The sequence below is a fragment of the Bacillus sp. EB106-04-02-XG92 genome (genome assembly GCF_058791995.1).
This window is the reverse complement of sequence record NZ_JBYTEA010000007.1, coordinates 52177-109847: the sequence shown is the minus strand read 5'-3', so window position 1 is coordinate 109847 and position 57671 is coordinate 52177. Positions and strand designations below refer to the sequence as shown.

61 protein-coding genes (1 of these 61 running past the window's edge) are annotated in these 57671 nt (G+C 34.4%); 15 read left to right on the top strand and 46 right to left on the bottom strand.

Annotation, left to right across the window (positions count from 1 at the left end; translation table 11 throughout):
* Positions 1 to 165, top strand: partial view of a sirohydrochlorin chelatase gene (locus tag AC3WVA_RS18780; protein ID WP_098521162.1) — the final stretch only. 546 nt of this gene lie to the left of the window's left edge; only the last 165 of its 711 coding nucleotides appear in the window; the start codon falls outside the window, past its left edge; its stop codon occupies positions 163 to 165.
* Entirely contained in the window at positions 158 to 631 is a 474-nt protein-coding gene (locus AC3WVA_RS18775; RefSeq protein WP_098521161.1) for a precorrin-2 dehydrogenase, read from the top strand. Before AC3WVA_RS18780 ends, AC3WVA_RS18775 begins: the two co-directional genes overlap by 8 nt.
* Positions 632 to 851: 220 nt before the next feature.
* Here AC3WVA_RS18775 and AC3WVA_RS18770 read toward each other — a convergent pair whose 3' ends face one another.
* From AC3WVA_RS18770 to moaA, 7 genes are all read right to left on the bottom strand, one after another.
* Positions 852 to 1769: an AEC family transporter gene (locus tag AC3WVA_RS18770; RefSeq protein ID WP_098346532.1), complete on the bottom strand. Its 918-nt coding sequence runs from the start codon at positions 1767 to 1769 to the stop codon at positions 852 to 854.
* Between the two features lie 613 nt (positions 1770 to 2382).
* On the bottom strand, positions 2383 to 3552 hold the full coding sequence (gene narK / locus AC3WVA_RS18765; RefSeq protein WP_000841864.1) for a nitrate transporter NarK: 1170 nt from the start codon (positions 3550 to 3552) through the stop codon (positions 2383 to 2385).
* A gap of 80 nt (positions 3553 to 3632) precedes the next feature.
* The gene (gene moaD / locus AC3WVA_RS18760; protein WP_087982652.1) at positions 3633 to 3866 is read right to left on the bottom strand and encodes a molybdopterin converting factor subunit 1; all 234 of its coding nucleotides are present in this window, start codon (positions 3864 to 3866) and stop codon (positions 3633 to 3635) included.
* Complete coding sequence (locus tag AC3WVA_RS18755) at positions 3863 to 4333, bottom strand: molybdenum cofactor biosynthesis protein MoaE (protein ID WP_000149953.1); 471 nt, start codon at positions 4331 to 4333, stop codon at positions 3863 to 3865. Before AC3WVA_RS18755 ends, moaD begins: the two co-directional genes overlap by 4 nt.
* A gap of 44 nt (positions 4334 to 4377) precedes the next feature.
* Positions 4378 to 5667, bottom strand: a complete 1290-nt coding sequence (locus AC3WVA_RS18750) for a molybdopterin molybdotransferase MoeA (protein ID WP_098346530.1) — start codon at positions 5665 to 5667, stop codon at positions 4378 to 4380.
* A gap of 40 nt (positions 5668 to 5707) precedes the next feature.
* Positions 5708 to 6721, bottom strand: a complete 1014-nt coding sequence (locus AC3WVA_RS18745) for a molybdopterin-synthase adenylyltransferase MoeB (protein WP_098346529.1) — start codon at positions 6719 to 6721, stop codon at positions 5708 to 5710.
* A 17-nt stretch (positions 6722 to 6738) separates the two neighbouring features.
* Positions 6739 to 7752: a GTP 3',8-cyclase MoaA gene (gene moaA / locus AC3WVA_RS18740; protein ID WP_492322089.1), complete on the bottom strand. Its 1014-nt coding sequence runs from the start codon at positions 7750 to 7752 to the stop codon at positions 6739 to 6741.
* A gap of 278 nt (positions 7753 to 8030) precedes the next feature.
* On the opposite strand from moaA, the gene AC3WVA_RS18735 reads away from it, so the two are divergent.
* The gene (locus tag AC3WVA_RS18735) at positions 8031 to 8723 is read left to right on the top strand and encodes a Crp/Fnr family transcriptional regulator (RefSeq protein WP_000185188.1); all 693 of its coding nucleotides are present in this window, start codon (positions 8031 to 8033) and stop codon (positions 8721 to 8723) included.
* Between the two features lie 78 nt (positions 8724 to 8801).
* Here the strand turns inward: AC3WVA_RS18735 and narI are convergent, their stop codons facing one another.
* Genes narI through AC3WVA_RS18715 form a run of 4 tightly spaced genes read right to left on the bottom strand, consistent with a single transcriptional unit; the run spans position 8802 to position 15207 of the window.
* A complete protein-coding gene (gene narI / locus AC3WVA_RS18730) occupies positions 8802 to 9491 on the bottom strand; it encodes a respiratory nitrate reductase subunit gamma (RefSeq protein WP_048528776.1) in 690 nt (229 codons plus the stop codon).
* A 17-nt stretch (positions 9492 to 9508) separates the two neighbouring features.
* Positions 9509 to 10039 carry a nitrate reductase molybdenum cofactor assembly chaperone gene (gene narJ / locus AC3WVA_RS18725; RefSeq protein ID WP_492322088.1) on the bottom strand — a complete coding sequence of 177 codons (531 nt, stop codon included), beginning with the start codon at positions 10037 to 10039 and terminating at the stop codon, positions 9509 to 9511.
* Between the two features lie 19 nt (positions 10040 to 10058).
* A complete protein-coding gene (gene narH / locus AC3WVA_RS18720) occupies positions 10059 to 11534 on the bottom strand; it encodes a nitrate reductase subunit beta (RefSeq protein WP_492322087.1) in 1476 nt (491 codons plus the stop codon).
* Entirely contained in the window at positions 11524 to 15207 is a 3684-nt protein-coding gene (locus tag AC3WVA_RS18715) for a nitrate reductase subunit alpha (RefSeq protein ID WP_492322086.1), read from the bottom strand. Before AC3WVA_RS18715 ends, narH begins: the two co-directional genes overlap by 11 nt.
* A gap of 478 nt (positions 15208 to 15685) precedes the next feature.
* On the opposite strand from AC3WVA_RS18715, the gene AC3WVA_RS18710 reads away from it, so the two are divergent.
* The 5 genes from AC3WVA_RS18710 (at position 15686) to AC3WVA_RS18690 (ending at position 21409) form a co-directional block, all read left to right on the top strand.
* Positions 15686 to 16186, top strand: coding sequence for a hypothetical protein (locus tag AC3WVA_RS18710; protein WP_492322085.1), 501 nt, complete (start codon positions 15686 to 15688; stop codon positions 16184 to 16186).
* Between the two features lie 92 nt (positions 16187 to 16278).
* On the top strand, positions 16279 to 16620 hold the full coding sequence (locus AC3WVA_RS18705) for a hypothetical protein (RefSeq protein ID WP_000877034.1): 342 nt from the start codon (positions 16279 to 16281) through the stop codon (positions 16618 to 16620).
* Between the two features lie 387 nt (positions 16621 to 17007).
* A complete protein-coding gene (locus AC3WVA_RS18700) occupies positions 17008 to 17970 on the top strand; it encodes an AAA family ATPase (protein ID WP_071758095.1) in 963 nt (320 codons plus the stop codon).
* The gene (locus AC3WVA_RS18695; protein ID WP_071758094.1) at positions 17970 to 19184 is read left to right on the top strand and encodes a DUF58 domain-containing protein; all 1215 of its coding nucleotides are present in this window, start codon (positions 17970 to 17972) and stop codon (positions 19182 to 19184) included. The genes AC3WVA_RS18700 and AC3WVA_RS18695 overlap by 1 nt, the downstream gene beginning before the upstream one ends.
* The gene (locus AC3WVA_RS18690) at positions 19181 to 21409 is read left to right on the top strand and encodes a transglutaminase TgpA family protein (protein WP_492322084.1); all 2229 of its coding nucleotides are present in this window, start codon (positions 19181 to 19183) and stop codon (positions 21407 to 21409) included. The genes AC3WVA_RS18695 and AC3WVA_RS18690 overlap by 4 nt, the downstream gene beginning before the upstream one ends.
* Positions 21410 to 21491: 82 nt before the next feature.
* Here the strand turns inward: AC3WVA_RS18690 and bsaA are convergent, their stop codons facing one another.
* Positions 21492 to 21974 (bottom strand): glutathione peroxidase, encoded by a 483-nt coding sequence (bsaA, locus tag AC3WVA_RS18685; protein WP_000219424.1) that lies wholly within the window; start codon positions 21972 to 21974, stop codon positions 21492 to 21494.
* 224 nt (positions 21975 to 22198) lie between these two features.
* Between bsaA and AC3WVA_RS18680 the strand changes: the two genes are divergently transcribed.
* From AC3WVA_RS18680 to AC3WVA_RS18670, 3 genes are all read left to right on the top strand, one after another.
* The gene (locus AC3WVA_RS18680) at positions 22199 to 22408 is read left to right on the top strand and encodes a DUF3925 family protein (protein ID WP_048528768.1); all 210 of its coding nucleotides are present in this window, start codon (positions 22199 to 22201) and stop codon (positions 22406 to 22408) included.
* Positions 22409 to 22503: 95 nt separating this feature from the next.
* Complete coding sequence (locus tag AC3WVA_RS18675) at positions 22504 to 23475, top strand: MBL fold metallo-hydrolase (protein WP_429603724.1); 972 nt, start codon at positions 22504 to 22506, stop codon at positions 23473 to 23475.
* 85 nt (positions 23476 to 23560) lie between these two features.
* Entirely contained in the window at positions 23561 to 23995 is a 435-nt protein-coding gene (locus tag AC3WVA_RS18670; protein WP_098346520.1) for a hypothetical protein, read from the top strand.
* A gap of 57 nt (positions 23996 to 24052) precedes the next feature.
* Here the strand turns inward: AC3WVA_RS18670 and AC3WVA_RS18665 are convergent, their stop codons facing one another.
* The gene (locus AC3WVA_RS18665; protein WP_098346519.1) at positions 24053 to 24733 is read right to left on the bottom strand and encodes a DUF3600 domain-containing protein; all 681 of its coding nucleotides are present in this window, start codon (positions 24731 to 24733) and stop codon (positions 24053 to 24055) included.
* Positions 24730 to 25308 carry a sigma-70 family RNA polymerase sigma factor gene (locus tag AC3WVA_RS18660; RefSeq protein ID WP_098521157.1) on the bottom strand — a complete coding sequence of 193 codons (579 nt, stop codon included), beginning with the start codon at positions 25306 to 25308 and terminating at the stop codon, positions 24730 to 24732. Before AC3WVA_RS18660 ends, AC3WVA_RS18665 begins: the two co-directional genes overlap by 4 nt.
* 207 nt (positions 25309 to 25515) lie before the next feature.
* On the opposite strand from AC3WVA_RS18660, the gene AC3WVA_RS18655 reads away from it, so the two are divergent.
* Positions 25516 to 26502, top strand: a complete 987-nt coding sequence (locus tag AC3WVA_RS18655; RefSeq protein ID WP_098346517.1) for a quinone oxidoreductase family protein — start codon at positions 25516 to 25518, stop codon at positions 26500 to 26502.
* A 29-nt stretch (positions 26503 to 26531) separates the two neighbouring features.
* Positions 26532 to 27170 (top strand): zinc dependent phospholipase C family protein, encoded by a 639-nt coding sequence (locus tag AC3WVA_RS18650; protein ID WP_098346516.1) that lies wholly within the window; start codon positions 26532 to 26534, stop codon positions 27168 to 27170.
* Positions 27171 to 27214: 44 nt separating this feature from the next.
* Here the strand turns inward: AC3WVA_RS18650 and AC3WVA_RS18645 are convergent, their stop codons facing one another.
* From AC3WVA_RS18645 to AC3WVA_RS18620, 6 genes are all read right to left on the bottom strand, one after another.
* Complete coding sequence (locus AC3WVA_RS18645; protein WP_098346515.1) at positions 27215 to 27598, bottom strand: VOC family protein; 384 nt, start codon at positions 27596 to 27598, stop codon at positions 27215 to 27217.
* 55 nt (positions 27599 to 27653) lie between these two features.
* On the bottom strand, positions 27654 to 28463 hold the full coding sequence (locus AC3WVA_RS18640; RefSeq protein ID WP_141539637.1) for a sugar phosphate isomerase/epimerase family protein: 810 nt from the start codon (positions 28461 to 28463) through the stop codon (positions 27654 to 27656).
* 187 nt (positions 28464 to 28650) lie between these two features.
* Positions 28651 to 29820, bottom strand: coding sequence for a DEAD/DEAH box helicase (locus AC3WVA_RS18635; protein ID WP_098346514.1), 1170 nt, complete (start codon positions 29818 to 29820; stop codon positions 28651 to 28653).
* A gap of 19 nt (positions 29821 to 29839) precedes the next feature.
* On the bottom strand, positions 29840 to 30367 hold the full coding sequence (locus tag AC3WVA_RS18630) for a hypothetical protein (protein ID WP_048528760.1): 528 nt from the start codon (positions 30365 to 30367) through the stop codon (positions 29840 to 29842).
* A gap of 90 nt (positions 30368 to 30457) precedes the next feature.
* A complete protein-coding gene (locus tag AC3WVA_RS18625) occupies positions 30458 to 32146 on the bottom strand; it encodes a formate--tetrahydrofolate ligase (protein WP_012644371.1) in 1689 nt (562 codons plus the stop codon).
* Between the two features lie 94 nt (positions 32147 to 32240).
* Positions 32241 to 32921 (bottom strand): class I SAM-dependent methyltransferase, encoded by a 681-nt coding sequence (locus AC3WVA_RS18620; protein WP_098346513.1) that lies wholly within the window; start codon positions 32919 to 32921, stop codon positions 32241 to 32243.
* 288 nt (positions 32922 to 33209) lie between these two features.
* Here AC3WVA_RS18620 and AC3WVA_RS18615 point away from each other — a divergent pair, with 288 nt between their 5' ends.
* On the top strand, positions 33210 to 33548 hold the full coding sequence (locus AC3WVA_RS18615; protein ID WP_001253199.1) for a hypothetical protein: 339 nt from the start codon (positions 33210 to 33212) through the stop codon (positions 33546 to 33548).
* A gap of 29 nt (positions 33549 to 33577) precedes the next feature.
* Here AC3WVA_RS18615 and AC3WVA_RS18610 read toward each other — a convergent pair whose 3' ends face one another.
* The 4 genes from AC3WVA_RS18610 to ytfJ form a co-directional block, all read right to left on the bottom strand.
* Positions 33578 to 33790, bottom strand: coding sequence for a hypothetical protein (locus AC3WVA_RS18610; RefSeq protein WP_000711204.1), 213 nt, complete (start codon positions 33788 to 33790; stop codon positions 33578 to 33580).
* A gap of 69 nt (positions 33791 to 33859) precedes the next feature.
* Positions 33860 to 34180 (bottom strand): hypothetical protein, encoded by a 321-nt coding sequence (locus tag AC3WVA_RS18605; RefSeq protein ID WP_098346512.1) that lies wholly within the window; start codon positions 34178 to 34180, stop codon positions 33860 to 33862.
* A gap of 51 nt (positions 34181 to 34231) precedes the next feature.
* Complete coding sequence (locus AC3WVA_RS18600; protein ID WP_141539635.1) at positions 34232 to 35008, bottom strand: oxalate:formate antiporter; 777 nt, start codon at positions 35006 to 35008, stop codon at positions 34232 to 34234.
* A gap of 160 nt (positions 35009 to 35168) precedes the next feature.
* Positions 35169 to 35594, bottom strand: a complete 426-nt coding sequence (ytfJ, locus tag AC3WVA_RS18595) for a GerW family sporulation protein (RefSeq protein ID WP_000349987.1) — start codon at positions 35592 to 35594, stop codon at positions 35169 to 35171.
* 132 nt (positions 35595 to 35726) lie between these two features.
* On the opposite strand from ytfJ, the gene AC3WVA_RS18590 reads away from it, so the two are divergent.
* Positions 35727 to 36512, top strand: coding sequence for a GNAT family N-acetyltransferase (locus tag AC3WVA_RS18590; protein WP_492322083.1), 786 nt, complete (start codon positions 35727 to 35729; stop codon positions 36510 to 36512).
* A 459-nt stretch (positions 36513 to 36971) separates the two neighbouring features.
* Here the strand turns inward: AC3WVA_RS18590 and AC3WVA_RS18585 are convergent, their stop codons facing one another.
* The 22 genes from AC3WVA_RS18585 to AC3WVA_RS18480 all read right to left on the bottom strand — a co-directional run.
* Entirely contained in the window at positions 36972 to 37748 is a 777-nt protein-coding gene (locus AC3WVA_RS18585; protein WP_078384704.1) for a hypothetical protein, read from the bottom strand.
* A gap of 180 nt (positions 37749 to 37928) precedes the next feature.
* Positions 37929 to 38705: a hypothetical protein gene (locus tag AC3WVA_RS18580; RefSeq protein WP_098346510.1), complete on the bottom strand. Its 777-nt coding sequence runs from the start codon at positions 38703 to 38705 to the stop codon at positions 37929 to 37931.
* Positions 38706 to 38766: 61 nt separating this feature from the next.
* Positions 38767 to 39549, bottom strand: a complete 783-nt coding sequence (locus tag AC3WVA_RS18575) for a hypothetical protein (protein ID WP_492322082.1) — start codon at positions 39547 to 39549, stop codon at positions 38767 to 38769.
* Positions 39550 to 39779: 230 nt separating this feature from the next.
* On the bottom strand, positions 39780 to 40556 hold the full coding sequence (locus AC3WVA_RS18570; protein ID WP_098346509.1) for a hypothetical protein: 777 nt from the start codon (positions 40554 to 40556) through the stop codon (positions 39780 to 39782).
* 62 nt (positions 40557 to 40618) lie between these two features.
* A complete protein-coding gene (locus AC3WVA_RS18565) occupies positions 40619 to 41380 on the bottom strand; it encodes a hypothetical protein (protein ID WP_492322081.1) in 762 nt (253 codons plus the stop codon).
* A gap of 61 nt (positions 41381 to 41441) precedes the next feature.
* Complete coding sequence (locus AC3WVA_RS18560) at positions 41442 to 42212, bottom strand: hypothetical protein (RefSeq protein WP_492322080.1); 771 nt, start codon at positions 42210 to 42212, stop codon at positions 41442 to 41444.
* 57 nt (positions 42213 to 42269) lie between these two features.
* Entirely contained in the window at positions 42270 to 43040 is a 771-nt protein-coding gene (locus tag AC3WVA_RS18555) for a hypothetical protein (RefSeq protein ID WP_098521154.1), read from the bottom strand.
* Positions 43041 to 43514: 474 nt separating this feature from the next.
* Positions 43515 to 44153, bottom strand: coding sequence for a hypothetical protein (locus tag AC3WVA_RS18550; RefSeq protein ID WP_097856337.1), 639 nt, complete (start codon positions 44151 to 44153; stop codon positions 43515 to 43517).
* Positions 44154 to 44165: 12 nt separating this feature from the next.
* Positions 44166 to 44462, bottom strand: a complete 297-nt coding sequence (locus tag AC3WVA_RS18545) for a hypothetical protein (RefSeq protein ID WP_170953989.1) — start codon at positions 44460 to 44462, stop codon at positions 44166 to 44168.
* 126 nt (positions 44463 to 44588) lie between these two features.
* The gene (locus AC3WVA_RS18540; RefSeq protein ID WP_255285108.1) at positions 44589 to 44717 is read right to left on the bottom strand and encodes a hypothetical protein; all 129 of its coding nucleotides are present in this window, start codon (positions 44715 to 44717) and stop codon (positions 44589 to 44591) included.
* A gap of 179 nt (positions 44718 to 44896) precedes the next feature.
* The gene (locus AC3WVA_RS18535; RefSeq protein ID WP_098346557.1) at positions 44897 to 45142 is read right to left on the bottom strand and encodes a hypothetical protein; all 246 of its coding nucleotides are present in this window, start codon (positions 45140 to 45142) and stop codon (positions 44897 to 44899) included.
* 281 nt (positions 45143 to 45423) lie between these two features.
* Positions 45424 to 45870 carry a DUF5085 family protein gene (locus AC3WVA_RS18530; RefSeq protein WP_000582716.1) on the bottom strand — a complete coding sequence of 149 codons (447 nt, stop codon included), beginning with the start codon at positions 45868 to 45870 and terminating at the stop codon, positions 45424 to 45426.
* The gene (locus AC3WVA_RS18525) at positions 45867 to 46328 is read right to left on the bottom strand and encodes a DUF5085 family protein (protein WP_000701784.1); all 462 of its coding nucleotides are present in this window, start codon (positions 46326 to 46328) and stop codon (positions 45867 to 45869) included. Before AC3WVA_RS18525 ends, AC3WVA_RS18530 begins: the two co-directional genes overlap by 4 nt.
* Positions 46329 to 46463: 135 nt before the next feature.
* On the bottom strand, positions 46464 to 47237 hold the full coding sequence (locus AC3WVA_RS18520) for a hypothetical protein (RefSeq protein ID WP_098346556.1): 774 nt from the start codon (positions 47235 to 47237) through the stop codon (positions 46464 to 46466).
* 29 nt (positions 47238 to 47266) lie between these two features.
* The gene (locus tag AC3WVA_RS18515) at positions 47267 to 48775 is read right to left on the bottom strand and encodes a T7SS effector LXG polymorphic toxin (protein WP_098521153.1); all 1509 of its coding nucleotides are present in this window, start codon (positions 48773 to 48775) and stop codon (positions 47267 to 47269) included.
* A gap of 20 nt (positions 48776 to 48795) precedes the next feature.
* Positions 48796 to 49092 (bottom strand): TIGR04197 family type VII secretion effector, encoded by a 297-nt coding sequence (locus tag AC3WVA_RS18510; RefSeq protein ID WP_001990255.1) that lies wholly within the window; start codon positions 49090 to 49092, stop codon positions 48796 to 48798.
* A 3-nt stretch (positions 49093 to 49095) separates the two neighbouring features.
* Entirely contained in the window at positions 49096 to 49518 is a 423-nt protein-coding gene (locus tag AC3WVA_RS18505) for a YwqH-like family protein (protein WP_071758078.1), read from the bottom strand.
* A 12-nt stretch (positions 49519 to 49530) separates the two neighbouring features.
* Positions 49531 to 54042: a type VII secretion protein EssC gene (gene essC, locus AC3WVA_RS18500; RefSeq protein WP_098346505.1), complete on the bottom strand. Its 4512-nt coding sequence runs from the start codon at positions 54040 to 54042 to the stop codon at positions 49531 to 49533.
* Positions 54043 to 54081: 39 nt separating this feature from the next.
* Entirely contained in the window at positions 54082 to 55281 is a 1200-nt protein-coding gene (gene essB, locus AC3WVA_RS18495; RefSeq protein WP_166689729.1) for a type VII secretion protein EssB, read from the bottom strand.
* 73 nt (positions 55282 to 55354) lie between these two features.
* Positions 55355 to 55606: an EsaB/YukD family protein gene (locus AC3WVA_RS18490; protein ID WP_048528747.1), complete on the bottom strand. Its 252-nt coding sequence runs from the start codon at positions 55604 to 55606 to the stop codon at positions 55355 to 55357.
* A gap of 4 nt (positions 55607 to 55610) precedes the next feature.
* The gene (gene essA / locus AC3WVA_RS18485; RefSeq protein WP_048528746.1) at positions 55611 to 56114 is read right to left on the bottom strand and encodes a type VII secretion protein EssA; all 504 of its coding nucleotides are present in this window, start codon (positions 56112 to 56114) and stop codon (positions 55611 to 55613) included.
* The coding region (locus AC3WVA_RS18480; RefSeq protein WP_492322079.1) for an MFS transporter at positions 56086 to 57671 on the bottom strand (1586 nt) is incomplete at its 5' end. The genes essA and AC3WVA_RS18480, both read right to left, overlap by 29 nt.

Genomic DNA, 57671 nt, shown 5'->3' with positions numbered 1-57671 from the left:
CACGTATACGTCATGCCATATCTTCTCTTTACCGGGTTGTTGCTTCAAAAAATTAAGTTGCATACGAAAAAATATGATCACATTACGACTTGTAACTGTCTTCAGTTTGATACATATATGAAATTAACATTATTAGAACGAATGGAGGAATGTGTGTATGTATAACATGTACCCTCTTATGCTTAATTTAAATAAAAAAGTGGTCGTTATTATTGGTGGAGGTAAAATCGCATATCGAAAAGCGTCTGGATTAAAAGATACAGGAGCTTTTGTCACCGTTATTAGCCCAGAAATTTGCGCGGAAATGAAGGAACTCCCTTATATTACTTGGAAGCAAAAAACTTTTAGTAATGATGATATTAAAGATGCTCACCTTATTTATGCAGCTACAAATCAACATGCTGTAAATCTGATGGTTAAACAGGCCGCCCACGATTTCCAGTGGGTTAACGTTGTAAGTGATGGTACAGAATCATCTTTTCACACACCTGGCGTCATCCGACATGATGAATATGTTTTCACTATTTCAACTTCAGGTAAAGATCCATCGTTTACGAAGCGTATGAAGCAGGAACTAACATCTATATTTCCTAAACTTATAAAAAAGCTTTCTCGTACTCACAAATTATAATCTATTTCTTAGCTAAAATAGTAATTACCTTTGGACAAACGTTTTTTAGAAGCGTTTGTTCTTTTTATTTTGGTTTCTTTTTTGAATTAAGCCGCTTGATTATCAGACATAGTACAATTGTAAACGACACCTAATATATCAAAGACTGTTTTCCTCTCATATCAATGGGATTTCCATCCATCATTTACCGCCTCAAATCCATTCGGTTTTAAACGTATATTCAAAACAAAATATATGACAAATAAATAACGACAGTTACTGTAATAATGCTGAAAAGTGTTGAAAATAAAACGATTTGTGCATGTAGTTCAGGCTCTATTTGATACTCCATAGCAATAGTTGATGTATTTCTTGAAGTAGGAAAAGAACTTGCAATAAATAATGATTGTGCAACAATTCCATCAATGTTTAAGAGGTAGATCATGGAAAGTGCTAATAATGGCCCCATCAGTAACCTTCCAATTAAAGACCATGTTATGACTCTATGGAAAAAATTAAGCTTAATGTTGGCTAATTGTGCTCCTAGCAATATGAGTGCTATGGCAACAAAACTATTCGCAAGCTGATTAAGAGGTAGAAAGATAGAATTAGGTATTTGAATTGTAAACGATTGAAAGAGAACCCCTAGTACGAGCGCATGAAATACAGGCAGTCTTATAAATGATTGAATAATACCTCCGATTGTTTTTGTTGCTGATAATAAGTTATATATCCCATATGAATAAGTTAAAAGGTTTTGGAAAATCACAATGAAAATCTGAATGGAAACCCCCACTGGATTGTGACTGAAAATCAATTGACTTACTGGTAATCCATAATTACCGGAATTCATTAACGAAATGCTATTTTTTAGAGCTGCACTTTCTCCTTTTTCTAACTTTAATGTTTTTGAAATAAAATGACTTACTAGCATTAGACTCAGACTATAAAACATTAAATAGTACATGATCTGGAGCAACAAACCTGTTTCTATACTAATATCATATATATTCACAAATACAGCCGCTGGCATCAAGCAATAATTAATAAGTGTAGATAGCTGCTTTAAGTTAAATTGGAACTTCCTTTGTAAGATTGCACCAATTAGCATCAATATTAATATTGGTACTATTACGTCTAATATAATGAAAATAAACATTTAAAACCTCATTCTACATATATTTTAGTTGGATTAAACGCTCTCTTTTCTTTAACATATCAAATATGACTCGCAAAGAAAATTATGAATTATTTATACAAATTCATAATTTTATCTTATCAACCTAACTGTATTCTTTATTTTAAGTGTACTTTTTCACAATATCCATTAGCCTTACCCAAAAATCGGGCCTAAAAAATATGCAGTTTTTTCTTGTTATAGATACCTTTATATGTTTTTTGAATTTCGGAACATTTCAAGCTATTGATATATTTTTATACATATTAATAGATAGCTTTTAGAAAGGAGCGACTATTTATCGATTCGTTAGCGATCAATAGTCATCGTTTAATTCAAAAGTTATTATTTTCATTCTCGATATATTTGCTTTCTAAAAATTAGTTTAATCTTTGTGCCTGAGCTAACCTGCCCTTTAATTGAATAACATCTGATATCTATTTTTAACATAAAATTCCATTACCCTTCTGTTTTTCATTTAAAAACCACAATATTTTAGAAAACGAACATTTGTTAAGATATCAATAAAAAACAAGTTGAAGTCTATTACTAAAAGAACCATCCCAAAATACTTCGGGACGGCTCTTTTTCTTTTTTAATGATTCTTTAACATCACTAACAGCTTTTCTTGACTATACATCCACACTGTAATGATTAAACAAGCAAGTGCGACTTCTGATAATGCCATAAATCCAATTGCATAATGACCTGTTAGTTGGAATAATAATGTTAAAATTAGCGGCGGGAAGAACCCTCCTAGTCCGCCTAAAGCTGAAACGAGTCCATTTACAATACCAGCTTGTTCTGAGAAGTACATTGGAACGAGTTTGAAGATTGTACCATTACCGATACCTGCACAAAATGCGACTAGTAAGCAACCAAAAGTATATACGTTCATACTAGGCATGAATGATAAAATAATACCTGAAAGTGTTAAACCGATAAATACGAAGATTAATATTTTAAATGGGTTAAATTTATCACCAAGCCAACCGCCAATTGGCCGCATAATTGTTGCAAGTACAATGAATCCTGCTGTCCGCATACCTGCATCCACTTTTTCTAATCCGAAGTGAGATACTAAAAAGTTTGGTAAGTATACAGTAAATGCGACGAAAGATCCGAATGTTAAAAAGTAAAAGATACATAAAAACCAAAGTTTTTCATTTTTATATACACCTTTTATTTGTTCCATTAATGGTGTATTCACCTTTTTCTCCTTACGATCGCCTAATAAAAAGTTCATAAGTGCAAATGCTGCGAGTAAAACTAAATAACACTGTACTGTCGTTCTCCAGCCAACTGAAGTTGCGATAACTGGTGCTAAAAACGAAGTAATTGCTGTTCCTGCGTTACCGACACCGTATATACCATTTACAAAACCGTGACTCTCTTTCGGAAAGTATTTCGGTAAAGAAGTTACGCCTACAGAGAATACAGCACCACCGATTCCGACAAATAAACCACCAATAATTAAATCCATCATTGAATTGGCAACACTAATATAAAAGACAGGAAATAATAATAGAATAAAACTAATGAAGAATAATTTTCTTGCTCCGAAACGATTTGTCCAATAACCAATTGGAATGCGAAGAACAGAACCTAATATAACCGGTACTGCTGTTACCATAGAAATTTGTCCCGCAGTTAATGGAATATCCGCTTTAATATAAGGCATTAATGATGATAAAATGACCCATACCATAAAACCGATAACTAGATTAGAAGTTTGTAAACTTAATTGAAAATTAGGACTTTTCATCCTGTTCCCTCCTATGTATGCATAGTTATATTCATTCCCTCTAGCCTGATCACGTCCTAACATGATTAGGCTGAAAAGAATCAACCACCACTCACTGGCGGAATCATTGCTATAACATCGCCAGTTTGAATGATGTCATCCTCATTTGCATACTCTTCATTTATAGCAACCATAATCTCACTTGAAATCGCTACGTCGTATTTCTTAATGAGCACTTCCTTAAGTTTAGCAACCGTAATATTTTCACAATCTATGTGTAATGCTGGCTTACTTACTTCTTCTTGTAAATGTGCAAATAATAGTACTTCAATCATATTCTCATCCCCTTTCCAGGCTCATCATTCTCATATGCTACCTTTTCTAACTGATCACCTATCCATGATTCACCATCTTCCCAAAATTCTTTCTTCCAAATTGGAACGATTTGTTTTATACGCTCCATAATATATTCGTTCGCCTCATAAGCTGCTTTCCGGTGTGGTGTAGAAACAGAGACGACAACAGCAAGATCACAAATTTGTAATGTACCAATGCGATGTGTAATGGCGACAAATGTCCCAGGCCACCTCTCTCCTACTTCAGTACCAATTTTCTCAAGCTGTTTTTCTGCCATTGTTTTATATGCTACATACTCTAAATATAGCGTACGACGGCCTTTCGTAAATTCTCTAACAGTACCAATGAAAGTAGTAACTGCGCCGCACTCACGACAAATTACTTTGTTTGTAACTTCCTCAATTGAAATAGGTGTATCAATCACTTCATAATACGTATGTGTCATCTTGCACCTCTTATCTTCATATAAGTTAGCAATCTATTTTTCTATCATTTGTACGACCGAAGTGGTTCTTCCCATGGCCACTGACTTCCAGCGTTTGATTCTAATAACAGTACCGAAACAGTTATTCCTGCTTCAAACCCCCTTGTTCCTCCCGGCAGGACAATAAATGCGTTCGCCTCTGCAAGTGAAGAAATTGCACTAGATTTATCTAAACCAACTGGTGTCGCTTGCAATTTTCCATTTACAATTTCCACTTTTCCTCTTACAAAACGAGTGAATGGGTTTGCTTTTGGAAAGTCTTTTTGTAAAATCGCCTCTGCACGAAATACATGCGAATCTTTTCTATGCAAGTATGTTCGAATAACTGGCCGAACAAATAATTCACAACCGACATAACAAGCAGAAGGATTACCAGATAAACCAAATAGTAGTTTTCCTTCTACCTCAGCTACAGTTGTCACACTTCCTGGTCGCATCGCTATTTTGTTAAAAAGTACATTTGCTTGTAATCTCTCATAAATAGCAGGTAAATAGTCATAATCTCCTACCGAAACGCCACCAGTTGTAATTAAAATATCGACTTTTTTTATCGCTTTTTTTACAGTGTTATAACACGTCTCAAAATCGTCAGCGAACTGTCCATAATACTGTACAACTCCGCCAGCTCGTTCAATTTGAGCAGCAATCATATAGGAGTTACTATTTCGAATCTTCCCTGGCTTTAAGTGTTCATGTACTTCAAGCAGTTCGCTTCCTGTCGTTACAATTCCAATAACCGGCTGTTTTATAACGTGTACAGAACTATAACCAAACGTAGCAAGAAGTGCTGCTACTCCAGGATTAATAACAGTACCTTTTTTCACAAGGACGGTATTTTGTTTTACATCTTCTCCTTTAAAAGAAATGTTATCCCCAGCAATAAAGGAGCGTTTCAATTTCATATAAGTCTTTTCATTTTCTTCAAACCCTTCCGTTAGCTCCAACATAACAACCACATTACACCCTTTCGGAATTGCTGCTCCTGTCATAATACGGACAGCTTGAAACTCTTTCACTTCTCCTGTAAAAACAAAGCCTGCTCCAATCGCGCCAATCACTTCAAACTGAATAGGATTACTGCTACTCGCTTCTTTTGTATCTTCCACTCGAATCGCAAATCCGTCGTACGGAGAGCGATCAAAATGCGGAACATCATGATCTGCAATAACATCTTCTCCAAGTGTTCTACCGTAGCTTTCTATAAGAGAAACCTTTTCTATTTCACCTTGGTAGGCATATTCCATTATACGCGCAACTGCTTCTGCCACTGGAATTGGTATACGTTTTTCTAACATTCTTTTTCACCTCGTTTTAATAAGGAGAAACGCTCTCTGTTCACCCTATATATGTTGCGTATAATCGTTTTGCTATTTTCACATCATTTGTCCCATGAATAAATGCCCTACCGTCTATAAATAAAACGAAACGATATTCATCAATTAAAAATGATAGTAAGTAAGGCGTTTTTTTGACATGTACACTCTTTTGTAATCGTTTTTGAATTTCGGTTAAATTAAGATTTCTCTTTATTCCTGAACGGATTTGAACTGTATTCCGTCCGCATAACACTTCCGTTTTCATTTGCGCTTCAAATGTTAAACTTGGATACGTTCGTAATTTCCCACAAGATGGACATGTACTTTTTTTCTGTCTATTTACTTTTAATGAGAGCTGTTGATTGTTCCAAATATCAAATGATAACATCGTCCCTCTTAGCGACTCATAATCATCTACCAATATTTTCATCGCCTCTGTTATTTGGTGAGCAACGACCATTTGTACCGCTGGCTGAATGATTCCAGCTGTATCGCATGTTGCACCGCTCATAGGATGATCCATCAGACAGCGAAAACATGGTGTTTTCCCAGGGAGAATTGTATACGTTACACCGTAACTTCCAACGCATCCACCGTATATCCAAGGTATATTTTCTTTTTGTGAAATGTCATTTATAAGTAGGCGCGTATCGAAATTGTCAGTCGCATCTATGATGAGATCCACTTCTTTTGTTAACTCTTCTATTTCTCGCATTGTGACATCTGTTACAACTGGTACAATTTCCACTTCAGAATTAATCTTTCTTACATGTTCTGCTGCTGCAATTGCTTTTGGTTTGCATTGCTTTGCATCTTCTTCTGTATATAACTGTTGCCGCTGTAAATTACTCCATTCGACGTAGTCACGATCGGCAATTGTCAATTTCCCAATTCCCATCCTAGCGAATGCTTCTGCATTCGCAGCTCCTAGTGCACCCGCACCGATTAAAAGTACATGCTTTTCTCTTATTTTTCTTTGACCCATTTCACCTATTCTAGAAAACAATACTTGCCTTGAATATCGCTCTTGCATAGGAAATCCTCCTCTCCCTATCCGCCAATGTAAGACATTTCAACTTTTTGACGTTTATTTGTACTATCCGCCGTTCTTTCATCTGAATATCGATCTGTTCTATATCGCCATGTATGTTGTAAAATTTTTAATAGTGATGCATCAGAAATATTTTCTCGAAGAAGCGTTCGCAAATCCGTTCCTTTCGTTCCAAATAGACACGTAAAAAACTTACCGTCTGCCGAAATACGAGCTCTCGTACAAGAAGAACAAAATGACTCAGATACTGAAGTAATAAATCCCACTTCTGCATCGCTCCCTACATATCGATACAATTTCGCAACTTCTCCAAAATAACGAGGTGTAACAGGTTCAACCGGATATACGCGATTAATCTTCTCTATTAATTGTTCCTTCATAATCACTTGTTCAAAATTCCATCCGTTCGTACTGCCTACATCCATAAACTCAATGAAACGGAGCTGAATTTCTTTTTCTTTAAAATAACGAGCCATATGAAGAATTTGACTATCATTCATTCCTTTTTTTACGACCATATTTACCTTTACTTCTAATCCAGCAGCCTTTGCTGCTTCTATTCCTTTCAGTACAGGTTTTGTACTTACATTTCTTCCGTTAATTTTTTTGAAGACGTGATCCTCTATCGCATCTAAACTAATATTTACACGCTTTAATCCCGCGTCTTTTAACGCCTTAGCTTGTTTCGCTAAATGAATTCCGTTTGTTGTGAGCCCAATGTCTTTTAAGCCTTCTAGTTTTGTAAGCCTTGCGATTAACTGAGGTAAGTCTTTACGCAATAACGGTTCACCGCCAGTCAGCCTAATTTTATTGACTCCCATACTTATAAATAATCTTGCTAATCTTTCTATTTCATCGAACGTTAATAAAAACTCTTCCTGCAAAAAAGCATAATCAGGTCCGAACACTTCAGCAGGCATACAGTATGTGCACCTAAAATTACAACGATCAATAACTGAAATACGTAAATCTTGAAGTGGCCGTTCTAATGAATCTTTCATTTTTTCGTGCATCTATATCCCTTCTTTTCTGCTGCAATCCTTAGTAAGCTTTCAATTTTTTATTTGCCTTTATTATAAAAAATAAGTTGCAAATTCAATGTGACTTTTCTCACATCACTTTCCCCATTCAAAAATTCTTCACAAATCTGTTCGCATTTTGTTCACATCTTCAGTCTCTCCTCCTTACGGTCATTGAAATTTTACTATATTTTTAAAATAGCTCTTGCATTTTCAACATATTTACACTCAAAATAGGAAATGTATTGCTTATAAGAAGAAAGGTGATTGCTGTGACAAACAGTATGAAATTATCTCAAGATTTAAAGGAATTACTTGCATCTGTTGAATATAAAATGCAGATAAAAAAAGGTAGTTTTATTTTTCAAGAAGGTATGGAGGCAACCGAACTCTATATTATCCACTCAGGAAAAGTACAAATTAGTAAACTTAGTGCTGACGGACAAGAATTAACACTTCGAATTTGTTCGGAATATGACATTATTGGAGAATTAACGTTGTTCACGGATAATGCAAAATATTTATTAAACTCAAAATGTCTTGAAGATGTTGAAGTAGGTGTAATAAAGCGTGAAGCGTTAGAAAAAGCATTACTCCAAAAACCCGCTCTTGTATTTGAATTTATGAAATGGATTAGTGAACATTTAAGAAGAATGCAAACGAAGTTCCGAGATTTAGTATTACACGGCAAAAAAGGTGCCCTATATTCTACTCTCATTCGAATGACAAATAGTTACGGTGTATTAAAAGAAAATGGCATTCTCATCGATTTACCGTTAACGAATCAAGAACTAGCTAATTTCTGTGCAACTTCACGTGAAAGCGTAAATCGGATGTTAAATGAATTAAAAAAGCAAGGTACAATTTCTATTCATAAAGGAAAGATTACCATTCACGATTTACAATTTTTAAAATGTGAAATTGCTTGTGAAGATTGCTCTGCTTCTGTTTGTAGTATTGATTAACTTATACTTATAAGGAAAGCCGAGGTCTCCAATTAGATCTCGGCTTTCTTTATAAGTTACTAAACATATAAAACAACATTATTTTTTCAATTCATTTGGAATTCGTCTTCTGTAAATTACATAACTACGGCTTACGTATTTAATTGGGGCACTAAAAACATGTACAAGTCTTGTAAATGGCCATACTGCGAACAGACCCATACCTGCAATTATATGAATTTTAAACCATACTGGCACTCCCGTCATATACTCAACATTCGGTTGAAAAATAAAGAGACTTCGGAACCAAGGACCGATTGTTGTACGATAATCAAACCCTTTTGAATCGATATTTAAAAATGTTGAAGAAAGTCCTGCTAGCATTACGATCAGTAATAATATAAGCGCAATATAATCTCCCTTTGTACTCGTTGCGATGATACGTTTTACTGTTACGCGGCGGTACGTTAATATAATTAAACCGATGATAGAAGCAATACCAGCCGGAAGTCCGAAACTAATTGCCATTATGTGATACGTATGCTCAGAAATACCTATTGAGCGATATACAGCCTCTGGAATTAAAATCCCCATAACGTGACCGCCAATTACGAACATGATCCCAAAGTGGAATAATAGACTTCCGATTCGGAGCATTTTCTTTTCTAATAGTTCACTAGATTTTGATGTCCATCCAAATTGATCATAGTTGTATCTGAAAATATGTCCACCGATAAAGATTGCAAAAATGATATAGGGAAACAACACCCATAGAAATTGATCCATCATTTTGACAACTCTCCTTTCTAATTTGCCTGTACACCCCATGTATCGATAGCGAGTAAAACAGCCGCAAGAATTGGTTCATACATACTACCCGCTTCTTTTAATTGAACGTGTAATGCTTGTATGTTTTCCTTGTATTTACTCATAATTGGTTCACTGTCTTGTTCATTTGCATTTGCAAAAAACTCTAGTAGTAGCGGTAAATAATCAGGTAGTTCTTTATCTGTTACTTCAAAACCAGATTTTTTATAATGCTGCTTTAACTCTAGTAATTCAATACCTCTTTCTCTTTGTTCACCGGTGTTCATATAAGTAAGATACATATTAGTCTTTTTGCCAAAATCAAATGTATATACGTAACCATCCATGAGTTGATCGTTCGTTTTATTTAATGATTGCTCTATAAATACTGTAAGTGACGCTTTAACATCGTCCTGTTCAATTTCTTTAACCTCATCTTGTAATTCAGTTAAAGCTTCTCTCCACCCGATTTCTGGGTAGGAGAGAAGGAATGAAGAACATGAAAAAGCAGTTTGTAAACTTTGTTTCATATGTTTCCGCCCCCACTATTTAAGAAATTGTCGTGCAAGAACCTGGGCCACCTGCGAAGGATAAACCACAGCTTCCTTGTTCGTTATACAAATCTGCAACTTGTTCGCGGTGAGACGTTGGGATTACGAAGCGATCTTTATATTTCGCAATAGCAAGAAGACGATACATATCTTCTACATCCTGTTTCGTTAAGCCAAGTTCTTTTAATACCGCTTCATTTGGTTCTTTATTAATTTGAAGTGCTCTCATATGCGTTCGCATAACAGCCATTTTTTTCAATGTAAGACGAATATGTGATTCATCTCCTGCAGTGAGTAAATTCGCTAAATATTGAATTGGAATACGCATATTATCAATGGCAGGGAAAATCTCTTCTGCTTGCCAGTTACTCCCCTTCCCTTCCACCATGTTCATTATTGGGCTAAGCGGCGGAATATACCAAACCATTGGCATAGTGCGATACTCTGGGTGAAGAGGTAGAGCGATTTTCCAATCGATAATCATTTTATAGATTGACGACTGTTGTGCCGCTTTTATCCATTCTTCAGGAATTCCTTGTTTTTTCGCTTCTGCTGCCACTTCTGGATCATTTGGATCTAGGAAAACAGTAAGCTGAGATTCATATAAATCTTTTTCATCTTCAACAGAAGCCGCTTCTTTTACTTTGTCAGCGTCATATAGCATTACCCCAATATACCTGATACGTCCTACACATGTTTCTGAACAAATTGTTGGCATACCTGCTTCAATACGAGGGAAACACATTGTGCACTTTTCAGCTTTATTCGTTTGCCAGTTAAAATACACTTTTTTGTATGGACAAGAAGATACGCAAAATCTCCATGCACGACATGCATTTTGATCGACAAGAACAATGCCATCTTCTTCACGTTTATACATCGCACCAGATGGACAAGAAGATACACAAGATGGATTCATACAATGTTCGCATATACGTGGTAAATACATCATAAAGACATTTTCAAAATCTGTTTTAATTTCTTCTTCCATTTTCTTTACGTTCGGATCTTGTAATCCTGTTATATGTCCACCAGCTAAATCATCTTCCCAGTTTGGACCCCATTCAATTTTATCGATAAATTCACCTGTAATTGCTGATTTCGGACGAGCAACTGGCTGATGTTTACGCTGTGGACTATTTGTTAATGTTTCATAATCATAGTTCCAAGGTTCAAAGTAATCATCAATTGTTGGTTGATCTGGATTGTGGAAAATATTCATAAGGCGCTTCATTTTCGAACCGGATTTCAGCTGAATTTCACCATTTTTCAATTCCCAACCGCCCTTATATTTCTCCTGATCTTCCCATTGTTTCGGATAACCAATACCAGGTTTCGTTTCTACGTTATTGAAATACATATATTCAGCACCTGGACGATTTGTCCAGGTGTTTTTGCATGTTACGCTACAAGTATGGCAGCCGATGCATTTATCTAGATTCATTACCATTCCGACTTGTGCTTTAATCTTCAAGCCAATCTACCTCCTTCAGTTTGCGAATTACAACGTTTAAGTCACGCTGGTTCCCAGTTGGACCATAATAGTTAAATCCATAACTTAATTGGCCATATCCGCCAATCATATGTGTCGGTTTTACGTGAATTCGAGTTGGACTATTATGCGTTCCCCCGCGGTTACTTGTTAATTTCGTACCAGGTACGTTTATATGACGATCTTGCGCATGGTGCATAAATGCCATTCCTCTCGGTATACGGTGCGTTACAACAGCACGTGCTACAACAACACCGTTACGGTTAAAGCACTCGATCCAATCATTATCTGCAACGCCAGCTTCAGCAGCATCCTCTTTATTCATCCAAACGGTTGGACCACCTCTAAACAGCGTTAACATCGGTAATGAATCGAAATACATACTATGAATCGACCACTTATTATGCGGCGTTAAATAATTTAACGTAATCTCTTTTCCTTCTACTTCAGGTCGTGATTTACGGAACGGTTTATGTTGCAGAATTGGTTTAAATGTTGCCATCGTTTCACCAAATTCTTTCATCATGTCATGATCTAAATAGAAAGATTGTCGTCCAGTAATTGTTCTCCAAGGGATGAGACGTTCGACATTTGTTGTAAATGGTGAGTAACGGCGTCCACCTTTTTCAGAACCTGTGAAGGCTGGAGAAGTAATTACTGTTTTTGGCTGCGCTGTAATTTGTTCAAATGTGAAACATTCTTCTTCACGCTCTTCTGCTAAATCACGTAATTTTAAATCTGTTTGTTTTTCAAGTGCTTCCCATGCTTTTACAGCCATATGACCGTTTGTTGTAGAAGAAAGTGTTAATACCGCTTCAGCAGCATTGATTGCTTCTTTTATGTCTGGGCAACCTTTTGCAATAGTATCTGTTCGAACGACTCCTAATCGGCTCTTTAATTGCTCATATTCTTTTTCCGCCGACCAAGAAATCCCTTTCGTACCAATCGGCTGTTTTCCGGCATTTGGTCCTAACGCAGTCATCTTGTCATAAATCGTTTTATAATCCCTTTCGACAACATGAATTTGTGGCATCGTTTTACCCGGAATTGGTTCACATTCACCTTTACTCCAGTCTTTAATTTTGCCAAGTGGTTGCGCTAATTCTTGCGGTGTATCGTGAAGAAGTGGTGTTGCCACAACTTCTTTCATTGGTTCAAGATCGATTTTCTTTGCTAAATCAGACACGGCTTTAGAAAGAGAAGTGAAAATATCCCAGTCAGAGCGCGCTTCCCACGGTGAACCGATTGCCGGATTAAATGGATGTACAAATGGATGCATATCTGTACTACTTAAATCATGCTTTTCATACCAAGTTGAAGCAGGTAAGACGATATCAGAATAAAGAGCAGTTCCAGCCATACGGAAATCTAAATTAATGAGTAAATCTAACTTCCCTTCTGGCGCTTCCTCATGCCATTTAATTTCTTCTGGTCGCAACGAATCGCTATCATCATTCATTAATCCGTTCGTTGTACCTAATAAATGTTTTAAGAAATATTCATGTCCTTTACCAGAACTCGAAATTAAGTTTGCACGCCATACGAATAAGTTGCGCGGGAAGTTATTTTTATTATCTGGATCTTCAATCGTAAATTTCAGTTCTTTATCTTTTAATTTTTGCGCAACGTATTTTCCGATTTCTTCTTGCGTTGTTGCACCAGCGGCAACAGCTTCTTTATATAATTCAATTCCATTTTTCTCGAATGTTGGATACGAAGGTAACCAGCCAAGTCGCGCTGCTAATACGTTGTAATCACCGTGATGTTGATAACGAGAGTTGCCTTCTACTGGTGATGCTAAATGTCCAACTGGTGTATCTTCATAGCGCCATTGATCTGTTACGAAATAGAAGAAAGATGTACCGTTTTGTAATTTCGGTGGCCCTTGCCAATCTTTTGCCATCGCGATCGTTTGCCATCCTTCTGCTGGTCGTAATTTTTCTTGTCCAACGTAATGCGCCCAACCACCGCCGTTTACACCTTGTGCCCCAACGAGAAGAACGAGATTTAAAACAGCACGATAAATCGTATCAGAGTTAAACCAATGGTTAATACCAGCTCCGACAATAATCATTGAGCGACCGTTCGTATCAACAGCATTTTGTGCGAACTCACGAGCGATTTGAATAATAAGCTCACGTTTCACTCCTGTCATCTTCTCTTGCCATGCAGGCGTAAACGGTACATCATCATTGAAATCTTTCGGCTCTTGTCCGCCAAGCCCTCGGTTCACACCGTAATTTGCTAACGTTAAGTCGTATACAGTTGTAACGAACACTTCGCCCTCTTCTGTCATAACCTTTTTCACTGGAATTGTACGTTCTAATACTTTGTTTCCATCATCAGAGAAGTACGGAATTTGCACAGTTCCAACATTATCTTCCATTCCAAGTAAAGAAAGACGTGGATCAATCTTTTCACCTGTTTCTTCATCTTCTAAACGTAAATTCCATTTCTTTTCGTTATCCCAGCGTGACCCCATTGTGCCATGAGGTGTTGCAAAATCATTCGTGTTCTCATTCCAAAGTACAGGTTTCCATTCTCCTAACTTCGTTTCGCGCCCAATATCAGAAGCGTTTAAGAAACGATCAGCAACGAATTGATCTCCTTTTTGTTTCAATGTGACGAAGAAAGGAAAATCAGTATATTGCTTCGCATACTTTGTGAAGTATTCCACTTGATTATCTACGTAAAATTCTTGTAAGATTACGTGCCCCATTGCCATCGCAAGTGCACCATCTGTACCTTGTTTCACACTAATCCAATCATCCGCAAACTTTGTAGATTCAGCGAAGTCAGGACTAACAGAAACGACTTTCGTTCCTTTATATCGAACCTCTGCTAAAAAGTGAGCATCTGGTGTTCTCGTCATCGGTACATTTGAACCCCACGTCATAATGTAACCTGAGTTATACCAATCACTACTTTCCGGTACATCTGTTTGATCGCCCCAAATTTGTGGAGAAGCTGGTGGTAAATCTGCATACCAATCATAGAAGCTAAGCATCGGTCCACCCATAAGTTGCATAAAACGGCTACCAGCTGCATGACTTAACATTGACATAGCTGGAATTGGCGAGAAACCAACATTTCGGTCTGGACCATATTTCATTACTGTATAAAGTAAAGAAGCTGAAACGAGTTGTAACACTTCATCCCAATTCGTACGAATGAATCCCCCTTTACCACGCGCCTGCTTATACGTACGTGCCTTTTCAGGGTTTTCCACAATGCTTTTCCATGCGTCTAATGGTGACTCGTTATTTTGCAGTTCCTCTTGCCACATATTCCAAAGAACACCACGTACATACGGATATTTCACACGAAGCGGGCTATAAATGTACCAAGAAAAACTCGCTCCACGTGGACATCCTCGTGGTTCAAAATCAGGCATATCAGGACCTGTAGTCGGATAGTTAAGTTCCTGCCCTTCCCAAGTCACAATTCCATCTTTCACATATATATTCCAACTACATGAACCAGTACAGTTTACGCCATGTGTAGAACGAATTACTTTATCATGCTGCCAACGCTTTCTGTACACATTCTCCCATTCACGATCTTCATATGTTTCTTGTGTATGATTATCGTTATAACGATCTATTGGTGAAAAATATTTTAAACGTCTCATTAGTGCTGAAGGTTTCTTCTTCATACTGTTCACTCCTTTAATACGTCTCTCTTACATACCCTTACTATAAGAGAGGTTGTAAAATTCAGATGTGACATTTCGCACAGTTCAAGAGATTGTCAAAAATTCCGGAAAACATATAAAAAAGTGAAAATCTAATCATTGTAGAGGGCTCACATCCTTCACTGACTGTTAAATTACTTCCTTACTTCTAGCAAAGTTTAAGATGAAGTACAGATAATAATGAGCTTGCAAAAAAATTTCTTATATAATAGAGGAAGTAATTTGGGAGTAGTTAAATTCGATATAACTAAATCGTTAGATGAGTTAATAAATGAAAATACAATACTTTAAATCCACCATATCAAGGGCAACTATCCTGAAAATAGTTGAACAAAAAACCCCAGGAAATCCATATGAATTTCCAGCAATTTGGATTGAATCAATAGAAGAATACACCAAGAATGGCAGGATTTTAAGATAATAATAAAAGGAGTATATTATGAAATTAGAACCGCTTTATGCAGAAAACATTATAGTAGCCGTCATATATAAAAATGAGTTTAGATGGTATGTAACAGATAAAGAACTATGGTTTTTAGATTATAATAAATTAGATCATGCATATAAAAATTTAGGTATAAGCATTGAAGATAATGACGAAACGGAAGAAAAAAATGGAATAAAAGTATTAGATCATGAAAATGTAGAAGTATTTTTAGTAAAGATTAATCAATATAAAACAACTAAAGAAGAATTAAATTATTTACTACTTGAAAATATTAAAAGGAAAAATGCAGGAGAAGATCTATTAGATTTTAGTCCAATCTTATTAATTAACTTTGATAATAAAATACTATATTCAATGTTTCCAGAACCGGCATCATACGAAAACTATGTACCAAAAGATTGGAGTGGTACATATGAAGATTTCACTGAATTCATACCTACAGCAGAGAAATATTGGATAGATAAGTTTAATAATAATTTACTTTTACTATAATTTAAGTAGGAAAATAGAGATGATAGTATAAGAATTTATTACCTTAATAGAGCTTATGAGATTAATAGAGAAGTAAAAGGAATAAAATAGTCATGAAATATCCATATAGTTTTGAAGTGCTTAACAGTGGCGATTTAGTTATGAGACTTCCTAAAGAAATTAAACTTGTTGAAACTTTTTTAGGAATTGAAGTTGCAGCTTTTGGAGATTGGATTTTAGAAGAAATACATAGTATTTTAAACGGAGAAAAAAATTATGTGGTAGTAAATGGCAACATTTGCGGTTTAGAAATTCAGAACGACACAACTACTATATTAGACAATTTAGCCGAAGATGGTAAAGGAGAATATTGTGAGATTGAAACAATGGAATTGGTAGAATTAATTCATATTTGGTTAAATAAACGAAAAGAATATAAGAAAGATACAAAATAAAGGAGTGTAATAATTTAAATAGCTGGTCTCTTCATGTGAAGTCGACTTTATTTTTTATTCACAAGGGGTATTAATATATGTTCCAAACTATACGCGTAGGGTTTCCTACGCTATTTATTTTGCTCATTGAGGTCAATCTTTCCTTCCCCTCTTCTATTTTTACCGACGATACTATTCTATATCAAGACATACTTCACATAAAAAGAGAAATCATTATTTACCATATTGCCCTAAGTTACGGAAACAATTATACTAGATGTAATCAGAATAAATAATCTGAATATTCTTAGAATTAAAGATAAAATCTTTACCGCCCACAATTAGATAGATTCATGCTATTTTTCACTAAATAGATTAGAAAACAATAATAACATTAGGAGGATTACGATGCACCAGCTTGATTCATTACATCCCATTATAGAAAAAATAATCAACAATATTGAAAAGTTAATGGTCGGAAAACGAAAAGAAACGATCTTAGCTTTGACAGCTCTCTTAGCTGAAGGTCATGTACTATTAGAAGATGTTCCTGGAGTTGGGAAAACAATGTTAGTACGGGCACTTTCTAAATCTATTGATGCTGATTACAAACGTATTCAATTTACACCTGATTTACTTCCATCAGATGTAACAGGTGTTTCTATTTATAATCCGAAAGAGCTCCAATTTGAGTTCAAGCCTGGACCAATTATGGGGAATTTTATACTGGCTGATGAAATTAATCGTACATCTCCAAAAACACAGTCTGCTTTACTTGAAAGTATGGAAGAAGGCAATATTACAATAGATGGCATGACAAGACCGTTACCAAAACCGTTCTTTGTAATGGCTACACAAAATCCGGTCGAATATGAGGGAACATACCCTTTACCAGAAGCCCAGCTCGATCGTTTCTTGTTGAAACTAAAAATGGGATATCCTACACCAGAAGAAGAATTTGAAATTTTAAACAGGATGGAAAAAACGAATCCTCTCTCCCATTTACAAGCAATTACAACAATAAAAGAATTACTTTATTTACAACAGAGCGTACGGGAAGTAAGTATGGACAAAGCAATCAAGCATTACATTGTAAAGCTTGTTAGTCAGACTCGTTCTTATAGTTCTATACAGCTTGGTGCAAGTCCGCGTGGCTCGATTGCTTTAATGAAAGCTTCACAAGCTTATGCTTTTATCCATGGAAGAAATTATGTTATCCCAGACGATGTTAAATTTTTAGCTCCTTACGTATTGGCTCACAGACTCATTCTAAAAATGGAAGCAAAATTTGAAGGAATTACAGGAGAACAAGTTATCGGAAAAATCATTGCACGAACTACCGTACCGACTCAAAGGAAGATGAACCTTTGATGAAACGAATACTACGATCACTCTATCATTTTACTAAGTTATCACTCATTCCGTTATGCCTAGTCTTAACATTTGTATACGCTATGCTTCAAGGAGGATTTGTAAGTTGGTTTTTGTTTTACAGTATGATTCCTATTGGTCTTTATTCATTATTACTCCCCTTCTATGCTTTACGGGACGCCGAAGTAAAACGAATAACAAATCAAGACGAATATGTTGCAGGAGAACCATTTTTAAGCACCATTACAATAAAAAGAAAATCTCCTTTTCCCTTGCTTTATTTAATTATAGAAGATGAACTACCATCACAATTTACAAATTATAAACAAACGAAAATGAATAAAGTAATACTCTTTCCAGGATTGAAACGAAATATTTCGTTTCAATATGCAATTGACACAATCCCTAGAGGTGAGCACTCTTTTTCAAGCGTACGCGTCAAAACTGGCGATCTATTCGGTATGATGGAGAAAGAAATAACTTTCTCAGTTCCAGATACATTTTTAGTCTATCCTCAGTATGTAGATATAACGTATCGACAAATGGAAAATCATTTCGAACAAGGAGCACTTTCAGCAAATATAAATTTAGTAAAAGATTCTACCATTTCTGTCGGTGTGAGAGACTATAAACCTGGTGACCGCTTTTCGTGGATTGATTGGAAAGCAACTGCACGAACAAACAACATTATGACGAAAGAATTTGAACAACAGCGCAGCCATAATATTATGATATTCATGGACAGAACCTCATCCCCTCTATTCGAATCAGTCGTCACATTTACTGCCTCTATTGTTAGAGCTGTCTTGAAACAAAATTCACCAGCGTCATTCGTGTCTTTTGGAAAAGAGCGAACTTTTTTCCCTTTAGACAATGGAGATAGTCAGTTACATCAAATCTTTTGTCATTTAGCGAAAGTACAAGCGGACAGCGCATTCCCGCTCTCCCGGAGTGTTGAAATGGAATTAAGAAAAATTTATGAGCCTGTCACGATTATACTCGTGACAAGCGATCTTTCTCCCGATATTCAAAAAACAGCTGACTTTGCTGCTATAAAAAATAGAAAATTAATAGTGTTTGTCGTGAAAGAAAAAGCAAATCAACTCTCACATCGAGAACTTAGTATTCTAGAAACTCTACAAAAACGAAAAATATTTGTAAATGTGGTTTATGGAAACCAGTATACAAACGTGTTTTTTGAGGTGAGCAAATGATAACATTACAGGCAAAAAAACAATTGGATATGACTAGATTTTTCATGCATGCATGCGCATTTCTACTTTTACTAGAATGGCTAAGGCCTCTTATAGGTATTACAAACGTAGGTAGATTAGATATTTTTGTAATATTTATAGGGGTTTGCTTCACTCTCTCTTTTTTTCAAACAAGATGGCAGATTCCTATAAAGATTGTCACAATTTTATTCATCATTCATTTCCTGTATTATAAAAATGCTTTTATAAATCCATCTTGGTTAACGAAATTTTTTACTGATATTTCTCGTAATTCCTCCTTGTTATTTCAGGGGAATTTGCTGGATATCTCTCCAGTTTTTCCAACACTTTTATTTTTTTTATCATTTTGGTTTTTGAGTGCTTTCATCTCTTTTTGGATGATTCATAAAAAACGTGGGTTGTTATTTCTTATATTGACTATTATTTATATTACTATTTTTCATAACCTGCATTTATATAATGCTAACTATGCTATTATTCGTACTGTTGTTATCGGCTTTTTTATGCTTAGTCTTCTTCGCATAGAACGAATAAAAGAGATGGAACACTTACAAAATTATGCTAGAGAAATCTCAAAATTACTTAAACCTCTTACAATATTTATTGTATTGTCAGCAACTATCGCATACTTCGCTCCAAAATTTGGTCCTCAATGGCCAAACCCAATGGATTTTTTAAAATTCAACACATCCGAAGCAAGTAAAAAGCAAGAAGTTTCTAAAATTGGGTATGGTTTAGATGACTCGAAATTAGGTGGTCCTTTTAAGTCAGACCCTACAATTGTATTCACAGCACAAACAGAAAACAAACAATATTGGAGAGTCGAAACGAAAGATTTTTATACAGGTAAAGGCTGGGAAGTTTCTGAAAATCAAAAAAAGATTTCTTTTAAAAATAAAAACGACGTCGTGAGCTGGTACGAACAAAATACAAAAACAGAGACAACTGAGGCGACAATTACCATGCAAAAAAGTTATCCTCACCTCACCTATCCAACAGGGTTAGTATCAGTTGCAGCTTCTTCAGATGTAACATACAGTGTTGACCCATTTTCAGAAAAAATCTATACGATGGACGGAAATTCTTCTACTACTTTACATTCATATAAAGTAACATATGAGGTCCCGGAGTTTTCCATAGAAAACTTGAAAGCTATAAAAATGAATGAAGGTCAAGAAACAAATCCTTATTTCATGACAAAGTACACGCAACTTCCCGAATCATTACCGCAGCGAGTAAGAGACTTAGCTGCTAATCTAACAAACGATAAAGACAACCGATATGATAAAGTATTGGCTATTGAAAACTACTTCACTGACCATTCTTTCGTATATGAAACAATGAATGTGCTGTTCCCTGCCAAAAACCAAGATTATGTTGATCAATTTCTTTTCGATACAAAAAGCGGCTACTGTAATAATTTCTCAACGTCTATGATCGTGTTACTTCGTTCTGCTGGGATTCCTGCTCGCTGGGTAAAAGGTTATACAGAAGGAACTCTTGATAATACGCTTGTGGGTGCTGAAGGTGCGGATGTTTATAAAATCGCGAACGATAACGCACACTCCTGGGTCGAAGTATATTTCCCTGGATACGGATGGATTCCATTCGAACCAACAAAAGGATTTACGAATCCCTATAATTTCACAAATAATACTCCTGCTCCTACTATACAAAATAGCGAAGAAACTAATTCTCAAAACGCGCAAATGCACCAAAGAAACAATGAAGCAAAGCTTAAAAGTTTAATAGAAGATACAGAAGAAACTCCTACTAAAAAGATTACAACTTCTAAAAATAGATTTTCTTGGTGGTACGTATTCCTTTCTACGATACCAATTAGTATTATCGGCTATACTCTCTTCGCTACTAGAATGAAATGGATTACATTTTTTATCATTCTTTTCTATAAATATCGAAAAGATGATGCTGTCTATAGCAAAGCTTACAGCGCACTTTTGAAACAATTTGTACGAATCGGTTTACCACGTGGGGAAAGTCAAACGTTCCGAGAATATGCTCTCCATATCGATACACTTTACAACTCGAATGATATGCAACAGCTTACTTTCAGTTATGAAAACGCTATGTATCAAAAGGGACAGGCCGCAGCAGAATGGGAAAAATCCGTACAATTATGGGAAATCCTTATAAAAAAAGCAGCTTCTCCGCCTAAATCAAATGACTTCCATTCAGCGATTTAATCTTGATAATGTGAGTTGAAAGAAAACGCCTCAATGAACAATATAGTTCTTTGAGGCGTTTTTAATAAAGTAAAACTTCTAGTTATTCTCCAAGTACCTTCTCAATTTCAACCTCTAAATCCACCGGTTTCGTCTGCGGCGCAAAACGTCCTACTACTTTCCCGTCTTTTCCAATTAAAAACTTAGTAAAGTTCCATTTCACTGCTTTCATACCTAGTAAACCTGGTGCTTGTTCTGTCATGTATGTATACAGGGGATGAGCCTTATCGCCTTTCACATCAATCTTTGCAAACATCGGGAAATTTACACCGTAGTTTAATTCACAAAAACTAGTAATATCTGCTTCTGTACCTGGTTCTTGTCCTCCAAATTGGTTACAAGGGAAGCCGAGTATTTCTAGTCCCTGGTCTTTATATTTATCATATACTTCTTGTAACCCTTTATACTGCGGTGTAAAACCACACTTGCTAGCTACATTTACAATAAGAAGCGCTTTTCCTTCGTAATCTTTTAACGATTTATCTTCTCCTGTTATCGTTTTAGCTGAAAAATCATAAACTGTCATTGTTCTTCCCCCTATCTTCACTATCATTCTATGTATATACTATACTACATTCGTGAATATACAGCTCTTATTACGTACTTAAACTCATAAATGATAGCGCTTTATTTCTGTTCAAAAATTCGACACAAACTACTAGACTTTTATGTTGGAAAGTTTTACAATTGAATTGTGAACAAAATGTGACAGTTTATATTCCATTATAAAAGAAAAGGATGGTGTTCATTATGAAAACTGCACAACATGAAACGATTTCAAATCGCGAGTTTTATTTCGTACTATATATGATGTTATTGTATGTGATTGGTTGGGTAATCGATGTAAATGGTTTATTCTTAAGCTCCTATTTTAATTTAGCCGGAGAGATTATGCTTCCATTAGTTGGCGGGATTGTTGGACTGTTCGTTATGTCTATCAATAAAGAACAAACGAGATAAGAATAATACAAAAGGCAGAAGACGAGTTTTCGTTTTCTGCCTTTTTTCTATTTTAGCGTATAATAGAAACATACAGTAAATAAGGAGTGGTAAATATGAAAAAAGTAGAGCAATTATCTTCTCACCTATATCTTATTGATGATTTTGATTTACAACATAATGAGCGAACTGGTACGTACGTTTTATTAGGTGACGGTATTACTTTAATTGAAACTTGTGCAGCCCCTTCTCTTCCGTATATTTTAGACGGCTTACAACAATTACATATTGATTTAAACGATGTAAAAAATATTATCGTTACACATGTTCATTTAGATCACGCCGGTGCTGCCGGTTTAATGATGGAAAAATGCCCACATGCTACTTTATATGTGCATTCTCGCGGTGCTCGTCATATGATTGATCCAACAAAGCTTATTTTGGGTGCAAAAGCTGTATACAAAGAAGATTTCGACAAACTTTTCGATCCCATTCTTCCTATAGAAGAAGAACGTGTTCGTATTGTACAACATGGTGATACATTACAAATTGCAGAAGACCGTAAACTTACATTTTACGATACACCAGGACATGCAAAGCACCATATTAGCATTCACGATTCATTAACAAACGGCATTTTTACTGGCGATACAATCGGCATTTATTATAGAGAACTCGCAGACGTCGGTGTAGAACTATATTTACCATCAACATCCCCTTCACAATTCCAACCCGATGCGATGATTGCTTCTAAAAATCACATTCAAAGTATGAATGTAGATAGTATTTATTTCGGCCATTACGGCGCATCATCCAACGTTACAGAAGTATATAACCAGCTTGAACATTGGTTACCTATTTTCGTTCATACTGGTAAAGAGGTCTTTGAACAGTATAATGATTTCGATGAAGCGACTAAAGCTTTACAAACTGTATTAATGGACAAGATTTCTTCCCACCTTACAAAGTTAAACGTTCCAGCAGATCATTCCGTTTATAACATTTTACATCTAGATATAGAAATTAGCGCGATGGGCATTATAGATTATTTCACGAAGCAAGAAAAAGCAAACTCCACTATTAACTAACCGTAAAAAAAGAGATATACAACAGTAGTTATTGTATATCTCTTTTTTCTTTGAATATATTTTTAATAAAGGATGGTGGAATGCAATGCAAAAAGTGATGCTATACCTCTGCTTTACATTATTTATCGTCTTATTATTATTCGTCGGAGTGAAAATTCAATTTTATTTAGATACAGATGCGCAGGCAAACTTTAACGTTTATCCAAGATTATTCTACTTTACACTCTTCCCTCTTATAGTTGGCATTTTATTACGATTCCTTCAATCTATTAATCGTGAAACGAGTAAACAAAACTGGCGCTTTCAACCAGATAAATTTATTGCTATTACCGTGCCTACACTATTCATTTCCTTTTCCCCAGCACTACTCTTTTCACCACTTGCAGAATACCTACCTTATTTAGTTAATATTATTCTAATAAATACAACTTTTGTTACGATAATAAGTTTAATAGCTGGTTATTCACTTTTAGATTGTTTTATACAAAAAGATACTGCAAATATGAAAAAATATAATTGAACACTCTTTTTTTGTTTCAATAAAAAAGCTCAAAGCTAAAGTATTGAGCTTTTTTACTTATCTCACCTTTTCATCTACATACTCCATAAACTGCTCCGCTTGAATAAATCTTTCTTTGTACGCCTCAGGTACTTCTTCTACTTTCATTCCACCAGTTGATTTTGTCTTTACTTGTACGATTTCATATGTCATTAAAGCTTCTACATAACGGTCAAATTCTTCTTGTGTTAATACCTCTTTACTAGATTTATGACCATTTAGTTTATCAAAGTATGGTTGAAGGCTCATACTTACCTTTTTCATTTCTTCTCTTTTTCCTGGTGATAATTGATCATAATCAATATTACCGTTTGAATCTCCGTACGCAAGCTTTGCATTTGTTAATTTTTTTAGTTCTTTTGTAAACTCTTCATATTCTTTCGCACCCATTTCATCTTTCGCCTCTGATAACTTTGCACTTAAACGCATGTACGCCTCTAACGTCATGGCTCCAGCATGTTTTTTTAAATTCTCAAACGATCCGTATATACCATCCGCCATAATAGATTGATACGCAAAACCAGTCGTTGGGAGTAAAAATGCTGCCGTAAGCACTCCTGCAATAAGACGCTTCTTTCTTTTGTTCCCCCCGCGATTCATTTTAATCTGAACAATTACTTTTTCTTTTAACTCCGGCGGGGCGATAATCCCCTTCGCTTCCTCTTGTATAGATTCTCTAACTCTACAATCTAAACTCATTTCACATTCCCTACCTCTCCTAAAAAGATTTCTTCTACTTGCTCTTTTTGACGTAGTTTCTTTAATGCTGCGTGAATTCTAGATTTCACAGTACCAATTGGAATATGTAATATTTGTGCTACTTCTTCTTGTGAATAATCATGTAAGTATCTTAAGATAATAACTTGTTTCAATTTATACGGTAATTTATGAATGAGTTCAATTAGTTTTTGGTTTGATATTTTACTTACAACATCGTTAGAAAAATCAATTTGCACTGGTTTTCTTTGCTCTTCTGCTTTTTTTATAATGCGTAGTCGCATCCACCTCTTTCTTCTATAAGAATGTATTTGTTTAATCGCAAGTCCAATTAGCCAAGGACGAAATGGCTTCTCGCTATCATACTTACGAAGCGATTCATATAGCTGTATGTATATTTCTTGAACGACATCATCTACATCTGTTTTATCTTCAATTAAAAAATGTGCTGTTTTATAAACTTCTTGAATCGTTTTATCATACAATTCGCTATACGCTTCTTTATTTCCTGATAAAGTCAATTGGATTAAATTTGTATACACTGTTTCATCCTTCACATACAATCCCTCCTTTGTCCTACACTATATATTGGCAAGTAATTACTATTTCGTTCGATTTTTTAAAAAGTTTTTTTATATAAATTAATATAATGATTCAATGCGTTCATAAGCTTCACTTATAACCTTGCATAACTATTATATAATTTCCCAATTTCTAATGAACATTTAAAATGATTTATATAGTCAAATTTAGGAGGACATATAATGAAAGCTATCGTTGTAACGTCGTTCGGTGGTCCTGAAGTGATGAAATATACAGATGTGGATGTGCCAGCTATTTCAGAAAATCAAGTTTTAATTCGCGTTGTTGCTACAAGTGTAAATTTCGCTGATATTAAATCCCGTTATGGTAAAAAAGGAAATACAGCACCACCTTTTATTCCAGGGATAGATGTCGCTGGTATTGTAGAACGAGTCGGTTCTCATGTAAAAAATATTTATCCTGGACAACGTGTCATTGCTTTTCCTCAAAATGGCTCTTACGCAGAATACGTTGTCGCAAACGAAAACCTTACTTTCGCTTTACCTGATGAAGTCGATTTTCAAACTGCAGCGGCATGCCCTATCGTATCTTTTACAAGCTATAATTTACTCGCAAATGTGGCAAGGCTTCAACAAGGCGAGTCTGTACTCATTCATGCTGCGGCTGGCGGAATTGGTACAACAGCTATTCAACTTGCAAAACGATTAGGGGCTGGAACCGTTATTGGTACTGTCGGCAGTGAAGTAAAAAGAAAAATAGCTTTAAATGCTGGAGCTGATTATGTTATTTGTCACCAAGATGAGGATTTTGTAGAGAAAGTAAACGAGCTGACAAACGGTGAAGGGGTTGATGTAATTTTAGATTCTATTTCTGGAACGGTTTCAGAAAAAAGTTTAAATTGTCTCGCTTATTACGGTCGCCTCATTCATTTCGGTAATGCTAGCGGTGAAATTGGTAATTTCCAAACGAAAGATTTACACGCAAGTTGCCGCTCTATACTCGGTTTTAGCTTTGGCACTACACGAAAAAAACGTCCTGAACTACTCCAAGAAACTGCAAATGAAGTTTTCCGTTATCTACGTGATGGCAGTCTAAAAGTAAAAGCAACGAAATCTTTTCCGCTTCAAGATGCAGGGAAAGCACATGAATGGGTCGAAAGTAGAAAAAGTACAGGGAAAGTAATACTAACTGTTCAGTCCTCTTCCTGAAATGAATACTTGAAACCGAGGTGTCATTCATGGGATCACGAATTATGCATGCTATTATCGCTATCAAGATTGCCGAAAAACTATATATCCAAGATAAAACTTCTTTCATACTTGGAGGTGTAGCCCCTGATGCGGTTCATTCAGCAGAAGAAAAAGGAACTTCACACTTTTACGCTGGTACAACGAAAAACTATACGAGAAGGATAGATTTCAATTCTTTTTTTCAAAAATATAAAGCTCAAATGGATTCCCCTTTTCTCTTAGGCTATTACACCCACCTCATTGCCGATGATAATTGGCTAAGCGGCTTTTTTCTACCTTGGCTAAAAAATAGAATAGAAAATGACGAAACGATCGCACCTATGTACTATAACGATTTTAAATTGTTAAATGCAAAGTTGCTTCATCATTATGATAAAGAACAGCAGCTATTCTCTCTTCTCAATCAAGAGGCTCACATCGTGGATATTGAAGAAGTTACTAAAGAAAACGTCTTAGAATTTCGAAAGTATCTTTTTGAAGATATGTTGTATCCCGAGCAACATTTGCACGAAGACTTACAGGTGTTTACGTTTAATCAAATCGTTGGTTATATTGAGACAGCTATTGAAAAAGGCGTATTTTATATTAATCAACTCTCTAATGAAAAATCCACTTCAAACATGTAATCCCCCTCAATATATTTGAGGGGGATGTTCACATAGCAATATTATTATTGGTTCTTCTCCATAACCGCAAAATAATTCCCTTCGCTATCAGCAAAGTTAAATACTTTGCCAGAAGGCATAGTTACCATTTCGCCAACAGTAACATTTTTATTTGTTAAATCTGTATATAATTGATCAAGATTTTCTGAGAAGAACATTAAGGATGGTGTACCAAGATTTAATTCTGGGCTCATTTTAGAAATCACTTCTTTATTATGTAATATAATGCTCGTTTCTGCACCGCTTTTCGGAGCGATTTCAATCCATCTCATTCCTTGCTTATTATCTTCCTCTGAAACTACATGAAACCCTACCTTTTCCGTCCAAAAATGTACTGCCTCATCTTGATTGTTTACATATAACATAATTTGTCCAACTTTATGAATCATTTCATTTCCCCCTAATGGTTTTTATATTCTATGTAGGTTTCTACAAGTGCTATCGTTATTCCTTTTGAGTTGGTATGTACTTCCTTGCAAAATTTATCGACTGATTCATCCCGTCCAGTTCGTCAAAATAATCATTTCTTTCAATCATGTTATAACCATCGAATCCAATTTCATCTAATACCTTGAAGAATATATCGAAATCTACTTCACCATTTCCTGCTGCTACTTCTATATACTTAGTTGAACGATCACTTTTCACTTCTTTACAATCTTTAATATGAGTTTGTACTATATAATCTTTTAATAGTAATAAACCTTCTCCCGGATTTTCATTTACATCACTTATTAAATTTGCTGGGTCAAAGTTAACAGCTAGTCCTTTCGAGTTTGCAGTTTCTAAAAATCGTTTTAATACTATTGCTTTTTCAGATCCCGTCTCAATAGCAAAGAATCCCCCAAATTTGAATGCTAATTCTCCTATCTCATAACAAACCCGTACCATTTTATCATAGTAGGCACTTTTTTCATCATCTGGAACTTTCCCAATATGAGCTGTTATGATCTTTGCCCCAAGCTCCAAACCTCTGTCAGTAATATATTTAAACTGATTTATTGCACTCTCAGCTTCTATTCCCATAATTCCATTTTCTCCAAAGCTAATTGCTAATGACGGAATCTTTATTCCATTAAAGGATAAGCTTTTCTTTAAAGTACTCCACTCTACCATTGGAATATTAGCTAAGTTGAAGTTTGTATTCATAGCATATAATTGAATATATTCTAAATCCCATTCCCTTGCTTTTTGTATTCCCTCGTTTACTTCAATATATTTCGTATTTAAAAACATTCCTAATTTCCTATCCATATATGTACCTTCTTTTTATTATTTCGCACCAGTTTAATATTCGACTCTCTTTATATTACTTCCTTGTACATATGTTGATTGAAAAATTGATAACAGCTACATATTAATAACCATTAATAAAACTGCTGTATTATTCAATTGCAAATAAAAAAGACGTAACTACAAATAGTTACGTCTTTCCCATTCATTATCTAGGCTTTTTCTTCCCAGTAAATGCTGGTTTCTTTTTCTTTGGTGCTTTCGGTTTCGTTTCTACAAACGATCCGTTGAACATTTCTTGCTTCGTAAATACGATGCCTAGTTTTTTCGCAAATTGAAGTAATTTACGCTCTTCTTGTGGTGTTACAAGAGATACGACAGTTCCTTCTTTACCCATACGTCCAGTACGTCCTGAGCGGTGGATATATTGGTCTACTGTGTCTGGTAATTCTAAGTGAATTACATGTGTTAAATCATCAATATCAATACCGCGTGCCGCAATATCAGTAGCAAGTAGGATTTCTAATTTACCACCGCGGAAAGCACGCATCGTCGCTTCACGTTCTTGCTTACTTGCTTCTGCATGAAGAGCTGCTGCTTTCATTTTGCGGAATTTCAATTTCTGTGTAATTTCATCTAAACGGAATGGGTCGTTTAAGAAAGCAACTGCTTTTACATCGCCCATATGCATAATTCTTCTTACGTAATCATTTTTTTCGCGTCGCTCACAAATGATGTACGTATGCTCAACTAAGCTTTTTGACTCAGCACGAGTTACACGTACTAACTGTGGTTCAACTGCTAAATCACGTGCCGCGTCTTCTGCAGCTTTTGTCATTGTAGCCGAGAAGAATACTAATTGACGGTCGCGCATCGTTGATTTAATTACATCTTGTACAGCGCCCATCATCTTTTGTTTTACAATTTGATCAAACTCATCAAATACAATTGTTTTCACTTCATGCATCTTTAGCTTTTTCATACGAATTAATTCTAAAATACGTCCTGGTGAACCAACAATTACTCTCGGATGTTTCTTTAATTTTTCAACTTGACGCTTAATATCTGCACCACCAATTAAAGATGCACCTGAAATTTCAGTTCCTACTGTAAACTTTTGAACCTCTTCATGAATTTGCATGACAAGCTCACGTGTTGGCGCTAAAACAATAACTTGTGGCTGTTTTACTTCAGGATTAATTTTATGTAAAAGGGGTAATAAGTACGCTAATGTTTTTCCTGTTCCAGTTGGAGATTCAGCTATAACGTCTTGTCCTTCTAAAATAGTTGGAATCGCTTGTTTTTGAATTTCAGTTAATTCTTTAAAACCAGCCTTCTCCCAAGCTTGTTGTAAAAATGGTTGCATATCTTTTATCATTTGTTTTTCTCCTTTATCTCTATTTTTGAAGAAAATGTTGTATTGTTCGCACCGTTTCTATCATGTGTGAAATAACAGCTATTAAATCATCAACATGGTCTTCTGTAATCGCTTTTTGAAATAGAACCTCTACCTTATTATGATATGAAATCGCTTGCTTATTATATTCGTATGAAAGTTTTTGCGTAATCATTCTTTCTTTTCCCCATATAGAATGCATGAAAGTTTCAATTTCTTCGCACGCTACCTCTGGCTTTTCTATCGGGAATGAAAATGCTAACTTCATTTCACAACCTGGTGTAAATTGTGGTACTTCTAATATTTCACCAGACAAGTTCTTTGCATCTACAGATAGTGAAAATGTTGCTTCTACTAACGGTTCGAATGGTTCTGTTAATTGAAATGAAATATGATATATACGACTTAATGAAGCAAGGTCCATCATATCTTTTCGATCTGTTACAAGAATATCTCCATGTAAATCAAAATCATAAACAGCGCCTTCTACGATTACTTTTAAATTATCAAAAGCAGTTGGATCAAACATAATTTCCTCCAAAAAACAGGCGCCTTTCGATGGAAAGGCGCCACTTGATGTATATATAGTTTACAGATAAACGAGATGAATTACAACCTTTTAGAATAAACCTACTGCTTTTCCATCTTCATTTACATCCATTTGCAGTGCTGCTGGCTGTTTTGGAAGGCCTGGCATTGTTAACATTGTTCCTGTTAACGCAACGATAAATCCTGCACCGATAGATGGTTTTAACTCACGAATTGTAACGATAAAGTCAGATGGACGACCTAATTTTGTTGCATCGTCAGAAAGAGAGTATTGTGTTTTCGCCATACAAATTGGTAGGTTACTCCACCCTTCTCCTTCATATTGAGCTAATTGCTTACGTGCTTTCGGAGCAAATTCAATATCTTTTGCGCCGTACACTTTTTGAGCAATTGTACGAATTTTTTCTTCTAATGGTAATTCTAGTTCATAAAGTGGCGCGTAGTTGTTTTCACCTTTTTCAATTTCTTTTAACACTTTCTCAGCAAGGTCCACTCCGCCTTGGCCACCCTTCTCCCAAACTTCCGTTAAGGATACTGCATAGCCACGCTCATTGCACCACTCTTGTAAGTAAGCAACTTCTGCATCTGTATCTGTAATAAATTTATTAATTGCAATTACGAAAGGCACACCGAAGCTTTGAATTGTTTCAACATGCTTCTGTAAGTTTTCCATACCTTTTGCTAATGCGTCTACATTTTCTTCTTTTAATTGATCTTTTGCTACGCCGCCATGCATTTTAAGCGCACGAATAGTCGCAACAATAACAACAGCTTCTGGTTTAATGCCAGCTGCACGCGCTTTAATATCTAAAAACTTCTCTGCACCTAAATCAGCACCGAATCCAGCTTCTGTAATAACATAATCACCTAATTTTGCTGCCATTGTTGTAGCGATAACACTGTTACAACCGTGAGCGATATTCGCAAATGGTCCGCCGTGAATGATAGCTGGTGTATTTTCTAACGTTTGCACTAAGTTTGGTTTTAATGCGTCTTTTAATAATAACGTTAACGCACCTTCTACACCTAAATCTTTAACCGTTACAGGTTGATTTGCAAAGTTATAAGCAACTACGATGCGAGATAGACGCGCTTTTAAATCTTGAATATCTGTTGCAAGGCAGAATACGGCCATAATTTCAGATGCCACTGTAATATCGAAACCGTCTTCACGTGGTACACCTTGAACTGGTCCACCGAGACCAATTACTACGTTACGTAGGGCACGATCATTTAAGTCAACACAGCGTTTCCAAACGATTTTACGCGTATCAATTCCAAGTGTGTTTCCTTGTTGGATATGATTATCAATAAACGCCGCTAACGCGTTATTGGCAGTTGTGATCGCATGAATATCTCCAGTAAAGTGAAGGTTAATGTCTTCCATAGGTACAACTTGTGAAAAACCACCACCTGCTGCCCCGCCTTTTAGTCCCATCGTTGGTCCAAGAGATGGTTCGCGAAGTGCAATTACTGTTTTCTTACCAATTTTATTAAAAGCTTGACCTAAACCAACTGTTACTGTTGATTTACCTTCTCCAGCTGGAGTTGGGTTAATTGCTGTTACTAAAACAACTTTACCGTCTTTCTCATTCTGTAAGCGCTTAAAAATATCAAGAGATAGCTTACCTTTATAATGCCCGTATGGCTCTAATTCATCTTCTAAAATATTTAATTCAGCTGCAATTTCTTGAATCTTCTTCATGCTCGCTTCTTGTGCGATTTCAATGTCGGATTTAACTGTTGTAGTAGTTGTCATATACCCTAGTCCCCCTTTAATTGGTTCTGATGATATTGTATCAGTTTTTTGTATTTTCTGCACTTATTTACCTCCTAAAAATTCTTTCATTTCTTTATACGTTTTTTAACATAAATACCCATAAGAATGTTAACGATTGTTGTAACTCTGTAGGGAGTTGATCCAACATCTTCTCATTTACTCCGCGCTTATATACCCCAATACCATCTACAACTTCAAAACCTTGTTCTTTCGCTAACTGTTCAAATTCCCAAGGCATCATCGTATTACAAACAACGTCTTTGCCGTATAAACGAGGATAACTGTTCTCTCGAGGTTTTGCTGTTGGTCCTAAAATTGCAATGCATGCATACCCATCTCTTTTTAAAACGCGCTTTATCTCATTTAATGCTCGTAATGGTTCCTCGGTCCATTCTAAAGAATTAATTGCCATAATTGATTCAAATTGTTCATTTTCAAATGGTAAGGAAGAAAGATCCCCTTTTATAAAAGATAAATTCGGTCCTTCTCCTCGCTCCTTCCCTTTTTGAATCATCACTTCTGATAAGTCTACTCCAACTACTTTATAGCCCGCGCGACTTAATTTATATGTACCGTATCCATCTCCACAACCAACATCAAGCACCTGAGCTTCCTTCTTCACGTATTGTTCAAAAAATGGAATAATTGTACTCCTACTCCCGCTATCCCACATCTCCTGACTATTTTGAGTCCAAAATTCTGCACTACTATCCCATTTTTTCTCTGCTGATTCATGCCAATTAAATTTCGTCATGCATTCCCCTACCTTCACGGTTTATCACTCATTTCATTCTACATCATTTTCCAAAATTCCTGTTTATCTCGCTTTTATGGGCAGCCCGATTGGTGAGGGCTAATAATCAGTGGGGATGAAGAAAACCCCACTGATTAAAGTTTCACTTTATCTTCATTAGGAGATGTACATGCTAACGATAGAATCTTTATTCTCCAATTTTTGCTTTACTTGGGTTTAACTCATACTCATGTTCTTCTCTTTATGTAAGATACTATAGGTACACCCAATTGAAAGAGAGGGATGTACATGCGAAGAAAGAGAAATCATCATTTTAAAAGTGGTGAAAAAAACGAAGAGTATGCAGCTGAAATATCACCAGCTGGCATACCAATTAGACATAAACGTAAAGAAATTGCAAATGAAATAGAAGGTACAAATACCGGTGCAATGATAGGCTATGTCGCTTTATTTCTTTCGCTTTTCTCAATTGCATTTTATCCTGTTACACTCGGTTCCCTTGCAATTTTAGTCGGCTTATTAGCTGTCAATTTTGGAGCAAGAACACTTGGATATACAGCAATTGGTTTTGGTAGTTTTTCTGTTTTATTTACTTTACTTTATCCGCTTGCTTTGTCAGCGTTTTAAAAAAACACACCAAGTTATACTTGGTGTGTTCATTCGTGATACAACATAATATGACCGCATCCACAGCAATGTTTCGCTGTAATTTCTTGAAACACTGGATAATTTTCTTCATCCCTATGCTCAATAAACACCTTTTCAAAACGGTACATGTTTGGCGCATATGCCCAATCTTGTTTCGTACGTGCATATAATGTAGAAGTGAAAAACTCCTCACCGCCGCAAACAATACATTCCTTCTTCATCAATACCCCTCCTATGCTTGTCTTACTTCATCTATATGAACATAAGCATAAAAAAAAGACCTTCTATTACTAGAAAGTCTTCTCTGAAACAAAAAGAAATGTACCAAACATTCCTACCCCGCTATATTCTTTCGTAACACCAGCTTCAGTTTTAAATGTTTGCTTTACAGTCATAAAGAAGACACCATTTCGTGCGTCTGTACTTTCAAATTGTAATTTTTCTTTTTTACCATCTACATTTTGTGTGCATTCAAAACTACTCTCATCACATTTCAATTCATACTTATCCTCTACATACACTTTAAAATCTGATTCTTTCGGACAAGTAATAAGTAAAATTGCCACGAGAATAATACTTACAATACCCACAATTGTATAATATTTCTTCATTTGAACTCCTTTCAAATGACAAGAAAACTTGACTTCATGCGCCAAGTTTTCTTAGTCCACAACCCATTGCCATTCTTGTTCTTTCTTATCAAAAATAAGCCAACCCGTCTCTGTTGCTTCTTCTTTCAATTCATCGATATTATCTAGTACCTCATCCGTACTTTCATACGAACCAACTACATATACCGGAATTTCAAGACCCCTTCTTGACTCGATTTTCCCTGCCAAATCAATATAAAGACCATCTTCCATTAATGGAAGAAGCCCCATGATTACTTCTTTCGAAATTGCTGGGAAAATTTTTGATTTTTGGAAGAAAGAAAAACGCTTTTTACCGAAAGCACCGAGTTTATAAGGAATGACTTTACTTAACATCCCTACAAAATCTCCAATTCTACGATAATAAACTTTGTTGTACCATCCGTCATCATGTGAAAAATAAACAAATCTATTTTTCAACAGCGGAAAGAATGTTCTTGCAAGTGGTTCTTTTTTGTGAGCCAAATATAAAAGCTCTGCAATTTCTTTTGGCTCTAATTCATCTAAATCGCTTGCATCATCAAAATCTACCCAACAAAATTCATCAAATTCATCAATCTCTGCTTGAATTAACTTATGTATATTTTCTTCCTCAACATATTCAAATAAAGTATGATAATGAAAATCTGTCCATTCAAAGTTGTGCTTTAAAAGCAACACTTGATGAAGCGGTGAAGGGATGTTACTTGCAAACTCTTTAAACGTAATTCCTGATGTGATAAAACAATGACCTCGACGATTACCATTAATATATATCATATTCTTTACTTGGTCAGATCCTCCAGACAAAGCACCTAGCCACCTTCGTTTTATATGTTTCAATTCTATAGCATATTTTAACATGAAAAATTTTAGAAACATAGAAAAAAGTTCAAAAACTATTTACAATTTCATGAGTTTTATTACATAGTGATTACAAGAAAAAACGCCTGCTCGTAAGCAGGCGTTTTTAAAGGATTTCATCTGGGTTTTGAGGATGATGATTTCCCTCTTTCTTTTCATCTTTTTGGAACATCGATTGAATTTTATCAATTGTTTGTGGAGCTAATTCAATCATTTTTTCTGCTAAATGTGTCGCATTTTGTAGATGAAGAATATTTACTCCATCTTTATTCACCACAAGAAATGCTACTGGTGTAATAGAAACACCACCTGCGCTACCGCCACCAAATGCAGGGTTACCGTTCGCTCTTTGTCCATCATTCGTTTGGAAATCAGAACCTCCTGCTCCAAACCCGAACGCTACTTTAGAAACCGTTAACACCACACCACCGTCAGCCGTTTGAACAGGCTCTCCAACAATCGTATTTACATCGACCATTTCTTTTAAATTTTCCATTGCCGCTTTCATTAATCCTTGAATTGGATGATCCACCGTTCATAACCTCCTTTGTCATATCTTTCCTAGTTTTTCCGAAAGTTTGTGAACTAAACATAAAATTTTATATTGCTTTCAAAAAACTTAAGTTGTAATATTTAGAAAAAATAAAAAAGAGGTCGATTCTTTATGATGCGAAAATTAACAAAGAAAGATCATGAACAAGTATTCGCTTACCTAAAAGAAGAAGCAGCCCTTAACTTATTTATTATTGGAGATATTGAAGCTTTCGGTTATGATACAGATTTCCAAGAACTATGGGGAGTATTTAAAGAGGATGGAACATTAAAATCAATTTTACTCCGCTTCCACGATTCATTTATCCCATATAGTAAAGAAGAATTTTCCACCTCTGACTATGAGGCACTTCTTTCTGCGTATAAGCCGCTTAAACTATCTGGCAAGTCAACTATCGTAGAAAAATTTGAAACTTCTCCTGCTATTCAACTAGGTGTCAAAAGTGATATGTATTTTTGTGAATGTCTAAATGGCAACAACTTACCTGACACGCCTATTCATGAAACGATTAAACTTGCATCAATAGATGATGTAGATCGAATTATGCAATTAAGAAGTAGCATCGATGAATTCCGGACTGCTAATGAATCAGAGAAAATATTAAGACAAGCTCTCGAAACAAATACAGGACGTACTTATTATATTGAAAAAGATGGCACAATCATCGCATCCGCCTCTACTTCCGCTGAAAATTCATTATCCGCTATGGTAGTTGGCGTATGCACAAATCCGAATTATCGCGGAAATGGATATACTTCACTCATATTACAAAAAATGATTCAAGACTTTACGAAAGAAGGCCGAACACTTTGTTTATTTTATAACAATCCAGCTGCTGGACGAATTTATAAACGTCTAGGGTTTAAAGACATCGGGATGTGGACGATGTATCGATAATAAGAAGTACTCTATAAGAGGAAATAGTTGTAACTTAGCAATAAAAGCCGATTACACAAAAACTTCACACCGTTATTATGAAGATGGAAAAACTACTTGCGGAGCAATACTCTAACTAAAACATGTTATGTATTCAAGCTAAATTTAGATAGATAAACGCCCCAATTGTTGCATCTACTCCAGCAATTGGGGCTACCTGTTTATCCTCAAATTCTTTCCACTACAAATAGAAATATTTATGAAACATTTATCACACTTATGTCGCTATTATGATAATAATCATTTTAGAAACCTTTTTTGTGTTCATTTCATCATCACACTACCCACTCTACATTTTCGATCAGATAACCTTCTAATCACTTTAATCACCTTACATAATTAAATTTTCTTTTAGAAGTTAAAATACTCTCCTGTAAATAATTACTTTTCTATCATCAAAACTTACAATACGCACTTTCTTTATGCCTTACGTTTCGATTTACCTTTTTTATTTTTCTTTCGATATCTTGGAGTCTCTCTTTTATGTTGCTCCCACGTTTTATTAAATGATGGAAATTTAAATCTGCAATATGCTAATAGCTGAAATTCAGCTGCTCCGATGGCTATCGTATACATTAAAAAGGTCCCTACTACATACATAAATAAATCATCAAATCCATAATCGTTATGAAAATATATCAAAATAAGAATAGTTACTGCGTATAATGTAGCCCACTTCATCATCTTTCCTTTTGTTTTACTAAAGAAAGAAGCAGACCTCTCATCCATACTAAACGCACCTTCACTCGCTTGTTTAAACGTATCAATTGTTGTCAAAACATGAAAAATTACTGCTCCTAAAAGCAATAAACCCGCATACAGTATTGTAATCCAGTCAATTGAATTATTAGCCATTTTAGTAACAGTCAAAGCAATAGGAGCTATTGTTGCCAATTGGAATGAACATAATAATACGACAAGGGTTTGTAGTTTTTGAAATTTAAATTGAGCTATCGGAAATGAATAAATGACGAAAAGAATTATTTGTATAATATATAAGAATACTTCTAACTTAACAATTCCTATATTAAAGAGAAGCATGCAGTAATCCCACCCAGCTGATAAAACAATAGAAAAAATTGTTATTGAACTAAATAGTATTCCTCCAAACATAAACCCTGTAGCACCCTCAGGACTTAAACGATCATTACATGTCATCCGAAACTTATCTAAATCTTCTTCTTTTATATTCCACATCCTGGCCCTTCACCTTCTATACGTTTCAATTATTTTTCGAGCACTAAAATTCTACTAATATATTATTTATTTTTCGTTTTGAATTTCTTATTTCGCTTTCGAATTCTCCCACGCATTCTCTCATTCTCTTCCCACGTTATATTTAATGACAGACATTTAAATTTATTATGCTATTTCCCTTTATGCCTTACGTTTCGATTTACTTTTTTTATTTTTCTTTCGATATCTTGGAGTCTCTCTTTTATGTTGCTCCCACGTTTTATTAAATGATGGAAATTTAAATCTGCAATACGCTAATAGCTGAAATTCAGCTGCTCCGATTGCTACTGCATACATTAAAATGCTCCCAACCACATACATTAGTAAAGCATCAAACCCATAGTCGTTACAAAAATAAATTAAAACCAGAAGGAGTGGTACGTATATCATTACTCCCTTCAGTACATTCATCTTTGTATTACTAAAAAATGATTTAGATCTCTCATCCATACTAAAAACACCTTTACTCGCTTGTTTAAACGTATCAATTGTTGTCACAATATGAAAAATTATTGCTCCTAAAAATAATAAACTTGCAAGCGTCAATGTCAAAACATCAATCGAATTATTAGCTATTTCAGAAACAATTAAAGCTGTGAGCCCAATCGTTCCTAATTGAAATGCGTATAATAACACGACAATTGTTTGTAATTTTTGAAATTTATAACGAGCTTTTGGAAACGAATATAGTATTAAAAAAATGAATTGCACACTGTATAAAAACAGCTCAAACTTTACAATTCCCATTCCAAAGAGAACCTTACAATACTCCCAACCACCTGATAAAACGATAGAAAATATAATTATTGAACTAAAGAGTATGCCCCCCATCATAAATCCTGTAGCTCCCTCAGGACTTAATCTTACTCTACATGTCATTCGAAACTCATCTAAATCTTCTTCTTTTATATTCCACATCCAGTTTTTCACCTTCTATACAGTTTAAATAATTCTCATACACTTAAATTCTATTTCACTCTTACTTACTTTTCGTTTTGAATTTTGTATTTCGCTTTCGAAATCTCCCACGCATTCTCTCATTCTCTTCCCATGTCATATTAAATGACTTGAATTTGAATCTACAGTACACTAAGAGCTGGAATTCAGCTGCTCCGATGGCTACTGCATGCATTACAATTGTCCCTACTACATACAAAATTAACGTATCAAAGTCATAATCATTATGGAAATAAATGATTATTAGAAGGACTAAGTTATATACCATACTATCTTTTATCATTCTTTCTTTTGTTTCACTAAAAAATGATTGAGACCTCTCATCCATACTAAACGCACCTTCACTTGCTTGCTTAAACGTATCAATTGTTGTCACAATATGAACGATAACGGCTCCTATAAATAATAACCCTACACAAATTAAAGTCATTCGATCAATTGAATAGTCAGTCATTCCAGGAAGAACTAACGCTGTAAATGTTATTGTACCTAATTGAAATGCATATAATATTACAACGAGCGTTTGTAACTTTTGAAATTTAAAACGAGCTTTCGGAAATAGATATAGTATTAAAAAAATTATTTGTAAACTATATAAAACTAATTCAATGCTAACAATTATTTTGTCGAAAAAAGTTGAATAGTAATCCCAACCATCTGTAACTAGTGCTACGAAAATAAAAAACATCAATAATGAAACAAAAATGATTGTTCCCATCATAAATCCCGTCGCACCTTCAGGACTTAAACGATTTCTACATGTAATCCTAAATTGATCTAAATCTTCTTCTTTTATGTTCCACATTCAGTTTTTCACCTTCTATACAGTTTAAATAATTTTCATTCACTAAAATCCCATTACATTCGAAACTTTTTTAAGTATCTTCATCTTTTGTATAACTAAATTTAGATAATCTTTTATGTATATCATCACTACATTAATTGCCGTACATAATCCGAATGCTTTTGATAGTTCAAATACTCTCCTGTAAGTTATTACTTTTTTATCATCAAAACTTACAATACGTAATTTCTTTATGCCCTACGTTTCGATTTACTTTTTTTATTTTTCTTTTGATATCTTGGAGTCTCTCTTTTATGTTGCTCCCACGTTTTATTAAATGACGGAAATTTAAACTTGCAATATGCTAATAGCTGAAATTCAGCTGCACCTATGGCTATCGTATACATTAAAACAGTACCTATTACATATCCAATAAAAGTATCAAACGCATAATCATTATGAAAATAAATCAAAATAAGAAGGATTAATGCGTATATTGAAGCAACTTTCATCATAGTTCCTTTTGCTTTACTAAAAAAGGAAGCGGATCTTTCATCCATACTAAATGCACCTTCACTTGCCAATTTAAATGTATCTATTGTTGTTGTAATATGAAAAATTACTGCTCCTAAATATAGCAAACATACATAATTCAACGTAATACGATCCATTGAATTATTAGCTATTTCAGAAACAACTAAAACTGTAAGTAATATAGTAGCCATTTGAAGTGCGTATAATAATACAACAAGTGTTTGTAGCTTTTGAAATTTAAATTGAGCTTTTGGAAATAAATATAGAATGAAAAAAATTACTTGCAGAGCATATAACAACACTTCCAGCTTAACAATTCCTATATTAAGGAGAACCATACAATAATCCCAATCACCTGATACAATAATAGAAAAAACGGCTATTGAACTATAAAGTATTCCTCCAAACATAAATCCTGTAGCACCCTCAGGACTTAAACGATCATTACATGTCATCCTAAACTTATCTAAATCTTCTTCTTTTATATTCCACATCCTGGCTCTTCACCTTCTATATGTTTCAATTATTTTGCGCGCACTAAAATTCTATTAATATATTATTTATTTTTCGTTTTGAATTTCTTATTTCGCTTTCGAATTCTCCCACGCATTCTCTCATTCTCTTCCCACGTCATATGAAATGACTTGAATTTGAATCTACAGTACGCCAATAGTTGGAATTCTGCCGATCCGATTGCAACCGCATACATTAAAACAGTTCCTACTCCATACATAACAAAAAAATCAATTGAATAATCATTTTGAAAATACATTAAAATAAGTAGTATTAATATATATATTATAGTCCCCTTTATCATAGCTCCTTTTGTCTTACTAAAAAACGAGGTGGATCTTTCATCACCACTAAATGCACCTTCACTTGCTTGTTTAAATGTATCTAGCGTTGCTACAATATGGATAATAACTGCTCCTACAACTAGTAGCCCGGTATACATCCTACCAATTGAATTGTCAGCCATTTCAGAAAGAATCGAAACTACAAATAATATCGTTCCAAGTTGAAACGCATATAGTAATACGATTAGCGTTTGTAACTTTTGAAATTTATAACATGCTTTCGGAAATAGATATATAATTAAAAATATAATTTGAATACTAAATAACACAATTTCAGTTTTAACAATTGTTCTATCAAAAAAATTGTTGTAGTAATTCCAATCCCCTACTAAAATAATAAACATAAATATTGAAATATAAAATATTGTTCCAACCATAAAACCCGTAGCACCTTCTGGACTTAAACGCCCTTGACATGTTATTCGAAATTTATCTAAATCTTCTTCTTTTATATCCCACATCCTGACTCTTCACCCTCTATACAGTTTAAATAATCCTCATACACTTAATTCTATTTCACTCTTACTTACTTTTCGTTTTGGATTTTGTATTTCGCTTTCGCATTCTCCCACGCATTCTCTCATTCTCTTCCCACGTTATATTAAATGACTTGAATTTGAATCTGCAATACACTAAGAGCTGGAACTCTGCCGCTCCTATTGCTACTGCATACATAACAACATTACATATAACATAACCAAACATTGTGTTTAATGAGTAATTATTATTTATATAAATCAAAACAAGAAGAATTAACACATAAATTACAGCACCTCGTATAACATGTCCCTTTGTTTTACTAAAAAACGAAGCTGACTTGTCCTCACTACTAAATGCACCTTCGCTTGCTTGTTTAAATGTATCAACTGTTGTCACAATATGAACAATAATTCCCCCTAATACTAATAGACCTACATAAACACGTGTATGGAGATCCATTGAATGCTCTATCATCCCAGAAAGTACAAATACCGTGCATCCGATAGTTCCAAGTTGAAATGCATATAATAATATAACGAGCGTTTGTAATTTTTGAAATTTATAACGAGCTTTAGGGAATAAATATAGAATTAAAAACATTACTTGCAAACCATATAACACTAATTCACTCCTAACAATTGCCTTATCAAACAAGGTAGTATAATAATCCATTCCTCCCACAAAAATAATAACCATAAATAATGAAGTATAAAATATCGTTCCGAGCATAAATCCCGTCGCACCTTCAGGACTTAAACGCCTTCTGCATGTCATCCGAAATTCTTCTAAATCTTCCTCTTTTATATTCCACATCCTGACTTTTCACCTTCTATACAGTTTAAATAATTTTCATTCACTACCATTACATTCTTATACACTTTTCGTTTTAGGTTTTGTATTTCGCTTTCGCATTCTCTCATCCTCTTCCCACGTCATATTAAATGACTTAAATTTAAATCTACAGTACGCCAATAGTTGGAATTCTGCTGCCCCAATGGCTACTGTATACATTAAAAAAGTACCTATTACATATCCAATTAAAGTATCAAACGCATAATCATTGTGAAAATAAATCAAAATAAGAAGGATTAATGTGTATATTGAAGCAACTTTCATCATAGTTCCTTTTGTTTTACTAAAAAAGGAAGCGGATCTTTCATTCATACTAAATGCACCTTCACTTGCCTGTTTAAACGTATCAATCGTCGTTACAATATGAACAATCACTGCTCCTAAAAATAAGAAACCTACATATACTAATGTAATTCTGTCTATTGTATAATCAGACATTCCAGGAAGAATTAAAGCCGTGAATAATATCGTACCTAATTGAAATGCATATAATAACACGACAATCGTTTGTAACTTTTGAAATTTGAATCTAGCTTTTGGAAATGAATATAGAATTAAAAAAATTATTTGCAAGCTATATAGCACAAGTTCCATTCTAACGATTGTTTTCTCAAAGAAAGTAGTATAATAGTCCCAACTAAAGGTTACTAAAGTACCAATAAGAAAAAACATCATAACTGAAACATATACTATGGTTCCTATCATAAAACCTAAAGCAGCCTCAGGGCTTAAACGGCTGCTACATGTTACTCGAAATCCATCTAAATCTTCTTCTTTTATATTCCACATTCAGTTTTTCACCTTCTATACAGTTTAAATAATTTTCATTCACTAAAATCCCATTACATTCCTAATTTTTTAAGTACATTCATCTTTGTGTAACTAAATTTAGATAATCTTTTATGTATATCCTCACTACATTAATTACCGTACATAATCAGAATGCTTTTGATAGTTCAAATAGCCTTCTTTCTCCTCAAAAGCTCTAAATATTCTTCTCTCTTTCACTTAAGTATATTCCTCATACTCTATTTTTGTTTCCCCCGAAACTGCACTCACTTAGTAAAAACGTTACTGTCATCACAATTGTATCGAGATAATATAGCTCTTTAATTTTATCTTCAGAAAGGTGATAACCTCCCATCAACAATATGCTAGGAGGTTATTACAGTTATTTAAAATTTGTTTTTTATTTTAATGGATTCGATTTTTGCAAATAATAATGTTATTTAATTTGAGCAGCGAATATTAAAAACATACTGCTTAATAACTCGTAATTAAGTCTTCCCCCTCATATCTAGGGTCTTTCTCAACTTTACCATCTTTTGTTTTGATGACTTTTAGTCTACCTAACCACTCTGCTCCGTTATATGTCTCTTCACTTACCCATACATTATGCTTTTTACCATCTACCTCAACTACTAATGTGGGGTGTGTAAACATGAATTCCTTCTCTACATGCCTACCTACAATTTCTGCATTTAATGATGTACCTTCTTCAACTAATTTACTATTTTGATACCCTTCGATAATAGGTAATCCAATAAATACAAAGAATATGAGTCCAAATACGATTACTTTCTTCTTTGTACTCCATTTATTCTTTTCTTTCAATTCCTTCTGTCTCGCTTCTCTTTCTTCGCGTTCATCCAAACTCTCATTTAAAGCGTCTTCCCATGCCTTAATTTCCGCTTCAATTTCTGCTTCAGCTCTTGCTAATTTTTCTAGTTGTTCATCGGTTGCTACCATCTCATATGAGTTATCCCCAACCAAACGAATTTCAGCACCAGTTTCTTTTACTTTTCGCAAGTCTTTTTCTGTACAATTAAACTCTCGAATGATTTCCCCTTGTGTGTTTACCAGTCTAACGTAAATGCTTTTTTTCTCCTTCTTCTTAAACATCTGAACTCCCCCTTATTTGTTTCCTATCATAGATAACCCTATTGCAATTAAGATAAAGAAAACGATAATAAGGAAAGTCTTCTCTTTGCTTACTTGTGTTGGAGAACCTTTCAAGACAGCCCATATAAAAATTGGGAAAAGAAGAATACCTAGGAGAATATCAACCAACTTGTTGCTACTCTTCTTTAATGGTTTTTCTTCTACTATCGGTTTTATCTGAACAGCTTCTTTTCTTATTTGTTTCGGTTTCTTTTTCTTACGTCTATGATTCCCCCAACTTATTCCGCCACATTTTAAACTTAGCTGCAAATTGATCTTCCATTCTTCAAAACAAATCAGCTCCCTTAGAATGATTTATTATTATGAAAAGACTTTTCATAATTCACATAATCTTGCTTCGCTTTCCTCTTTAACTTCATACTGTCACCAGTTACTCTAGGCATTTTTAGTTTCATTACGTTCCCTTATTGTTCCTATCATAAATCCTAAAGCATCCTCAGGACTCCAACGATGTTTACATATCATCCGGAATTTATCTAAATCTTCTTCTTTTATATTCCACATCCAAGTTTCCCACCTTTAACTACCTTTACTTAAATCATATAGATTAAAAATAAAAACCTTCTCATTTTAATGAAAAGAGAAGGTTTTCTTGCTGTTATACATTCATGCCATATTCAAAACTTTCCCTCTTGAAATAACGTATTATAGTTAATCTTTTTAATTTTATTTTCACTATTAATTTAGGCATTTTTACTTTTCTTAAAAAACACCACATATGCAAATAATGACGAGATTAAGAGAAATACACCTGCCCCTATACCCTCATATATTTTAAAATAAACAGCAGCAATTATCACAAATATTGACATTATTATTATTAGAATCATTGTATATTTCACTATAAATTCTAACGCTTTATAGATAGATACTATTGTCCTTTCAAAAAAACCTTTCTCTGTTTCCGAAATATTCCGATTTTCATCCAAAATAACACCTTTCCCTCTTTCCAAATTGACTTTCGAATAAATTTTCCCTTTCAAAATAAGAACAAAGCGAACTGCCGAACGTAACTACTCCCCATACAGATTGACCCAACTGAAAAATCTCATGTCGAACTATTCAATTAATTGCATATAGATTTTAGAATAAAAAAACCTCCTCATTCTAACAAGAAGAGAAGGTTTTATTTATGTCATTTCCCCAAACCCTATTCAAAACTATCTCTTTTATGATATTTCCATATTTTAAAAGTCACAAGCTTAAAATATTATTCTTCATTAAATACAGCAATCTTCACTTCAACATACTGTAAAGACTCATCACCGCTAAACACATGATAAATCGGCGAGGCTAAATTCAGATTATTATCCTCCATATACAGAAGCATTTCACCATATACCTGCTCTGTTAATTTTTCATAATCTCCCGTATATCGTTTCATGAGCATCTCATCAACATAATAATAGCTCCTAAATTGAAGTGTTTCTGATGCTGGAATTTTATCTTCATTCACTGGCATGAATAATTCAACGTACATATTTTCATCAGATGGTATATTTTTCAAAGCATAAAACATCGGACCTTTTACTGTTAAATTCGCTGTTGCAATTTCTGACATAAAATGTTCAATTGCTTCTTCCATATCTTCGTAATGAAAATAGTACTCTTTCGAAACAACATTTGTATATGCAATACTTTGTCCTTCAATTATCATTTTATTGTTTCACCTACTTCTATAATAGGAGCATAAATATCTAGCCACATGTCACCGTATACGTCTAAACATACGTGATAAAAACCGTTATCTAATTTAATATGATGCTGTTCTGCAAACTCATGTATTAAATTATAAGCCTCCTCAATATCACCATCTTCATCAGTAAATCGAACACTTAATGCCTCTTCAATAATTAATCCATCAACGTATTCATATGCAGAATTCTCTCCTAATTTAACACGCTCATTTACTGGAACAGAATACGTATATTCACCGTACTCAGGTTCATTTTCCAATGGCTGATATTTAAAAAGAACGGGACCTACTGCATATATTCCATTATGAACAACTTGATTTCTCAGTGCGATAGCAGGTAATAACCAATCTTCTTTTTTTACAATTTGAGTAATACTAATTAAATTTAAAAGTGATAATGCTTTATATTGAATTTTCATAATAACTACTCCTTTTACTATACTTTCTCTTGGCTATATTTTTTATGTTTCTTCAAATGTCACTTACGCTCTCCTTCATATTCCTTCCACATTATAGTAAATGACGAACATTTAAATCTACTATACTCATTTCCTTTACGCCTTACGTTTTGATTTACCTTTTTTATTTTTCTTTTGATATCTTGGAGACTCTCTTTTATGTTGCTCCCACGATATGTTAAATGAAGGGAAATTAAATCTACAATACATTAATAGTTGAAATTCAGCTGCACCGACAGCAATTGTATACATTAATACAGTACCCACTACATAAAGGACTAAAACATCGAACGCATAATTAGTATGAAAATAAATTAAAACAAGAAGGGTTAGTGCATATAGTGTAGCCCACTTCATCACATTCCCCTTTGTTTTACTAAAAAATGAGGTAGATCTTTCATCCTTACTGAACGCACCTTCACTCGCTTGTTTAAATGTATCGATAGTTGTCACAATGTGAACAATGACTGCTCCTAGGAATAACATACCTACATATATTAATGTAATTCTGTCAATTGAATCCTCCGAAATTCCAGGAAGAATCAACGCTGTGAATGTTATAGTACCTAATTGAAATGCATATAATAATATTACAAAAGTTTGTAGTTTTTGTAATTTAAAACACACTTTTGGAAATGAATATAGAATTAAAAACATTATTTGTAAGCTATATAACACAATTTCAATTTTAACAATTGTTTTGTCAAAGAAAGTATTATAATACTCCAAGCCCCCCATAAAAATAAAAAACATAAATACTGAAGTATAAACTATCCCTCCAATAAAGAAAACCATAGCACCTTCAGGGCTTAAACGACTGCTACATGTTGCTCGAAATCCATCTAAATCTTCTTCTTTTATATCCCACATCATCTATCTGCACCTTTCGTGTAGTCTGATTACCAAAATATAGATTTAAGTTTCTCCCCTATTTTAAATTTTTCTTCTATCTTTTCAGTTACATTTTTTACTCCTTTTTTAGCAAGATCAATCGCACTGTCCCCGCCGAATTTTTTCCATTTTATATTTGCTACGGCTGTAATACCTACTGCAACACCAGCCCCAACCACAGTACCAAGCGGCGGAAGGAAAAATGATCCTGCTACAGCACCAGCTGCCATTGCTCCAGCATTCGCTCCAATATCTACAGCTGAATCTGTTGCTATATCCACTACATCTTTTAACTGCCAACCGCCTTCTTTAGCATCAACAACATTACCTCCAACTGACATAACCGCTCCAAAAATACCTGCTCCTTTCAATATCCCCCCTGCTTTACCCAGACCTTTAAACGATTCTTTCCATTTCATAGGGTTAATATCCTTTAAGCCGTCTGCCCAAGCGGCTTTAAATGAACTCAGTCCTTTTTTCCCAATCGCGGTAGGCAATCCTTTGTTCTCCCGATCCATCCGAAAATCTGCGTAATTTTGAAACTCTGGTAATTTATAAATATTTCTGCGTGCCTTTTTTATTTGTTCCTTTGTTGTTTTCAAACCCTCGAATTTAAATTCTAATTTATCCTTTAAATATTTGAATAAAACGTCATCTTTATTATCCATTTTAAGTATTCTTTCTGCTAAAACCATATCTTCTTTCTTAGAAGTCGATAATGTATATGCCCCTTTACCTTTTCGGCCTTTAGGATCAAAAAGGACTTCCAAACCCAATTTCTTTGTAACATAATGCATACGTATGTAGGCATTTAAAGTAGCCTTAGCTCCCTTGTTCCCAATATCAAACTTAGTCATGCCATCTGCCAATCCCTTAATGATATTTCCAATTGATGTGTCAGCTAATAACTTCCCTATTGAAGCGATAGACAAATTCCCATTATTCACTTTTATTTGCTTCATTCCCTCATCTATCTTACGCATTAATTCATCAAACTCTTGCAGGTCACTTTGCTTACTATTATAAGTCTCTAATTTTTCTAATGTCTCACTGATTTCTTTTTGGCTTTTTACAGCGCCTTCAGTGATGCTTGATGATGATGGATATTGAATTGCGACGATGTCACTAATCGTACCTACTGTTTTTTTCGCCTCTTCATTAGAGTGGCTAAATCCCTCACTATATCCATTAACTTTTTTCTTTACATCATCCAAATAACTTCCATGAATTTTTGCATCTGCATCACTGTCAACCTCACTGTTAAACTCCTCTATTGCTTTTTGAAATTGACTTTTTAACATTTCCGTTGTAACTGTAAATCCAGTGATAACAGCTCCATGAACTGTAGATAAATGATTCTTAATAGTATCAGCAGCTTTCCCTTGAAAAGAGTTAATTTGTGTAAAGTCCTCTATTTTTTGCTGCAATGTTTCCAAATGTTGATTTAACTCTTCAGCACTTGAATTAAACCGCTCTTGCAGTTCTTTTACTTCTTGTAACTCTATGATTTTGCTCATATTTTCCCCCTCCTATCCCTTTACATAGCACGGTGAGCTGAACTGTCTTTCAAATCTTTTCCAAGCTTTTCATCTTGCTGAACCATTTCTTGTCCTGTTTGCTGAATTCTACTAATATCCTTTTGTAGTATTTGTTCATATTGCTGCACTTTTTTTGATAACTTTTCAATCGCTTCACAATATTTTTTCAGTTTACTTAAATTCGTACGATGTAACTGCATACCATTAAATTTAGTCTTACCTAAATCACTAGCACTACTTTTCAATTCACTTACTTTCGCATCAAATACCCCTTTATTTAATTTAATTTCCCCCATTTATCATTTCCCCGCCTTCTGTACTTCTACTTGAATACTAGCGTCAACCATTGAAACACTTCTACTTAAAGAAGCAATACTTGACTCACATGCAGCGATTTCTCTTTCAAGCCGCTGTATGGCTTGATCGATGTCTTCTTGCACTCTTCCTAGTTCTCCGATAAATTTCCCTAAATTCGAAATGACTTGTTGTTCATACGTTTCTTTAAAAGTAGTTGCTCTTTGCCCTTTCCAACTACTTTCGTTTATTTCTAAAGACTTAAACTGCTCTTGATTTTGTCTAATTGCTTCAAGATTATTTACAAAGTTCCCTTTTGCCGTTATTACTCTTCTTAGTTTCATTTGTAATTCAGCCAATTGCCCTTGTTGATAACTTATACTACTTAATAAACCAGATTTTTGACTATTTAATTCCTCTATCCCCATGCAAATCCCCCCTTAAATAGTTGGCACTTTAATTCTAGTAGCAAAACGATTTTCAACAAAATACCCTTCAAATGGGTTTAACTTTGTACTACTTAAATCTTTATTAGATACATCGAAGACCATTTGGCCTGATGATTTTCTAAGTAAAATAACATGAGATTGCGTTTTTATTGTTTTTGAAACTAAGTCGTATCGACTGTCAATTGAATCAACATCACAGCCAATTACGAAGTGGATGCCCATAAATGCACCATTTGTTATTAATTCCGCCAAACTATATATATCGCTATCTTCTAAATTACTTAAAATATCATTTACATCTGCAATTACGATTACAATCGGCTTAAATTTCTTAATAAATTCTGCCGGGTTCACTGTTTCACTTGATGCTTCCTGCTCCTCTTTAAACGCCGCTTCTCTCGATTTATAAGCGTTTGTAACTTGTTTAATCGTTTTCTCAATTCCCGTTTTTTCAGCTACATATAAAGCAGCGCTCTCTCTATAGTTTGAGAAATTTCGTGTTCTTGTATCAATTAAACCTAGGTCAAAGTGTCCACTGTCTGCTAACTGTTGAAGGAATTGATGAACTACATTTTCAACTTCCTCTTTCTTGATTCCCCCTACAACAATATTAGACGCTTCCGTTAAATCTAATTCGAGAGGCGTAACGTTTTCTGTTTCTACACCAAATGTTAGTTTGCCTGCTTCAATAATTTTTCTTGTTTCTGGCCATGCAATGAATTCCTTGTATTCCAGAACTTCAGGTACCATAGGAATTGCTTTCGGTCTTTCTCCATCCCAGAAGGAATCCATCTCTTTTCCTTCAGCTTGTATATTTTCAATTCGAGTAAGTACATCTTCTCCATTTGTCGGTAAAGCTGTTTGGAAGATTGTTGGTTCGTCAATTTTAACTAAACCACGTCCTGCTAATTCTTCAATTTTTAACTCTGTTCTTCCTACAATAGCTCTAGATTCTGCCTCATCTATCATATATAGAGCAATTTGTAGTTTAATATTTGTATTTACTTGTACTCTCAATGCATTTTGACGTGTAGCCGTAAGCATTAAATGAATTCCTACTGCTGCCCCTTCACGTACAATTTGTGCAATAATGCGTTCAAAGTCTTCGACAAATCCAGCTTCTCTAACAGCATCATAATTATCTAACGTAATTAATATTGTTGGTAATACTTCTTTACTAGCTCTCTCATACATTTCAAGACTCGCAACACCATATTTACTTAGCAATTGCTTTCTATCTTTTAATAGGTCTTCTATGCGACGAAGAAACTTCTCGCATTTTTCAACTTGGTCTAATGTAATAATGTCCGCCACATGTGGTAAAGATTTTAATGGCATTAAACCGTTCGTTCCGAAATCTAATAAATACACATGCAAATGCTCCGGACTATGCTGACGAGCTACATCCATAATGACTGATTGTAAGAATGTTGATTTTCCGTAGCCTGGACTTGAGAAGACCGCTACGTGTCCGTCTTTACTAATATCTAATGTTAATGGTGTTTGTGATTGTAATTCAGGCTGATCTAGTAGACCAACTGTTGCTTTTAATGGTTTCTTTTCTTTCGTCCATGCCTCTTTGAACTGAATAGCATGTAAGTCTTGTAAATATACGCTTTCTGGAAGTGGTGGTAACCACGGTCTAGCTAACGCTTCAATTTCATTTATTTCTGCGTAATCGTGAATGTAGTCAATAACAGCATCCAGTTCAGACGGTACGCTTATTACTTCTTTACTGCTACCAAGTCCACTTAAGTCTTCACTTAATATTTCATATTGTCCTAGATCATTTATTGCATAGATTGTTGCGTCTAAATGTTCTTTATCCTCTTTGTTTTCTACATAGTCTGCTCCGCTCCAAGCTGATTGGAATAGTTCATAAATTTCATTATTCCCAACTTGTAAGTAAGCACGTCCTGGTAATGTAATTTCAGCAGCATCTGGTGTTTTTAAAATTTCATTACTATCTGACGTATTTTGAACTTTTAATGCTAGTTTGAATTTCGAGTTACTCCAAATTTGATCATCTACAACACCACTTGGTTTTTGCGTAGCTAATATTAAATGAATTCCGAGTGAACGACCGATACGCGCTGTTGAAACTAACTCTTTCATAAATTCTGGTTGTTCTGACTTCAGTTCCGCGAATTCATCACTAATTAAAAATAGATGTGGCATCGGTTCACTTACTAAGCCTTCTTTATACAGTTTTTGATACTGATTAATATGGTTTACATCATTTTCGCCAAATAATCGTTGTCTTTTTTGTAATTCAGCTTTAATTGATGCGAGCGCTCTCATACTTTGTGCTCCATCTAAGTTCGTAATTGTTCCTAATAAATGTGGTAAGTTTTTGAATAAATTCGCCATACCGCCGCCTTTATAGTCAATGAGTAGAAAGGCTACTTCGTAAGGATGGAAATTGACTGCTAGAGATAAAATATACGATTGTATAATTTCCGATTTACCTGAACCTGTTGTACCTGCTATTAACCCGTGTGGTCCGTGTGCTTTTTCGTGTAAGTTTAAGTTTACGATATCTTCTTTACCACGTAATCCAAGTGGTACAGCTAAAGATTTATGCGCTGCATTTTTCTCCCAGCGACTTGTGATATTCAGTTCTTTTACTTTCTCAACACCGTACATTTCTAAAAATGTTACACTTTCTGGGATACTATTTTTTAAGTTTTGCAAATGATTTAACGGTGCTAATGCTCGTGAAACATCTTCTAAATTGAACCCTTTCGGTACGTGATTGAGTTTAAATTGACGGTTTACAAGCTCTCCTTGTTCTAAGATGATGTTCCCTTGTTTTGCATCTCTTATGTCTATTACCGTTTTCACATGCTCCGGTAAACTTTGCATAACATCTTGTACAAATACAAGTGATACACCTAATTGACTCGGATCATCATTAAAGAATTCCATAACAACATGGTCTAGTATTAGTTTTTCATCTGTAATGAGAACGACATAGTGCGGTGCAAAGTACATTTTTTCATTCGTTGAACTTTTTTCATCTAGTTTTAATTTTCGTTCTTTCAATATTTGATACAAACTATTTAACACTTGATCACGGCTACGATCATGGTACACAAATCCACGTACATTTATATCGCGAACACTTCCATGAGGTAACCAGCGCATCCAATCCCATTTTTCTTTTTCTTCTTCAGGAAAAATAGTAATAAACTGCAAGTCATAATAACTATGGAATAACGCGGTTTGCACAACTAATAATTGTAATTGTTCTAACACTAAAGATCGTTGTCCAATATAGCCAACTGGTCCATTTATCAAATCTGTTACAACAGGTACATCTTCCAATGATAGATAACGCTGTCTTAGTTCACGTGCTATATCAATTAATTCATCTTTCGTTTGACTAAATTCTTCTTCATTAAATTGGATTTCAAAACTTGTATTAGCTTGTCCTGTTCCAACGCTAAATGTTAAGAAATCATGATGTAACATTGTTTTTTCATATATACGTGGATTTACTTGCATAGCCATATTACGTATCACTTCAACATTTGGATTATGATATTGTAATGCATGACGCTGCTTTTCACTTTCTGCATGTAAATCTTTCGTTTTTTGTTTTATATACGCTCTATAACTTTTATCACGTTCAACAATGTCGATTTTATATTGCTTTAAATTTTTTATATAAGATGTGACAGATACAATAATCGTTACTAATGTCATCGCAATTGATGCAATAATAAACAGCCCATATTTCATAAAGATAGCAAGTAATACTGTTACGACAATCATGACAAGAGAAGGTGCAATAATTCTCGCCAAATGCTCAGTCGGTTTTGACGGCATACTTGAAGGTTTGGCAATTGTCATTTTCTCTTCTGGTTCACGGTAAATAATACGTGGTGAGCGATGATAGTCTGGATAACCACTTTGATAATTCGTTTCGGATTCTACTAAAATAGGTAACGTAGATGTAACGTTCTCTTCTGAAGACAATACTTGAATATCTTCACTGCCTATCTCTACTAAAACACCATCAAAATATAATACGTCTCCCGCTTCCAACATTACGCTATCTTTTAGCTTCGTATAATTATGAAATACATCCCCGTCATATACGTTTACTTTAAAAGAATCGTACAACGTTTCACGAGATAGCATTAAATCTACATTTGCCCCAGTAATAGAAATATCATCGTAACTGTTTTGACTAATTGTAAGAGAATGTTTCGTTCCGATATCAAACACTTTCGTTGTGCCGATAATAGATATAAAGATTTTCAAGCTCACATCTTTAGTTTTTCCAATCTCAAATTCCTTATTGAATTCTATTAATTGATTTTTTACCATCCAAGCACTTACTTCATTATTCCACTTTAATTCTACTTCTTGTTCTAAACTTGGATTTGTAATATCATTTGTCCACTCTTTTCCAATCGACACTATTGATTGCTCATTTGGATGTAATGTGCACTTATATATTTTGTCTCCATAAGTCAATACTAATAGTTGCTCCATCCGTGTTCACTGCTCCTTTTCAACTGTCTCATCAAGTGCTTACTCTTTTTTCTCTGTGTTCGACGAGTCTTTATCGTTTGATGATTTGCCATATTTCTTTTTATATTCATCCAATTGTTGCTCGTATGTTTTTAATTTTTGATCACGCTCTTCTCCTGATAAATCCGGATTATTTTTCAGCGATTCAATTTGTTTAACCAGTCCGTACATAATAAGCTGAGGATCATCCAGTGTCTTAGCTAAATCTAATGATTTATCAAAATTACCTTTTCCGTTATACATCCAATACAGCAAATACTTTTCATCACTTTTCAAACTAATATTTTTCATAATTGATTTCTTTTGATCTTCACCTAGTTTTTCTACTGTAATGTACGCAAATGCTAACTCATATTTAGAGGCAACTGGTAATGATTCAAATTCTTCTTCATTTAATTGCGTAATTACTTTGTCATAATCAGTTGCTATGAAACCCGCATTTGCTTCTAATAATTTATTTTGATAAGGAAATTTTATAAAAGTGAAATATATTAAAGGAGCAGCTAAAATAACTGTCGCCGCTATGAAGGAAAAAGCTAAATATTTAAACGATTTATAGCTCTTTTTAGGTACTAACTGCATATTTTTTTCTGTTTTTATTTGTTCCTTCTCAAAGCTGTCATCTAGAAACTGCAGTAATGCATCTAAGCTTTCCATTTGAGCAACTGTCTGTTCAAATGTTGTTTCTTTCGCATCTTTTAGTAACCCAGCATATAAATCATCAAAATTGTGCTTTTCGGAGAATAAAGCAATAATTAAACACTTGTATTGTGTTAAAAATTGCTCTTCTAACAACGGGGTTGGTGGAACAATATCTCGAATTCCTCTATGTATAATGCTTGGCATTAAATTTGCATTAAAAACTAAATTGTCCGGATGTAAAAAGAACGTAATTCGTTTATTTAAATATTTACGAAACTGCGCAACATTTCGGAGCAGTCTCAATTTCTCATTTCTTCCAAAACGGCTAAGATCGTCCCACTTATGTAATTTTTTGTCCACTTGAAATAGGAACGTAAACATATCATCCGTTTCTTCTATTGTTAATGGTACAAATTCAGATGATGCGCCCGTAATTATATCGAATTGACGGAAGTCTTTTATACGCGTTTGAGATTTTGTCATCTCCAATTTCCAATTTTCTTTTTCTATTTGAAATTGATAGTTCATTGCATCAATTTGAATTGTTTTTTCCGTCATGTTTATCCTCTTCTCCTTTTCTTTATAACCAGTAATAACTTATTTTCAAAAAACTAAAAGTAAGAAATATTCTTTATAAAACTTGTAAAATATCTCCGTCTGTTATTTGGTGATCAATTAAACGATCATTATCCGTTAAAACAATTGACTTATTTTTCACTTTCATTACAAAATGTGCACCTTCATGATTATCAATCTTTAGCGTATCTAATAAATTTTTCAATAAATATTTAATAGATTGATGATTCGGTATACGTAAATCATATGTATTTCCATTCCATTTACTAAAATCTACCGTTACATTAATATGCGTTTGTATTGCCATTACTTTACCTCCAACTTTTCCGAAGAACCGTATAAATACCGATGCAAATAAGTAAAACACCGCCGCCTAACAATATGATTATTGTTGTACTAATTGGCTTTTCATTCATTGTTTGATTACTTGCTACTTCATCAGCACTTTTTCTTACAACGTATTCACTACTAAACAAACTATTTTTCGTATTTTTAACACGATTATTTTCTTTTTGTTTTATAAAAAGAGAATCTCTTAAAGATTCCATCTCTTTTTGTTCTTTCTCTTTCTTTTTTTGAATTTCTTCTTCTACATCTGTATTAAATAACTCAATTGATGCTTTATCTAATTCTGTTTCCTTATGTTCCTTTTTATTTTTTTCTTGGTCTTTATCTTCAAATCGGTCTACTTTAAACTGGATCTTTCCATCATCACCAAGATAACTGTCCGCCGCGCTCCTAATCGGTTGCGCGACAAACAGTAAAAGGAAACAAATAAATGATAACTTAACCACTATGCTCCATTGTTTGATCATTTACTTCTTTTTCCTCCCATTTCTTGTGCCATACAAATAGATTGCTAACTAATCCTATAATGGCAATTACAAACAATACGATAAAAATAACTTTTCCTGTATCTTTACCGCTAATAAAATCATTTAGAAAACCTTCTATATATTGAAGAGGTGAAAATTGACGCAATTTACCTACAGAAGACATTTGGTCTACTTTACTTCCAACTGCTTCAGTTAAAAATAGATACATACTTAAAAATACTAATAAGATAAACATCCCTACCATTTTTATTTGTCTTAATAAGTATGTTGAAACTAATACGAATGCCATCATAATGATTGTGATAAACGCAATCCATAGTAAACTTTGATCCTGACCGAACTTTAATAGACGGCCTGAAATGATTCCTATACTGATTCCTTCCACAATCGATATTCCAAATGCTACTACTGTAGTTGGTACATTCATATCAATTAAAGAGAATCTCTCTTCAAAATGATCTGATTGCGTTCGTTTCTTTTCTTGATTCGCAATTGCATATGCAGTAAATAACGCAACAATGAAACAAGTTAATACGATTAAGTACGGTGTAAAAGCATTACCAGCTACAATTACCCCATCATTTTGCTTCTGAACTGGACTAGCTAAAAACTCATATAGCATCTCATTTTGACGATCTCCAATACGACTATTCGCTAAAATTTTCGTGAAGTTCTTCGAGAATGCTTTATCGTCTTCCATTTTCTTCGTAAAATCATTCAATAAAGAATCTGCCTTCGAAACAATTGTCGTTCCGCTTTCTTGAATTTCTTTTGCTTGTCCATTAATTTGATCAAATGTTTTATACACATCATCTGATGTCGATAAACTGTGCTTCGAACTCTCTACTAATGACTGAGTTTGCATCGTTAAAGATTTAATACCAGAGTCTAACGATAGTACAGCTGTTTGTTCACCAGCATTATTAGTCGTTAATACTTGTTGCTCTTCCACTAACTTTAAGCTACTCTCACGCCATTTCGCTAAACCTTTTAAATACTCCCCTAAATTTTGATTCATACTAGTTGCTTGTTGCATCGTTTCATTTAATTTCTCTGCTAGTAGCAGTGAATTTTGATCTGCACTAGTAATGAGCTGTTGGTAAGAGTCCATTTTTTGTTTTAAACCTATCATATCTTGCTTTACTTCACTCGTAATACTAGCTGATACAAGATTTGAGATTAAATCAATTACACTTTGCTTATTTAACATATAGTACAATGAATGATCAGTAGCAATCGCATCTAAAGTTCCCTCTTCAAGCTTTGGCCCCACATCATTCGTTCTTAAATCAATACCATAATACATTTGATACAGACTTATTAAACCTTGATAACTTTGAACGGTCTCGACTGCTTCTTTAATTAATACATTAGATGTATTATCTGTTAACTTCTCAGTTTTTTGATGTACAATATAATTATTTGTACGTTCAATAACTGTTGAGCCACCACCTTGATTTGGGTTTCCTCCGTTTCCGTTATCTGTCCCCGTTCCGCCTCCTGGGTTTCCTCCGTTTCCGTTATCTGTTCCCGTTC

Coding starts and splice junctions, on each gene's coding strand:
- AC3WVA_RS18775 (WP_098521161.1), top strand. CDS start 158: ATGTATAACATGTACCCTCTTATGCTTAATTTAAATAAAAAAGTGGTC.
- AC3WVA_RS18770 (WP_098346532.1), bottom strand. CDS start 1,769: ATGTTTATTTTCATTATATTAGACGTAATAGTACCAATATTAATATTG.
- narK (WP_000841864.1), bottom strand. CDS start 3,552: ATGAAAAGTCCTAATTTTCAATTAAGTTTACAAACTTCTAATCTAGTT.
- moaD (WP_087982652.1), bottom strand. CDS start 3,866: ATGATTGAAGTACTATTATTTGCACATTTACAAGAAGAAGTAAGTAAG.
- AC3WVA_RS18755 (WP_000149953.1), bottom strand. CDS start 4,333: ATGACACATACGTATTATGAAGTGATTGATACACCTATTTCAATTGAG.
- AC3WVA_RS18750 (WP_098346530.1), bottom strand. CDS start 5,667: ATGTTAGAAAAACGTATACCAATTCCAGTGGCAGAAGCAGTTGCGCGT.
- AC3WVA_RS18745 (WP_098346529.1), bottom strand. CDS start 6,721: ATGCAAGAGCGATATTCAAGGCAAGTATTGTTTTCTAGAATAGGTGAA.
- moaA (WP_492322089.1), bottom strand. CDS start 7,752: ATGCACGAAAAAATGAAAGATTCATTAGAACGGCCACTTCAAGATTTA.
- narI (WP_048528776.1), bottom strand. CDS start 9,491: ATGATGGATCAATTTCTATGGGTGTTGTTTCCCTATATCATTTTTGCA.
- narJ (WP_492322088.1), bottom strand. CDS start 10,039: ATGAAACAAAGTTTACAAACTGCTTTTTCATGTTCTTCATTCCTTCTC.
- AC3WVA_RS18715 (WP_492322086.1), bottom strand. CDS start 15,207: ATGAAGAAGAAACCTTCAGCACTAATGAGACGTTTAAAATATTTTTCA.
- AC3WVA_RS18710 (WP_492322085.1), top strand. CDS start 15,686: ATGAAATTAGAACCGCTTTATGCAGAAAACATTATAGTAGCCGTCATA.
- AC3WVA_RS18705 (WP_000877034.1), top strand. CDS start 16,279: ATGAAATATCCATATAGTTTTGAAGTGCTTAACAGTGGCGATTTAGTT.
- AC3WVA_RS18700 (WP_071758095.1), top strand. CDS start 17,008: ATGCACCAGCTTGATTCATTACATCCCATTATAGAAAAAATAATCAAC.
- AC3WVA_RS18695 (WP_071758094.1), top strand. CDS start 17,970: ATGAAACGAATACTACGATCACTCTATCATTTTACTAAGTTATCACTC.
- AC3WVA_RS18690 (WP_492322084.1), top strand. CDS start 19,181: ATGATAACATTACAGGCAAAAAAACAATTGGATATGACTAGATTTTTC.
- bsaA (WP_000219424.1), bottom strand. CDS start 21,974: ATGACAGTTTATGATTTTTCAGCTAAAACGATAACAGGAGAAGATAAA.
- AC3WVA_RS18680 (WP_048528768.1), top strand. CDS start 22,199: ATGAAAACTGCACAACATGAAACGATTTCAAATCGCGAGTTTTATTTC.
- AC3WVA_RS18675 (WP_429603724.1), top strand. CDS start 22,504: ATGAAAAAAGTAGAGCAATTATCTTCTCACCTATATCTTATTGATGAT.
- AC3WVA_RS18670 (WP_098346520.1), top strand. CDS start 23,561: ATGCAAAAAGTGATGCTATACCTCTGCTTTACATTATTTATCGTCTTA.
- AC3WVA_RS18665 (WP_098346519.1), bottom strand. CDS start 24,733: ATGAGTTTAGATTGTAGAGTTAGAGAATCTATACAAGAGGAAGCGAAG.
- AC3WVA_RS18655 (WP_098346517.1), top strand. CDS start 25,516: ATGAAAGCTATCGTTGTAACGTCGTTCGGTGGTCCTGAAGTGATGAAA.
- AC3WVA_RS18650 (WP_098346516.1), top strand. CDS start 26,532: ATGGGATCACGAATTATGCATGCTATTATCGCTATCAAGATTGCCGAA.
- AC3WVA_RS18645 (WP_098346515.1), bottom strand. CDS start 27,598: ATGATTCATAAAGTTGGACAAATTATGTTATATGTAAACAATCAAGAT.
- AC3WVA_RS18640 (WP_141539637.1), bottom strand. CDS start 28,463: ATGGATAGGAAATTAGGAATGTTTTTAAATACGAAATATATTGAAGTA.
- AC3WVA_RS18635 (WP_098346514.1), bottom strand. CDS start 29,820: ATGATAAAAGATATGCAACCATTTTTACAACAAGCTTGGGAGAAGGCT.
- AC3WVA_RS18630 (WP_048528760.1), bottom strand. CDS start 30,367: ATGTTTGATCCAACTGCTTTTGATAATTTAAAAGTAATCGTAGAAGGC.
- AC3WVA_RS18625 (WP_012644371.1), bottom strand. CDS start 32,146: ATGACAACTACTACAACAGTTAAATCCGACATTGAAATCGCACAAGAA.
- AC3WVA_RS18620 (WP_098346513.1), bottom strand. CDS start 32,921: ATGACGAAATTTAATTGGCATGAATCAGCAGAGAAAAAATGGGATAGT.
- AC3WVA_RS18615 (WP_001253199.1), top strand. CDS start 33,210: ATGCGAAGAAAGAGAAATCATCATTTTAAAAGTGGTGAAAAAAACGAA.
- AC3WVA_RS18610 (WP_000711204.1), bottom strand. CDS start 33,790: ATGAAGAAGGAATGTATTGTTTGCGGCGGTGAGGAGTTTTTCACTTCT.
- AC3WVA_RS18605 (WP_098346512.1), bottom strand. CDS start 34,180: ATGAAGAAATATTATACAATTGTGGGTATTGTAAGTATTATTCTCGTG.
- AC3WVA_RS18590 (WP_492322083.1), top strand. CDS start 35,727: ATGATGCGAAAATTAACAAAGAAAGATCATGAACAAGTATTCGCTTAC.
- AC3WVA_RS18585 (WP_078384704.1), bottom strand. CDS start 37,748: ATGTGGAATATAAAAGAAGAAGATTTAGATAAGTTTCGGATGACATGT.
- AC3WVA_RS18580 (WP_098346510.1), bottom strand. CDS start 38,705: ATGTGGAATATAAAAGAAGAAGATTTAGATGAGTTTCGAATGACATGT.
- AC3WVA_RS18575 (WP_492322082.1), bottom strand. CDS start 39,549: ATGTGGAACATAAAAGAAGAAGATTTAGATCAATTTAGGATTACATGT.
- AC3WVA_RS18570 (WP_098346509.1), bottom strand. CDS start 40,556: ATGTGGAATATAAAAGAAGAAGATTTAGATAAGTTTAGGATGACATGT.
- AC3WVA_RS18565 (WP_492322081.1), bottom strand. CDS start 41,380: ATGTGGGATATAAAAGAAGAAGATTTAGATAAATTTCGAATAACATGT.
- AC3WVA_RS18560 (WP_492322080.1), bottom strand. CDS start 42,212: ATGTGGAATATAAAAGAGGAAGATTTAGAAGAATTTCGGATGACATGC.
- AC3WVA_RS18555 (WP_098521154.1), bottom strand. CDS start 43,040: ATGTGGAATATAAAAGAAGAAGATTTAGATGGATTTCGAGTAACATGT.
- AC3WVA_RS18550 (WP_097856337.1), bottom strand. CDS start 44,153: ATGTTTAAGAAGAAGGAGAAAAAAAGCATTTACGTTAGACTGGTAAAC.
- AC3WVA_RS18540 (WP_255285108.1), bottom strand. CDS start 44,717: ATGTGGAATATAAAAGAAGAAGATTTAGATAAATTCCGGATGATATGT.
- AC3WVA_RS18530 (WP_000582716.1), bottom strand. CDS start 45,870: ATGATAATTGAAGGACAAAGTATTGCATATACAAATGTTGTTTCGAAA.
- AC3WVA_RS18525 (WP_000701784.1), bottom strand. CDS start 46,328: ATGAAAATTCAATATAAAGCATTATCACTTTTAAATTTAATTAGTATT.
- AC3WVA_RS18520 (WP_098346556.1), bottom strand. CDS start 47,237: ATGTGGGATATAAAAGAAGAAGATTTAGATGGATTTCGAGCAACATGT.
- AC3WVA_RS18515 (WP_098521153.1), bottom strand. CDS start 48,775: ATGAGCAAAATCATAGAGTTACAAGAAGTAAAAGAACTGCAAGAGCGG.
- AC3WVA_RS18510 (WP_001990255.1), bottom strand. CDS start 49,092: ATGGGGGAAATTAAATTAAATAAAGGGGTATTTGATGCGAAAGTAAGT.
- AC3WVA_RS18505 (WP_071758078.1), bottom strand. CDS start 49,518: ATGGGGATAGAGGAATTAAATAGTCAAAAATCTGGTTTATTAAGTAGT.
- essC (WP_098346505.1), bottom strand. CDS start 54,042: ATGGAGCAACTATTAGTATTGACTTATGGAGACAAAATATATAAGTGC.
- essB (WP_166689729.1), bottom strand. CDS start 55,281: ATGACGGAAAAAACAATTCAAATTGATGCAATGAACTATCAATTTCAA.
- AC3WVA_RS18490 (WP_048528747.1), bottom strand. CDS start 55,606: ATGGCAATACAAACGCATATTAATGTAACGGTAGATTTTAGTAAATGG.
- essA (WP_048528746.1), bottom strand. CDS start 56,114: ATGATCAAACAATGGAGCATAGTGGTTAAGTTATCATTTATTTGTTTC.